Source organism: Neorhizobium descurainiae, assembly GCF_051400715.1.
Classification (GTDB): domain Bacteria; phylum Pseudomonadota; class Alphaproteobacteria; order Rhizobiales; family Rhizobiaceae; genus Neorhizobium.
In genome coordinates this window covers 342,503-396,503 of record NZ_JBLFFK010000002.1, presented here as the reverse complement: position 1 = coordinate 396,503, position 54,001 = coordinate 342,503, and the positions used below count along the sequence as shown (strand labels likewise).

61 protein-coding genes (2 of these 61 cut by a window edge) are annotated in these 54,001 nt (G+C 61.9%); 26 read left to right on the top strand and 35 right to left on the bottom strand.

Annotated elements, in window-relative coordinates:
• The 4 genes from petA to ACMGE0_RS05470 all read left to right on the top strand — a co-directional run.
• On the top strand, window positions 1–263 hold the final stretch of the coding sequence (petA, locus tag ACMGE0_RS05485) for a ubiquinol-cytochrome c reductase iron-sulfur subunit (protein WP_436814852.1). It extends 316 nt beyond the left edge of the window; the window shows 263 of its 579 coding nt (coding positions 317–579); its start codon lies off the left edge, out of view; it ends in the stop codon at window positions 261–263.
• Between the two features lie 14 nt (window positions 264–277).
• Complete coding sequence (locus ACMGE0_RS05480) at window positions 278–1,567, top strand: cytochrome b (protein ID WP_436814851.1); 1,290 nt, start codon at window positions 278–280, stop codon at window positions 1,565–1,567.
• Between the two features lie 28 nt (window positions 1,568–1,595).
• Entirely contained in the window at window positions 1,596–2,483 is an 888-nt protein-coding gene (locus tag ACMGE0_RS05475; protein ID WP_436814850.1) for a cytochrome c1, read from the top strand.
• A 112-nt stretch (window positions 2,484–2,595) separates the two neighbouring features.
• Window positions 2,596–3,135 carry an adenine phosphoribosyltransferase gene (locus tag ACMGE0_RS05470; RefSeq protein WP_436814849.1) on the top strand — a complete coding sequence of 180 codons (540 nt, stop codon included), beginning with the start codon at window positions 2,596–2,598 and terminating at the stop codon, window positions 3,133–3,135.
• Between the two features lie 179 nt (window positions 3,136–3,314).
• Here ACMGE0_RS05470 and ACMGE0_RS05465 read toward each other — a convergent pair whose 3' ends face one another.
• Genes ACMGE0_RS05465 through ychF form a run of 3 tightly spaced genes read right to left on the bottom strand, consistent with a single transcriptional unit; the run spans window position 3,315 to window position 5,373 of the window.
• On the bottom strand, window positions 3,315–3,782 hold the full coding sequence (locus ACMGE0_RS05465; protein ID WP_436814848.1) for a MaoC family dehydratase: 468 nt from the start codon (window positions 3,780–3,782) through the stop codon (window positions 3,315–3,317).
• Complete coding sequence (locus ACMGE0_RS05460) at window positions 3,779–4,249, bottom strand: MaoC family dehydratase (protein WP_436814847.1); 471 nt, start codon at window positions 4,247–4,249, stop codon at window positions 3,779–3,781. The genes ACMGE0_RS05465 and ACMGE0_RS05460 overlap by 4 nt, the downstream gene beginning before the upstream one ends.
• 20 nt (window positions 4,250–4,269) lie before the next feature.
• Window positions 4,270–5,373 (bottom strand): redox-regulated ATPase YchF, encoded by a 1,104-nt coding sequence (ychF, locus tag ACMGE0_RS05455; RefSeq protein WP_436814846.1) that lies wholly within the window; start codon window positions 5,371–5,373, stop codon window positions 4,270–4,272.
• Between the two features lie 144 nt (window positions 5,374–5,517).
• On the opposite strand from ychF, the gene ACMGE0_RS05450 reads away from it, so the two are divergent.
• From ACMGE0_RS05450 to clpS, 3 genes are all read left to right on the top strand, one after another.
• The gene (locus ACMGE0_RS05450) at window positions 5,518–5,775 is read left to right on the top strand and encodes an AbrB/MazE/SpoVT family DNA-binding domain-containing protein (RefSeq protein ID WP_436814845.1); all 258 of its coding nucleotides are present in this window, start codon (window positions 5,518–5,520) and stop codon (window positions 5,773–5,775) included.
• Window positions 5,772–6,173, top strand: coding sequence for a type II toxin-antitoxin system VapC family toxin (locus ACMGE0_RS05445; RefSeq protein ID WP_436814844.1), 402 nt, complete (start codon window positions 5,772–5,774; stop codon window positions 6,171–6,173). Before ACMGE0_RS05450 ends, ACMGE0_RS05445 begins: the two co-directional genes overlap by 4 nt.
• A gap of 101 nt (window positions 6,174–6,274) precedes the next feature.
• Window positions 6,275–6,583, top strand: a complete 309-nt coding sequence (gene clpS / locus ACMGE0_RS05440; RefSeq protein WP_085425153.1) for an ATP-dependent Clp protease adapter ClpS — start codon at window positions 6,275–6,277, stop codon at window positions 6,581–6,583.
• A gap of 29 nt (window positions 6,584–6,612) precedes the next feature.
• Here the strand turns inward: clpS and prmB are convergent, their stop codons facing one another.
• The 4 genes from prmB to ACMGE0_RS05420 all read right to left on the bottom strand — a co-directional run bounded on the left by prmB (window position 6,613) and on the right by ACMGE0_RS05420 (window position 11,631).
• Entirely contained in the window at window positions 6,613–7,548 is a 936-nt protein-coding gene (gene prmB, locus ACMGE0_RS05435; protein ID WP_436814843.1) for a 50S ribosomal protein L3 N(5)-glutamine methyltransferase, read from the bottom strand.
• 43 nt (window positions 7,549–7,591) lie between these two features.
• On the bottom strand, window positions 7,592–8,320 hold the full coding sequence (pth, locus tag ACMGE0_RS05430; protein WP_436814842.1) for an aminoacyl-tRNA hydrolase: 729 nt from the start codon (window positions 8,318–8,320) through the stop codon (window positions 7,592–7,594).
• 100 nt (window positions 8,321–8,420) lie between these two features.
• Window positions 8,421–10,799, bottom strand: a complete 2,379-nt coding sequence (locus ACMGE0_RS05425) for a putative bifunctional diguanylate cyclase/phosphodiesterase (protein ID WP_436814841.1) — start codon at window positions 10,797–10,799, stop codon at window positions 8,421–8,423.
• Window positions 10,800–11,013: 214 nt separating this feature from the next.
• Entirely contained in the window at window positions 11,014–11,631 is a 618-nt protein-coding gene (locus ACMGE0_RS05420) for a 50S ribosomal protein L25/general stress protein Ctc (protein ID WP_436814840.1), read from the bottom strand.
• A gap of 395 nt (window positions 11,632–12,026) precedes the next feature.
• On the opposite strand from ACMGE0_RS05420, the gene ACMGE0_RS05415 reads away from it, so the two are divergent.
• Window positions 12,027–14,078 carry a putative bifunctional diguanylate cyclase/phosphodiesterase gene (locus ACMGE0_RS05415; RefSeq protein WP_436814839.1) on the top strand — a complete coding sequence of 684 codons (2,052 nt, stop codon included), beginning with the start codon at window positions 12,027–12,029 and terminating at the stop codon, window positions 14,076–14,078.
• Here the strand turns inward: ACMGE0_RS05415 and ACMGE0_RS05410 are convergent, their stop codons facing one another.
• From ACMGE0_RS05410 to lgt, 8 genes are all read right to left on the bottom strand, one after another.
• A complete protein-coding gene (locus ACMGE0_RS05410; RefSeq protein WP_436814838.1) occupies window positions 14,079–14,336 on the bottom strand; it encodes a hypothetical protein in 258 nt (85 codons plus the stop codon).
• A gap of 113 nt (window positions 14,337–14,449) precedes the next feature.
• On the bottom strand, window positions 14,450–15,028 hold the full coding sequence (locus ACMGE0_RS05405; RefSeq protein WP_436814837.1) for a Kazal-type serine protease inhibitor family protein: 579 nt from the start codon (window positions 15,026–15,028) through the stop codon (window positions 14,450–14,452).
• A gap of 62 nt (window positions 15,029–15,090) precedes the next feature.
• Complete coding sequence (locus tag ACMGE0_RS05400) at window positions 15,091–16,023, bottom strand: ribose-phosphate pyrophosphokinase (RefSeq protein WP_436814836.1); 933 nt, start codon at window positions 16,021–16,023, stop codon at window positions 15,091–15,093.
• 129 nt (window positions 16,024–16,152) lie between these two features.
• A complete protein-coding gene (locus tag ACMGE0_RS05395) occupies window positions 16,153–16,923 on the bottom strand; it encodes a hypothetical protein (protein WP_436814835.1) in 771 nt (256 codons plus the stop codon).
• An 80-nt stretch (window positions 16,924–17,003) separates the two neighbouring features.
• Window positions 17,004–18,155 carry a M24 family metallopeptidase gene (locus ACMGE0_RS05390; RefSeq protein WP_436814834.1) on the bottom strand — a complete coding sequence of 384 codons (1,152 nt, stop codon included), beginning with the start codon at window positions 18,153–18,155 and terminating at the stop codon, window positions 17,004–17,006.
• 1 nt (window position 18,156) lies between these two features.
• On the bottom strand, window positions 18,157–18,963 hold the full coding sequence (gene pgeF, locus ACMGE0_RS05385; protein WP_436814833.1) for a peptidoglycan editing factor PgeF: 807 nt from the start codon (window positions 18,961–18,963) through the stop codon (window positions 18,157–18,159).
• Window positions 18,964–19,244: 281 nt separating this feature from the next.
• Window positions 19,245–20,345, bottom strand: coding sequence for a class I SAM-dependent methyltransferase (locus ACMGE0_RS05380; protein ID WP_436814832.1), 1,101 nt, complete (start codon window positions 20,343–20,345; stop codon window positions 19,245–19,247).
• A 14-nt stretch (window positions 20,346–20,359) separates the two neighbouring features.
• On the bottom strand, window positions 20,360–21,217 hold the full coding sequence (gene lgt, locus ACMGE0_RS05375; RefSeq protein WP_436814831.1) for a prolipoprotein diacylglyceryl transferase: 858 nt from the start codon (window positions 21,215–21,217) through the stop codon (window positions 20,360–20,362).
• A gap of 205 nt (window positions 21,218–21,422) precedes the next feature.
• Here lgt and ACMGE0_RS05370 point away from each other — a divergent pair, with 205 nt between their 5' ends.
• The 5 genes from ACMGE0_RS05370 to ACMGE0_RS05350 all read left to right on the top strand — a co-directional run bounded on the left by ACMGE0_RS05370 (window position 21,423) and on the right by ACMGE0_RS05350 (window position 24,548).
• A complete protein-coding gene (locus ACMGE0_RS05370; protein WP_085424914.1) occupies window positions 21,423–21,677 on the top strand; it encodes an accessory factor UbiK family protein in 255 nt (84 codons plus the stop codon).
• Between the two features lie 45 nt (window positions 21,678–21,722).
• On the top strand, window positions 21,723–22,550 hold the full coding sequence (locus tag ACMGE0_RS05365; RefSeq protein WP_436814830.1) for a hypothetical protein: 828 nt from the start codon (window positions 21,723–21,725) through the stop codon (window positions 22,548–22,550).
• 308 nt (window positions 22,551–22,858) lie between these two features.
• Window positions 22,859–23,359 carry a type III secretion system chaperone family protein gene (locus ACMGE0_RS05360; RefSeq protein WP_436814829.1) on the top strand — a complete coding sequence of 167 codons (501 nt, stop codon included), beginning with the start codon at window positions 22,859–22,861 and terminating at the stop codon, window positions 23,357–23,359.
• Window positions 23,359–24,177 (top strand): pyrroline-5-carboxylate reductase, encoded by an 819-nt coding sequence (gene proC / locus ACMGE0_RS05355; RefSeq protein WP_436814828.1) that lies wholly within the window; start codon window positions 23,359–23,361, stop codon window positions 24,175–24,177. The genes ACMGE0_RS05360 and proC overlap by 1 nt, the downstream gene beginning before the upstream one ends.
• An 8-nt stretch (window positions 24,178–24,185) precedes the next feature.
• Complete coding sequence (locus ACMGE0_RS05350) at window positions 24,186–24,548, top strand: tRNA-binding protein (protein WP_436814827.1); 363 nt, start codon at window positions 24,186–24,188, stop codon at window positions 24,546–24,548.
• Window positions 24,549–24,605: 57 nt separating this feature from the next.
• Here the strand turns inward: ACMGE0_RS05350 and ACMGE0_RS05345 are convergent, their stop codons facing one another.
• The 6 genes from ACMGE0_RS05345 to ACMGE0_RS05320 form a co-directional block, all read right to left on the bottom strand.
• Window positions 24,606–24,890 (bottom strand): hypothetical protein, encoded by a 285-nt coding sequence (locus ACMGE0_RS05345; RefSeq protein WP_436814826.1) that lies wholly within the window; start codon window positions 24,888–24,890, stop codon window positions 24,606–24,608.
• Between the two features lie 23 nt (window positions 24,891–24,913).
• Complete coding sequence (locus ACMGE0_RS05340) at window positions 24,914–25,495, bottom strand: DUF1349 domain-containing protein (protein ID WP_436814825.1); 582 nt, start codon at window positions 25,493–25,495, stop codon at window positions 24,914–24,916.
• 18 nt (window positions 25,496–25,513) lie between these two features.
• A complete protein-coding gene (locus ACMGE0_RS05335; protein WP_436814824.1) occupies window positions 25,514–26,896 on the bottom strand; it encodes an ATP-binding protein in 1,383 nt (460 codons plus the stop codon).
• 33 nt (window positions 26,897–26,929) lie between these two features.
• A complete protein-coding gene (locus tag ACMGE0_RS05330; protein WP_436814823.1) occupies window positions 26,930–27,628 on the bottom strand; it encodes a response regulator in 699 nt (232 codons plus the stop codon).
• 20 nt (window positions 27,629–27,648) lie between these two features.
• Window positions 27,649–28,116 carry a MarR family winged helix-turn-helix transcriptional regulator gene (locus ACMGE0_RS05325; RefSeq protein WP_436815066.1) on the bottom strand — a complete coding sequence of 156 codons (468 nt, stop codon included), beginning with the start codon at window positions 28,114–28,116 and terminating at the stop codon, window positions 27,649–27,651.
• A 239-nt stretch (window positions 28,117–28,355) separates the two neighbouring features.
• Entirely contained in the window at window positions 28,356–28,973 is a 618-nt protein-coding gene (locus ACMGE0_RS05320; RefSeq protein ID WP_436814822.1) for a DUF1236 domain-containing protein, read from the bottom strand.
• Between the two features lie 172 nt (window positions 28,974–29,145).
• Here ACMGE0_RS05320 and ACMGE0_RS05315 point away from each other — a divergent pair, with 172 nt between their 5' ends.
• A complete protein-coding gene (locus ACMGE0_RS05315; RefSeq protein WP_436814821.1) occupies window positions 29,146–29,337 on the top strand; it encodes a hypothetical protein in 192 nt (63 codons plus the stop codon).
• A gap of 70 nt (window positions 29,338–29,407) precedes the next feature.
• Window positions 29,408–30,055 carry an MBL fold metallo-hydrolase gene (locus ACMGE0_RS05310; protein ID WP_436814820.1) on the top strand — a complete coding sequence of 216 codons (648 nt, stop codon included), beginning with the start codon at window positions 29,408–29,410 and terminating at the stop codon, window positions 30,053–30,055.
• Window positions 30,056–30,134: 79 nt separating this feature from the next.
• On the opposite strand, the gene ACMGE0_RS05305 is transcribed toward ACMGE0_RS05310, so the two are convergent.
• Together ACMGE0_RS05305 and ACMGE0_RS05300 are read right to left on the bottom strand one after the other, a co-directional pair.
• Window positions 30,135–30,350: a cold-shock protein gene (locus ACMGE0_RS05305; RefSeq protein WP_003494703.1), complete on the bottom strand. Its 216-nt coding sequence runs from the start codon at window positions 30,348–30,350 to the stop codon at window positions 30,135–30,137.
• Between the two features lie 494 nt (window positions 30,351–30,844).
• The gene (locus ACMGE0_RS05300; RefSeq protein ID WP_436814819.1) at window positions 30,845–31,795 is read right to left on the bottom strand and encodes an EAL domain-containing protein; all 951 of its coding nucleotides are present in this window, start codon (window positions 31,793–31,795) and stop codon (window positions 30,845–30,847) included.
• 210 nt (window positions 31,796–32,005) lie between these two features.
• Here ACMGE0_RS05300 and ACMGE0_RS05295 point away from each other — a divergent pair, with 210 nt between their 5' ends.
• The 3 genes from ACMGE0_RS05295 to ACMGE0_RS05285 all read left to right on the top strand — a co-directional run bounded on the left by ACMGE0_RS05295 (window position 32,006) and on the right by ACMGE0_RS05285 (window position 33,957).
• Window positions 32,006–33,208, top strand: coding sequence for a pyridoxal phosphate-dependent aminotransferase (locus ACMGE0_RS05295; RefSeq protein WP_436814818.1), 1,203 nt, complete (start codon window positions 32,006–32,008; stop codon window positions 33,206–33,208).
• A 99-nt stretch (window positions 33,209–33,307) separates the two neighbouring features.
• A complete protein-coding gene (locus ACMGE0_RS05290) occupies window positions 33,308–33,574 on the top strand; it encodes a type II toxin-antitoxin system Phd/YefM family antitoxin (RefSeq protein ID WP_436815065.1) in 267 nt (88 codons plus the stop codon).
• Window positions 33,571–33,957, top strand: coding sequence for a type II toxin-antitoxin system VapC family toxin (locus ACMGE0_RS05285; protein ID WP_436814817.1), 387 nt, complete (start codon window positions 33,571–33,573; stop codon window positions 33,955–33,957). Before ACMGE0_RS05290 ends, ACMGE0_RS05285 begins: the two co-directional genes overlap by 4 nt.
• Window positions 33,958–33,999: 42 nt before the next feature.
• Here the strand turns inward: ACMGE0_RS05285 and ACMGE0_RS05280 are convergent, their stop codons facing one another.
• The 4 genes from ACMGE0_RS05280 to ACMGE0_RS05265 all read right to left on the bottom strand — a co-directional run bounded on the left by ACMGE0_RS05280 (window position 34,000) and on the right by ACMGE0_RS05265 (window position 38,448).
• On the bottom strand, window positions 34,000–35,226 hold the full coding sequence (locus ACMGE0_RS05280) for a PQQ-dependent sugar dehydrogenase (protein WP_436814816.1): 1,227 nt from the start codon (window positions 35,224–35,226) through the stop codon (window positions 34,000–34,002).
• Window positions 35,227–35,444: 218 nt separating this feature from the next.
• Complete coding sequence (locus tag ACMGE0_RS05275; protein ID WP_436814815.1) at window positions 35,445–35,909, bottom strand: DUF3597 domain-containing protein; 465 nt, start codon at window positions 35,907–35,909, stop codon at window positions 35,445–35,447.
• 97 nt (window positions 35,910–36,006) lie between these two features.
• Window positions 36,007–37,125 (bottom strand): 5-methyltetrahydropteroyltriglutamate--homocysteine S-methyltransferase, encoded by a 1,119-nt coding sequence (locus ACMGE0_RS05270; protein ID WP_436814814.1) that lies wholly within the window; start codon window positions 37,123–37,125, stop codon window positions 36,007–36,009.
• Window positions 37,126–37,293: 168 nt separating this feature from the next.
• A complete protein-coding gene (locus tag ACMGE0_RS05265; RefSeq protein ID WP_436814813.1) occupies window positions 37,294–38,448 on the bottom strand; it encodes a calcium:cation antiporter in 1,155 nt (384 codons plus the stop codon).
• A 170-nt stretch (window positions 38,449–38,618) separates the two neighbouring features.
• On the opposite strand from ACMGE0_RS05265, the gene ACMGE0_RS05260 reads away from it, so the two are divergent.
• Window positions 38,619–38,882 (top strand): DUF2188 domain-containing protein, encoded by a 264-nt coding sequence (locus tag ACMGE0_RS05260; RefSeq protein ID WP_436814812.1) that lies wholly within the window; start codon window positions 38,619–38,621, stop codon window positions 38,880–38,882.
• A gap of 179 nt (window positions 38,883–39,061) precedes the next feature.
• Here ACMGE0_RS05260 and ACMGE0_RS05255 read toward each other — a convergent pair whose 3' ends face one another.
• The 4 genes from ACMGE0_RS05255 to trxB all read right to left on the bottom strand — a co-directional run bounded on the left by ACMGE0_RS05255 (window position 39,062) and on the right by trxB (window position 43,014).
• The gene (locus ACMGE0_RS05255; RefSeq protein ID WP_436814811.1) at window positions 39,062–40,183 is read right to left on the bottom strand and encodes an alkene reductase; all 1,122 of its coding nucleotides are present in this window, start codon (window positions 40,181–40,183) and stop codon (window positions 39,062–39,064) included.
• A gap of 18 nt (window positions 40,184–40,201) precedes the next feature.
• A complete protein-coding gene (locus ACMGE0_RS05250) occupies window positions 40,202–40,519 on the bottom strand; it encodes an ArsR/SmtB family transcription factor (protein WP_436814810.1) in 318 nt (105 codons plus the stop codon).
• Between the two features lie 608 nt (window positions 40,520–41,127).
• The gene (locus ACMGE0_RS05245; RefSeq protein ID WP_436815064.1) at window positions 41,128–42,024 is read right to left on the bottom strand and encodes a LysR family transcriptional regulator VtlR; all 897 of its coding nucleotides are present in this window, start codon (window positions 42,022–42,024) and stop codon (window positions 41,128–41,130) included.
• Window positions 42,025–42,039: 15 nt separating this feature from the next.
• Window positions 42,040–43,014, bottom strand: a complete 975-nt coding sequence (gene trxB, locus ACMGE0_RS05240) for a thioredoxin-disulfide reductase (protein ID WP_436814809.1) — start codon at window positions 43,012–43,014, stop codon at window positions 42,040–42,042.
• Between the two features lie 331 nt (window positions 43,015–43,345).
• Between trxB and ACMGE0_RS05235 the strand changes: the two genes are divergently transcribed.
• The 7 genes from ACMGE0_RS05235 (at window position 43,346) to ACMGE0_RS05205 (ending at window position 49,093) form a co-directional block, all read left to right on the top strand.
• Complete coding sequence (locus ACMGE0_RS05235) at window positions 43,346–44,317, top strand: glycosyltransferase family 2 protein (protein ID WP_436814808.1); 972 nt, start codon at window positions 43,346–43,348, stop codon at window positions 44,315–44,317.
• Between the two features lie 62 nt (window positions 44,318–44,379).
• Window positions 44,380–44,988 (top strand): class I SAM-dependent methyltransferase, encoded by a 609-nt coding sequence (locus tag ACMGE0_RS05230; RefSeq protein ID WP_436814807.1) that lies wholly within the window; start codon window positions 44,380–44,382, stop codon window positions 44,986–44,988.
• A gap of 28 nt (window positions 44,989–45,016) precedes the next feature.
• Window positions 45,017–45,484 carry an Lrp/AsnC family transcriptional regulator gene (locus ACMGE0_RS05225; RefSeq protein ID WP_436814806.1) on the top strand — a complete coding sequence of 156 codons (468 nt, stop codon included), beginning with the start codon at window positions 45,017–45,019 and terminating at the stop codon, window positions 45,482–45,484.
• Window positions 45,485–45,537: 53 nt separating this feature from the next.
• Window positions 45,538–46,206: an FkbM family methyltransferase gene (locus ACMGE0_RS05220; protein WP_436814805.1), complete on the top strand. Its 669-nt coding sequence runs from the start codon at window positions 45,538–45,540 to the stop codon at window positions 46,204–46,206.
• A 17-nt stretch (window positions 46,207–46,223) separates the two neighbouring features.
• Window positions 46,224–47,033 (top strand): glycosyltransferase family 2 protein, encoded by an 810-nt coding sequence (locus ACMGE0_RS05215; protein WP_436814804.1) that lies wholly within the window; start codon window positions 46,224–46,226, stop codon window positions 47,031–47,033.
• Between the two features lie 9 nt (window positions 47,034–47,042).
• The gene (locus tag ACMGE0_RS05210; RefSeq protein ID WP_436814803.1) at window positions 47,043–48,074 is read left to right on the top strand and encodes a glycosyltransferase; all 1,032 of its coding nucleotides are present in this window, start codon (window positions 47,043–47,045) and stop codon (window positions 48,072–48,074) included.
• Complete coding sequence (locus ACMGE0_RS05205) at window positions 48,071–49,093, top strand: glycosyltransferase (protein WP_436814802.1); 1,023 nt, start codon at window positions 48,071–48,073, stop codon at window positions 49,091–49,093. Before ACMGE0_RS05210 ends, ACMGE0_RS05205 begins: the two co-directional genes overlap by 4 nt.
• Here ACMGE0_RS05205 and ACMGE0_RS05200 read toward each other — a convergent pair.
• The 4 genes from ACMGE0_RS05200 to carB form a co-directional block, all read right to left on the bottom strand.
• The gene (locus tag ACMGE0_RS05200; RefSeq protein ID WP_436815063.1) at window positions 49,077–50,135 is read right to left on the bottom strand and encodes a glycosyltransferase family 4 protein; all 1,059 of its coding nucleotides are present in this window, start codon (window positions 50,133–50,135) and stop codon (window positions 49,077–49,079) included. The two genes, ACMGE0_RS05205 and ACMGE0_RS05200, sit on opposite strands and share 17 nt — an antisense overlap.
• A 30-nt stretch (window positions 50,136–50,165) precedes the next feature.
• The gene (greA, locus tag ACMGE0_RS05195; protein ID WP_436814801.1) at window positions 50,166–50,642 is read right to left on the bottom strand and encodes a transcription elongation factor GreA; all 477 of its coding nucleotides are present in this window, start codon (window positions 50,640–50,642) and stop codon (window positions 50,166–50,168) included.
• A 378-nt stretch (window positions 50,643–51,020) separates the two neighbouring features.
• Complete coding sequence (locus ACMGE0_RS05190; protein WP_436814800.1) at window positions 51,021–52,229, bottom strand: T6SS phospholipase effector Tle1-like catalytic domain-containing protein; 1,209 nt, start codon at window positions 52,227–52,229, stop codon at window positions 51,021–51,023.
• A gap of 125 nt (window positions 52,230–52,354) precedes the next feature.
• On the bottom strand, window positions 52,355–54,001 hold the end of the coding sequence (carB, locus tag ACMGE0_RS05185) for a carbamoyl-phosphate synthase large subunit (protein ID WP_436814799.1). Its footprint extends 1,851 nt past the window's final position; 1,647 of the gene's 3,498 nt are visible here — the last part of the coding sequence; the start codon falls outside the window, past its right edge; its stop codon occupies window positions 52,355–52,357.

Below are 54,001 nucleotides of genomic sequence, written 5' to 3'. Positions count from 1 at the left end.
CCAACCTTCCGGCGGAAGCCGAAGCGACCGACATCGACCGTTCGGCCGGCCAGGGCAAGGAAAACTGGATCGTCATGATCGGCTCCTGCACGCATCTCGGCTGCGTTCCGCTCGGCCAGTCCGGCGATTTCGGCGGATGGTTCTGTCCCTGCCATGGCTCGCATTACGATACGGCAGGCCGTATCCGTAAGGGGCCGGCGCCGCAGAACCTCGCCATTCCGACTTTCACATTTACGTCCGACACAGTGATCACGATCGGGTGAGGGGATAGATATCAATGAGCGGTCATTCCACATACCAGCCATCGACCGGCATCGAGAAGTGGATCGATTCGCGGCTTCCGCTGCCGCGCATGATCCATGACAGTTTCGTTTCCTACCCCGTTCCCCGCAACCTGAACTACGCCTACACCTTCGGTGCCATGCTGTCGGTCATGCTGGTGGTGCAGATCCTCACCGGCGTGGTGCTGGCCATGCACTATGCCGCCTCGACCGGCGTCGCCTTCAATTCCGTCGAGAAGATCATGCGCGACGTGAACCACGGCTGGCTGCTGCGCTACATGCATGCCAACGGCGCCTCGTTCTTCTTCATCGCCGTCTATCTGCACATCGCTCGCGGCCTCTACTATGGCTCCTACAAGGCGCCCCGCGAAATCCTCTGGATCCTCGGCGTCGTGATCTACCTCTTGATGATGGCGACCGGCTTCATGGGCTACGTTCTGCCCTGGGGCCAGATGTCCTTCTGGGGCGCGACCGTCATCACCGGCTTCTTCTCCGCCTTCCCGCTGGTGGGCGAGTGGATCCAGCAGTTCCTGCTCGGCGGCTTCGCCGTCGACCAGCCGACGCTCAACCGCTTCTTCTCGCTGCACTATCTGCTGCCCTTCATGATCGCCGGCGTCGTCGTGCTGCACATCTGGGCGCTGCATGTGACCGGCCAGACGAACCCGACCGGCGTCGAAGTGAAGACCAAGACGGATACCGTCGCCTTCACGCCTTATGCGACGCTGAAGGATGCGCTCGGCGTCTCGGTCTTCCTGATCGTCTATGCCTGGTTCATCTTCTACATGCCGAACTATCTCGGCCATCCGGACAACTACATCCCGGCCAATCCGCTGAAGACGCCGGCCCACATCGTTCCGGAATGGTATTACCTGCCGTTCTACGCGATGCTGCGCGCTATCACGTTCAACGTCGGCCCGATCGATTCCAAGCTCGGCGGCGTGCTGGTGATGTTCGGCTCGATCATCATCCTGTTCTTCCTGCCCTGGCTCGATACCTCGAAGGTCCGCTCCGCCGTCTACCGCCCGTGGTACAAGCTATTCTTCTGGCTGTTCGTCGCCAACGCCATCATGCTCGGCTGGCTCGGCGCGCAGCCGGCGGAGGGCATCTACGTGGTCCTGTCGCAGCTCGGCACGCTTTACTATTTCGGCTTCTTCCTGGTGATCATGCCTTTGCTCGGTCTGTTCGAGACGCCGCGGCGCATTCCGAACTCCATCACGGAAGCGGTGCTCGAAAAGAAGAACAAGTCCGACATGGAAAAACTCAAGCCTGGCCATGCCGGCGCCTGATGCCTGCCGACCGAGAGGGATTAGAAATATGAAAAAGCTTGTTGCAAGCCTCGTGTCGCTGGCCCTGGTGGCAGGCCTTGGCGCCGCCTCGGCGATGGCACAGGAAAACCACGGTGCCGCACCCGCGGGCGGTGAGGAGCATGCGGAAGGCGGCACGCCGCACTATCCGATCAATCATCCGAAGCATGTCGACTGGAGCTTTGCCGGTCCGTTCGGCCATTACGACAAGGGTCAGCTTCAGCGCGGCCTGAAGGTCTATACGGAAGTCTGTTCCGCCTGCCATTCGATGCAGCTCGTTTCCTTCCGCACGCTGGAAGGGCTCGGCTATTCGGAAGCGCAGGTGAAGGCCTTCGCTGCCAACTACCAGGTCCAGGACGGCCCGAACGACGACGGCGAAATGTTCGAGCGCACTGCGGTGCCTTCGGACTACTTCCCGTCGCCCTATCCGAACGAGCAGGCCGCCGCTGCCTCGAACAACGGGGCGGCCCCGCCGGACATGTCGCTGCTCGCCAAGGCGCGCGGTATCACCCGCGGCTTTCCGCAGTTCGTCTTCGACATCTTCACGCAGTATCAGGAAGGCGGTCCGGACTATATCTATTCGCTGCTGACCGGCTATCAGGATCCGCCTGCGGGTGCCGAGATCGCCGAGGGCACGCATTACAATCCTTATTTCGCCAATGCGGCCGCGCTCGCCATGGCGCCGCCGATCAGCAACGATCAGGTGACCTATGACGACGGCAGTCCGCAGACGGTGGACCAGTATGCCAAGGACGTTTCCGCTTTCCTGATGTGGGCCGCCGAGCCGCATCTGGAGGAGCGCAAGCGGACCGGCTTCATGGTCATGGTCTTCCTGGTGATCTTCACCGGCCTGATCTACCTGACGAAGAGGTCGGTCTACGCCAACAAGGAACATTGAGGCTTCGCCTCAAAAGGCAAAAAGGCGGCCGGGTGCCGCCTTTTTTGTTGGGGAAACGGGCCTGACTTGATAGGCTTCCTCTCTCCGTATTTCGCACTCTCATCGGGGTCTCATGTCTGTCAGAACCGATCTCGCCGCCTCCGTCCGTTCCATCCCGGACTATCCGAAGCCCGGCATCATCTTTCGCGACATCACCACGCTGCTTGGCGACGCCGTCGCCTTCCGGCAGGCCGTCGACGAACTGGTGAAGCCCTATGCGGGCCTGGGCGTCGACAAGATCGCCGGCATAGAGGCGCGGGGTTTCATTCTCGGCGGGGCTCTCGCCCATCAGCTCTCGGCCGGTTTCGTGCCGATCCGCAAGAAGGGCAAGCTGCCGCATGATACGGTGCGCATCGCCTACAGCCTGGAATACGGCGTCGACGAAATGGAGATGCATGTGGACGCCGTGAAGCCGGGGGAGAAGGTGATCCTGACGGATGATCTCATCGCCACCGGCGGCACGGCCGAGGGGGCGGTGAAGCTGCTGAGGCAGCTAGGCGCAGAGATCGTCTCGGCCTGTTTCGTCATCGACCTGCCGGACCTCGGCGGCCGCAAGAAGCTGGAGGCGCTCGGCGTCGAGGTGCGGACGCTGATGGAGTTTGCCGGTCACTGATAGGAGGGCGGGGCACGTTTGTCCTCGCTTGTTGAGAACCTCGCCTTTTACTCGGCGTCATCCTAAGCCTTGTGCCGAGGATTTATAAACGTCAAGGGTTTGCAGATGCTCCGGACAGGCCCGAGCTGACGATCGAAGTTTTCGAGGCTTTCAGTCTGAGAGTAGGGAGGGCGCCTGCCTCACGCGAATTCGAGCACCGTACCTTCGTAACACATCACCATATCGCCATGCTGGTTCACGCCGTCGCAGACGGTCATGTTGATCCAGGTGCCGGGGCGGGAGGCGAGGGGCCGGCTTTCGGTCAGGGTGACGGAATAGGTGATGCTGTCGCCGGCATAAACGGGTTTCAGCCATTGCAGCTTCTTGAATCCGGCCGAGGGCCCGAGCTTCGGCGCGACGATGCCCTCGCCTTCGAGCCGCGCCGCCTCCTGTCGCCAGTAGGCGATGTAGGTCTTCATCCAGCCGGCGCAGGTGTGCCAGCCCGACGCGCAGAGCCCGCCGAAGACGTAGTTCCTGGCCGCTTCCGCATCCACGTGGAAGGGCTGCGGATCGAATTTCGTGGCGAAGCGGACGATGTCCTCGGCGGTGAAGAGCAGAGTGCCGGTAGTGATCCTTTTGCCTGGCGGAGAGAGTTCGATCAGTCTCATGCGGCGTTCTCACGGGCTTCGCGGAGCCGCATCATGATCGGGTTCTCGCCGCGCATCACCACTTCGCCGCGCTGGTTCTCCACCTCGTGCAGGAATTTGACGATGCCGATGCCGGGGCGGGAGCGGAGAGGGCGGGATTCCAGCACGGTGGAGCGGCCGGAAAGAGTGTCGCCGGCCAGAACCGGTTTCTTCCATTCCATGAACTCGATGCCGGGCGAGCCTTCCGAAGAGGAGCGCGACAGCCAGCCGTCGAACATCATGCGCATGAACATGCTCGCCGTGTGCCAGCCGGAGGCCGACAGCCCGCCGAGGATGCTTGCCTTGCCGGCCGCCTCGTCCAGATGCATGGGCTGCGGGTCGAATTCGGCGGCGAATTCGACGATTTCCTCAGCCGTAACGCGTTTGGATGCGAGCGGGAAAACCCGCCCGATCGCGAAATCCTCGAAGCAATAGCCATTTTCCGTCATGTGGCCTCCCGCCCTTGACGTCAGGTGTTGAAGCGGAAGTGGATGACGTCGCCGTCGCTGACGACATATTCCTTGCCTTCGTCGCGCGCCTTGCCCGCTTCCTTCGCCCCGTTTTCGCCGTTATAGGCGATGAAGTCGTCATAGGCGATGGTGTTGGCGCGGATGAAGCCGCGTTCGAAATCCGAATGGATGACGCCGGCCGCCTGAGGCGCCTTGGTGCCGCGCTCAATCGTCCAGGCGCGCGTTTCCTTCGGGCCGACCGTGAAATAGGTGATGAGGTCGAGCAGCTTGTAGCCGGCGCGGATCAGGCGGTCGAGGCCGGCTTCCTCCAATCCGAGCGCGGAGAGGAATTCCTTCGCTTCCTCGTCGGGGAGTTGGGCGACTTCGGATTCGATCGCAGCCGAGATGATCACCGTTTCGGCGTTCTGCTCCTTCGCCATCTTAGCGACCGCTTCGGTATATTGATTGCCGGTTGCGGCATCGGCCTCCGCGACGTTGCAGACGTAAAGCACCGGATGGGCGGTCAGGAGGTTCAGGCCCTGCAGAATGCGGGTCTCCTCGGCGTCCAGCTTCGGCAGGAGCGTGCGGACCGGCTTGCCCTCCTGCAGGAGCTGCAGCGAGGCCTCCATGATCGGTAGCGCCGCCATCGAATCCTTGTCCTTGCCGGTGGCGCGCTTGCGCGTCTGCTCGGTGCGGCGCTCAAGGCTTTCGAGGTCGGCAAGCATCAGCTCCGTCTCGATCGTCTCCGCGTCGGCGACCGGATCGATGCGGCCCTCCACATGGGTGATGTCGGTGTCCTCGAAGCAGCGCAGCACGTGGACGATGGCGTCCACCTCGCGGATATTGGCAAGGAACTGGTTGCCGAGGCCTTCACCCTTGGAGGCACCGCGCACCAGGCCGGCGATATCCACGAAGGAGATGCGGGTGGGGATGATCTCCTTCGACTTGGCGATGTCGGCAAGCTTCTTCATGCGCGGATCGGGCACCGCCACTTCGCCGGTATTCGGCTCGATCGTGCAGAAGGGATAATTGGCTGCCTGCGCTGCCGCCGTCTTGGTAAGCGCATTGAAGAGCGTGGACTTGCCGACATTCGGCAGGCCCACGATACCGCATTTGAAACCCATAGGTCCGGACCCTGTCTCTTTGAAATTTCGTTGCTGTGGCTATGGGGGAAAGTGCCGGGGCGGTCAAGGCTTGCCAGGCAATGGTGACGACGACCTTGCAAGTAAGGCAATTTTACCTTACTTTTAGAAGGCAGGAGAATGACCATGGTCAGATTGAAGGTTACTGCAAAGGGGCAGATCACCTTGAAGAGGGAAGTCCTCGATCATCTCGGCGTGAAGCCAGGTGATGAAGTCGATGTCAATCTTACCCCGAAGGGTGAGGTGACAATTCACCCCATTGCCGGCAAGCTGCCGATCGAAAGAGTTTTTGGGATGTTCAAAAACACGACAGGCAGAAGTTATTCGATCGAAGATATCAATGAGGCGATTGCAGCTAGCTATGCCGGTGAGGCGGAGCAGTGAGCCTGGTCGTTGATACAAACATCCTCTTGCGGGCGATGATTTTCGATCACGCGGTCGAAAGCCCCAAAGCTCAAGCTCTGTTGGCTTCAAATGAAGTGACCATACCGAACCAAGCCCTATGTGAGATGGTGTGGGTCCTTCGGAGGCTTTACAAGAAGAGGCAGAGCGACTTGATCGACGCAATTCGCACCTGGATGAATGTCAAGACTGTGACGCTCGATCGCGGAGCAGTCGAAGCCGGTCTCGCGTTCCTGGAAACTGGCGGCGATTTCGCCGATGGCGTGATCGAATTCGAAGGCCGCAAGCTCGGTGGTGACACCTTTGCCACCTTCGATAAGCAGGCAGCTTCGATCATCCGCGCAAAAGGCCGTGAATGCGTCCTCCTGTCCGCCGACTGATCCGGCGTCCACATCGCGCAGTTGCTTGAAATGTTCCGGTTGCAGTGCGATATAAATTCGAAAGCCCAATGTCGGACGCCGTCATCAGGAGGCGAAACGCCATGAGCGAAGACACCACCCTAAAACCGAAGACGATCACCAAGCCCAAGCTGGAGCGGCCGAAGCTCTACAAGGTCATTCTGGTGAACGACGACTATACGCCGCGCGAGTTCGTCATCATGGTGCTGAAGGCCGTGTTCCGCATGAGCGAGGAGACCGGCTACCGCGTGATGATGACCGCCCACCGTATGGGCACGTCGGTGGTCGTGGTGTGCGCCAAGGATATTGCCGAGACCAAGGCAAAGGAAGCGATCGACCTCGCCAAGGAGGCAGGTTTCCCGCTGATGTTCACCACAGAGCCGGAAGAGTAGGGCGAGCCCGAGGCAGAAGGCTCATTTCCTTATCCGGCGCCCGCGCCCAGCGCCTCGGCACCGATCCAGAAGACCGCATCCTGCGATTCTGCCGTTTCCAGCCACAGGAAATCGAGATCGGGGAATTCCTCCTCGAGGATTTCGCGGCCCGAGCCGATCTCGCAGATCATCCCGCCGCCGGGATTGAGATGCTTCGGCGCCTCCGAAAGCAGGCGGCGGACGATATCGAGGCCGTCCACGCCGCCGTCGAAGGCCATCGCGGGTTCCGCCTGGAATTCGTCCGGAAAACCTTCCATCGCATCATGATCGACATAGGGCGGGTTTGTGATGATCAGATCGTATTTCTTCCTGCCGAGCGGCGCGAAGAGATCGCCCTGATAAAGCGTGACCTGCTCTTCGGCGCCGTGCTCGGCGACGTTGAGCTTCGCCACTTCGAGCGCATCGGGCGAAAGGTCCACCGCATCGACTTCGGCGTTCGGAAAGAACTTGCCGGCGAGGATCGCCAGGCAGCCGGAGCCGGTGCAGATATCGACCGCGCTTTCGACGCTCAGCGGGTCAGGCAGGTAGGAGGAGCCGCCCTGACCAAGATATTCGGTGAAGAGGATCTCGCCGATATGCGAGCGCGGCACGATGACCCGCTCGTCCACCAGGAAACGCACGCCCTGGATATAGGCATGGCCGGTCAGGTAGGAGGTGGGCTTGCGCGTCGTCACGCGCGCCTCGATCCGCTCTGCGAGCAGCCGGCGTTCGGCCGGCAGAAGGCGCGCGTCGAGGAAGGGGTCGAGCACGTCGATCGGCAGGTCGAGCGAGTCGAGGATCAGGAAAGCGGCATCGTCGCTCGCGGTCGTCGTGCCGTGGCCATAGCTCAGGTTCGCAGCGTTGAAACGGGAAATGGCGTAACGCCAGTAGTCGCGGAGCGTGACGAGTTCGCCGGCGATATCATCCGTATTCAAGGTTTTGTTCATGGCATGCATCTGATTTTGCTTGTCGTTGCGGACCGGGTGCAAGTCACTCTCCCTTGCCGCCGAACATCTTCTTCAGCATGTCCGCCATGGGGCCGGTGGTCGGGAGGTTCGGTTTTGCGCCGCCACGAGCCTGATGGATATGCGACTTGCCTGCGGGTTTCGGCGGTTGCGGTTTTTCCGCCTTCGGCTTCTCCTCGTCGGGTTTGCCGCCGACTGCGAGCGCCAGCTTGTTCATGAGCTGCGAATCCTCGGCCTTCGCCAGCATTTCGGCATTGTCCGCCAAGGCGTCGAGGAGAGGGGAGAGCCAGGCCTGGTCCGCCTTGGCGAAATCGCCGAGTACGTGGTTATGGACCAGTTCCTTGACCCCGGGGTGGCCGATGCCGAGGCGCAGCCGGCGGTATTCCCTGCCGCAATGGGCGTCGAGCGACTTCACCCCATTGTGGCCACCGTGGCCGCCGCCGGTCTTGATGCGCGCCTTGCCCGCCGGCAGGTCGAGCTCGTCATAGATGGCGATGATGTTCTGCGGACCGAGCTTGTAGAACCGCATCGCCTCGCCGACCGCCTCGCCGGAAAGGTTCATGAAGGTCTGCGGCTTCATCAGCAGGACCTTCTCGCCGGCAAGCTCGCCTTCGGAAATCTCCGCCTTGAATTTCTTCGACCAGGGCGAAAAGCCCGGCCGCCGCTGGATCGCATCCACCGCCATGAAGCCGATATTGTGGCGGTTGCCCGCATATTTGGAACCGGGATTGCCGAGACCTGCGATGATGAGCATGGAGAAATCCATTCTTGGTGCTGGCCTTCACCAACGCGAAACGCCGATAAAGTCAACCCGTTTTATGGCAGCAAGGCGGCTTTCGATGGAGGCTGTATTCCTAGCTCGCCATGGACTTCATTTCCGCCCTCTGGGCGGACAGGGTCAAAAGCAGATCGGAAATTTCGCGGGGCTTGGAGAAAAGATACCCCTGGGCATAGTCGATGCCCATCTGTTTGAGCAGCATGCGCTGCTCTTCCGTCTCGACGCCCTCGGCGACGACCTTGCAGTTCATCTTGTGCGAGATGGCGCTGATGCCTTCGACCAGCATCCGGTTCTTGCTGCCGACATCGTCCGCCTTGTCGGTCAGCGAGCGCACGAAGGACTGGTCGATCTTGACGATGTCGACCGGGAAGCGGCTCATGTAGCTCAGCGACGAATAGCCGGTGCCGAAGTCGTCGAGTGCGATACGGCAGCCGAAACGCTGGATTTCGTTGAGGATGGTGCGGATTTCGGGATTGTCGTGCATGAGCACGGCTTCGGTGATCTCCACGACGAGGCGCGACGGCTCTATCCCGTATCGCCCAAGCAGGCCAGCCAGCCGCGCCGGCAGGCCGGGCTCGAACTGCAGCGGCGAGAAGTTGACGGCGACATAGATATCGCCCATGCCGGGCAGGCGGGAGACCCGGGCAAGATTCCCGATCGCGTCTTCCAGGATGAGATTGCCGATCTGGCTGATCGTGCCGGTTTCTTCGGCAACGCTGACGATGCCCGCCGGCGACATGAGCCCCTTGCGCGGGTGGCGCATGCGCATCAGCGCTTCGAAGCCGGAGGGTATGCCGGTCTCGATGTCGACGATCGGCTGGAAATGCGCCTCGAACCAGCTTGCCGCAATGCCGACCTCGATATCGCTCTCGATCTCGGCGCGCTCCCGCGCCTGGTCGAGGATTGCCGGATCGTAGACCTGCGCACCGTTCTTGCCGTCGCGCTTGCGGGCATACATGGCCATGTCCGATTTCTGCAGAAGCTCGGCGGCGCTGGTCGCGTGGTTCGGATAGAAGGCGAGGCCGATCGAGGCGCTCAGCCGCACGCTCGTACCCTGGACGCGGAACGGCACCTCGAGCATGTCAACGATCTGCTGGGCGAGTTCGGTCGCGCGACGTTCGGCACCTTCGCCGGCGATCAGAATGGCAAATTCGTCGCCGCCGAGGCGCGAGGCGCTGTCGGTGCCATACAGCAGGGGCTTCGTCCGCTCGACGAACTGGCAGAGCACGGCGTCTCCCGCCGCATGGCCGAAATTGTCGTTGATCGCCTTGAAACGGTCGAGATCGACGAAAAGGCATGCGACTTCGGTCGCAGCCTTGTCCGCCTCCGTGATCGTCCGGTCGAGCATCGCTTCGAACCCCTGCCGGTTCAGGAGCCCGGTCAGATGGTCGGAGATCGCCTGCTGATGGTTGCGCAGTTCCGACTGTTTCAGTTCGGTGACGTCGGTCATGACGCTGAGCGAGCCGGGAATGCTGCCGCCGGCCGCGCCAAGCTCCGTTTCGACGATCAGCACGTCCATCATGCGGCCGTCGGCGCAGACGAAGCGTACGGTGACTTCGATCGCCGCGCCGTTTGCCTTCGCCTGCGCCTTGCGCTTTCCATAGACATGACGGTCGGCGGCGGCCACGAGCTCGGAAAAGGGATGGCCGATGATGTCCTCGCGGCGATAGCCGGTGGCGAGCAGCCAATAGTCGCTGACTGCGGCGATCTGATCGTTCGCCGTCAGCGAGAAGAGCATTGCAGGCGTCAGGTTGTAGATATCCGTGGTCTGCTGATGCGCCCGTTTCAGTTCGCGCTCCTCGCGCTCCAGCAGCGTCTGCATTTCGTTGAAGCTCTTGGCGAGACGCCCCATCTCGTCGTTCGATCGCCAGTCGACGTGGTGGCGCGAGCCAAGTCTTCGCGTCGCCTCGATGGCGGCGGTCAGCCGCATCAACGGCTTGATGACCATGATGCGGTTGCCGAGGATGGCCGCGCCGAAAACGGTCAGAATGGCGATGATGAAGATGGAGATGAAAGCCATCTCCATCTGGTGCAGGGCCGAGAACCAGCCGAGCTTCGGCACGTAGACGGTGATGCTGCCGATATTGCGGGTGCCCTGGGGCGATTTGTAGAAGATCGGCTCGGATATCGATTCCAGGCCCCGGAAATCCGCCGGGTTGACGTCGACTTCGGAAATATTCAGCTTGCCCGCATTGTCGCTGATCTGCACGCCGCCTATGGCGGGATCGGCGACGAGCATGGACGCGATCTGGTGAATGCTGTCCCTATCGATCTCCCACAGCGGCTTGCCGAGCGCCTGCGAATTGGTGACCAGCACGACGTTGACGTGCTCGGTGAGGTTTCGCGCCGCCTGCTGGGACGAAAGCGCCAGGAACAGCGTGAACAGTGGGGCGACGACGACCAGCAGGGCGCCCGAAATAATCGCAATGAAACGACTCTCAACGGAATGAGTCATCCGTCTTCCCCGCCCTCGTCCTCCGGTTGTCCCGGATCGTATCCTTCATTCTCAAGCCGTGCGCATCGTTCCACCTATTCATTAAACTTCATTGAAACGCGCATGCTAAGATTCGAATGAATCGCAGGGCCGGCGGCACCAAACGTATTCTCCGGGCAATAAAAAACCCGCCTTCCTGCGAAGGCGGGTCTCAAACTCGGACACTCTGCTTTTCTTATTCGGCTTCGGGAGCGGCAGGCGTTTCTTCTGCGGCTTCTTCGATGCCAGCCGCCGGGGCGACGATCGTTGCGATGGTGAAGTCACGGTCGGTGATGACCGGACGTACGCCCTTCGGCAGCGTGACGGCAGAGATGTGGATGCTGTCGCCGATCTTGGCGCCAGCGAGATCGACCGTGATGAATTCCGGGATGGCGTTGGCCGGGCAGTGGAATTCGACGGTGTGGCGAACGATGTTGAGAACGCCGCCGATCTTGATCGCGGACTTCTCTTCGTTGATGAAGTGAACCGGAACTTCGACGGTGACATCCGTGTCGCCGGAAACGCGCAGGAAATCGACGTGCATGGTGAAATCGCGGACCGGATCGAGCTGGTAATCCTTCGGCAGGACCTGGATCTTCTGGCCGTCGACTTCGATCGTGGCGATGGTGGTCATGAAACCACCGGCATGGATGCGCTTCGTCACTTCGTTGGTCGAGAGTGCGATGGCGAGGGGGGCCTGCTTGTCACCATAGATGACAGCGGGAATCAAACCGTTGCGGCGAAGTTCACGGGAGGACCCCTTACCTACCCGTTCGCGCGCCTCGGCCTTGAGCTCGTAAGATGCGTGGCTCATGGCATATCCTTTCGAGGTTGTTTGGAGAGTCTTTCGCGGGCGGAGACCGCCTGCGTCAAACCGAAGGGCACCATCCGATGCGCTTCATCCGCGTTGCCTCCAAGGGTGTCTGCGCGGACCGGCGGGCTATAATACAACGAGGCTGCAAGTGCAAGCATCTCAGCCCGGAAAGACGCGGCCGCGCTTCTTCATCCGTTCCGCTCAGCCCGCGAAGGCCGGCGGCCGGAGTGCCCGACCCGTTGCTGTAGGCCGCCCTGGCGTGCCAATATCGGCATGGTTTCTCCGCCGAAATCGGAGCCTGATTATCAGATTTCCGTTTACCATCCGCGCGAACCTTTCAAACATGTTTCGACGTTAAACTTTCCGGCCAAATCGGGTGAAAAGTTACGGAAATCATGTTTCGCGTCCTCTCCTGCCTCTTCATAGAGCACGACCTTCGCTACATCGGCTGCGCCGTTCTTGCCTGCGTCGCAGGCGCCTTCATGACGGTCAGGCTGTTCTCCCGTGTTCGGCGGGGCGGCGGCGTCGAGAAAGCCACCTGGCTCCTGCTTGCGGGTTTTATCGGCGGATCGACGACCTGGACGACGCATTTCCTCGCCATGCTCGGCTATTTTGGCGGCGGGCAAGCCGGTTATGAACCGGCGCTGACGCTCTGGTCATTCGTCCTCGCGGTGGCGACAGCGACGGCGGGGTTCGGCATCGCCGCCTATGGAGGCCGTTCGATCATCGTCGAGGCCGGCGGCGCCGTCGTGGGGCTCGGCATCGCAGCGATGCATTACACCGGCATGGCGGCCTATGAGGTGCAGGGCGTCATCCAGTGGGACCGCGGCTATGTGATCGCGTCGTTGATTTTCGCAGCCCTGTTCGGTGCACTCACGACCAACCGCGCCGTGCGTCCGGCGACCCGTTTCTGCAAATATCTCTCCGTTCTGGCGATGATCCTTGCGATCGTCACGACGCATTTCACGGCGATGGGGGCCGTCAACGTCATTCTCGATCCCCGCATCGTCATGCCGGACGAAATCGTTCCGCCGATCGTGCTTGGTTTCGGCGTCCTGTCCTTGATGCTGATCCTGCTGGCGCTCACGGCGGCGACCTACCTGATCGATGCGCGCACGACCAAGGCGGCCATCGAGCAGTATCGCCGCCTTTCGCTCCACGACCCACTGACGGGGCTTTCCAACCGCGCCGCCTTCAACGAGCAGCTTGCCGGGATCGCGACGCGTCCCGCGGACCTGTCGGCCCGCATAGCGGTGCTTTCCATGGACCTCAACCGCTTCAAGGAAATCAACGACGTTCACGGCCATGCCGCCGGAGACGAGGTTTTGAGAACGATCGGCGGCAGGCTCGCCCAGGTGGCGGGAGCGGGCGAATTCATAGCCCGTGTCGGAGGCGACGAATTCGTGGCGGTTAAGCGGATGCACCACAAGCGTTCCGATGCGCTTTCGCTCGCCAACCGCATGCTCGCCGAAATCTGCAAGCCGGTCGAATGGAACGGCAACACTCTTTCCGTCGGATCGAGCGTCGGGATCGCGTTCTATCCCGGCGAAGCCAAGTCGGTGGACGACCTGGTGGCGCATGCGGATGTCGCCATGTACCGCGCCAAGCAATCCGGCGACAATGCGATCTGCGTCTACGATGCCTCGATGGACCAGGCCGCGCGCGAGCGCAACGCTCTGGCGATGGACATGCGCTCGGGGCTCGCGGCGGACCAGTTCGAACTTTACTACCAGCTCCAGAACGATACGTTCACCGGCCAGGTCGTCGGTTTCGAAGCGCTGCTGCGCTGGAACCATCCCGTGCGCGGGCTTATTCTGCCCGGCGAATTCATTCCGATCGCCGAACGGACCGGCTTCATCAACGAACTCGGCGAATGGGTACTCAGGACAGCCTGCGCGGAAGCGGCGGCCTGGAAAAACCCGCTTGGCATCGCAGTCAACGTCGCAGCCCAGCAGCTTGCCGATCCGAGATTTCCGCTGAAAGTCCGCGACATCCTGAACGAGACGGGGCTCAGCTCCGACCGGCTCGAACTGGAGATCACCGAATCCGGCATCATCGCCGATCATCAGCGCGCATTGCAGACCATCCGGGATCTGAAGAGCCTTGGCGTGAAGATTGCCATGGACGACTACGGCGCCGGTTATTCGTCGCTCTCGACGCTGATATCCTTCCCCTTCGACAAGATCAAGATCGACCGCGCCTTCATAGACGGGCTTGCCGTCAACGCCCACTCGGCCGCGATCGTCCGTTCGACCCTCATCCTGGCGTCGAGCCTCGATATTCCGGTGCTTGCGGAAGGCGTGGAGACCGACGAGCATATCGCCTTCCTGCGCAAGGAAGGCTGCATGCAGGTGCAGGGCTATCTCTTTGGCAAACCCGGCCCGCGCGAGAACATCGAGCACATCGTCAACGGCATTGTCGGGCCGGAGGTCGCCAAGGTCGCCTGATCAGCGCCGAGGCTCGCCGCCCGGCGCATAGACGCTCTTTTGCTCGAAGCGGAATTTGTGGCCGCACTGGCCGCAGCGCAGCATGTGTTTGCGCGGATCGGTGGAGGCGAATTCCGTGAAGAAGCCGTGCGGCAGTTCATCGATCCGGAAATCGCGGCTCTTCTGCCACTTGTCGTCCGACTCGGAAGCCTCGGCAAAACCGGTATTGCCACATTGGGAACATTCGAGTTTTCGGGAATAGCGGTCGCGTGCGGCCATGCGGAACTCCTTTGACGAACCGTAACTAACCGAAGCTTCGCCGCAACGCAAAACGCCAGGAATAGAATCCCGGCGTTTCGCATCGGTATTTTACTGCCGGTTCGCGGATGCCGTCAGCGGCGGCATTCACCGGGAGAAACGACCCTGAAACCGCTGTTTGCCGCTTCGCAGGCGTTCGGGAAAGTCTGCGTTTGCGGTCCGCGCTGGCCGCAGACGGGGCGGTATTCACGCGTGCAGGCGCCGGATTGTTCGGGTCTTCCCGGGCGATCCGGCCGGTCGGGGCGATCAGGGCGGCCGGGGCCGCCCCAGTCCGGTCTGTCCGGCCGGCCAGGGCCACCCCAATCGGGCCTGTCCGGGCGACCGGGACCTCCCCAGTCGGGCCTGTCAGGCCGATCGGGACGACCGGGAGGCGGGAACGGTCCGGGTCCGCGGCCGCATTCACCCGTGCTGACGATGCGGTAGCCGCGCTCGCGGGCCTGGCAGGCATTGCCGAACGTTTCCCTGCGGCCGCCGCGCTCACCGCAGACCGGCCGATATTCCATCGTGCACATCTGCGGCTGCGGTTGCGGCCGCGGCGGCGGGTAATAACCCCCGCCACCAGGTCCTGGTCCCGGCCCGCCCTCGACGCAGCCTGAAAGCAGCGGGATAAGAAGGAAGAAGGCCAGTCTTTTCGGGCCGAAAGAAGAAACCATGAGCGACTCACTCCTCGTTGCGCTGACGGGAAGCTTATCGGAAGACGTGCTGGGGAAAAAGCTCAGTCGAACAAACTGGAGACGGAGGATTCCATCGCCGTGCGATTGATCGCCTCGCCGAGCAGGTTGGCGGTGGTGATGACGCGGATGTTGTGTGCGGACTGGACAGCGGTCGTCGGCTGGATCGAATCCGTGATCACCAGTTCACGAAGCTTCGAGGCGGCGATGCGGGTGACCGCGCCGCCGGAAAGAACGCCGTGGGTGATGTACGCGGTGACGCTGGTGGCGCCGTTCTTGAGCAGCGCCTCGGCAGCGTTGCAGAGCGTGCCGCCGGAATCGACGATGTCGTCGATCAGCAGGCAATCCTTGCCTTCCACGTCGCCGATGACGTTCATCACCTCGGATTCACCGGCGCGTTCGCGACGCTTGTCGACGATCGCGAGCTGACAGTCGATGCGCTTGGCAAGCGCACGGGCGCGGACCACGCCGCCGACGTCCGGCGAGACCACCATGACGTTGTTCAAGTCATAGTGTTCCTTGACGTCGCGGGCGAGGATCGGCACCGCGAAGAGATTGTCAGTCGGGATATCGAAGAAGCCCTGGATCTGGCCGGCATGCAGGTCGAGGGTCAGCACGCGGTCGGCGCCTGCCTCGGTGATCAGGTTGGCGACGAGCTTTGCCGAGATCGGCGTGCGGGGACCGGCCTTGCGATCCTGGCGGGCATAGCCGAAATAGGGGAGCACGGCCGTGATGCGCTTGGCCGACGATCGGCGAAACGCGTCGATCATGATCAGCAGTTCCATCAGGTGATCGTTGGTCGGGAACGACGTGGACTGGATGATGAACACATCCTCGCCGCGCACATTTTCCTGAATTTCAACGAAGATTTCCTGATCTGCAAACCGCCTTACGCTGGCTTTTCCGACTGGAACATTGAGATAGCTGCAGATCGCGTCGGCAAGATGCCGGTTCGAATTGCCTGCGAAAACCTTCATTGCGGTCCGCCTGTTTTGAAGCTGGATGCGGGCCTTTTACCGCCGCCGCCTTCGAATGCAATAGCGTTTTGCGCCTCACCACGGTTTTTTATGAAGAAACTGTGACCGGCGGCTTTCTGGCGCATAATCTTACCCCGGCTGGGTCCTTTGCCAGTTCAGATAGTCCTGGATGGTCTTCGCGGCGATCGTCTCCATGGTCGAGGCGGGCACGGCCGCCCAGGGGTCCGCACCGCTGGCAGGCACGCTTTCCTGTCCCTGCATGCGATGAAGGCGGGAGCCGGAGCCGTCAAGGATATCCCAGACATAGACGATGGTGACCTTGCCGCTGTCGGCGAAGGCGGAGAAATAACCCTTCAGGATATGCTGCGTGCCGGCGTCGCTCGACGGCCGGATGACGAGCCCGTTGGCACGCGCTCGGGAGCCGAGCTCGCGCGAGAGCGGCGTCACCGCCTGGACGGGCGCGCCGATGATCGGCAGGAAACGGATCGTGCCGGCGCCGGAGCCGGATGGCGGCAATGCCGCCTGCCGGGCCGCCTGCTGGGCCGCTCCCGCCGCGGGCTGTTGCATGACCGGTTCCTGGCCCTGGCCGTTCCATTGCGGTGGCGGGCCGGAGGAGGAAGGCGATACGGCGCTGCCGGATTCCAGCGCACGGGCCTGGGCTTCCAGCGTGTTCTGCGGCCCAAGCTGGTAGCCGCTGCCCTGCTGCGCAGAGTTGCTGTTGCCATAAGTCTCCGGCTGCTGCGTGCGCGCCATGCGGTCGGTATCGGCCTGGGTGACGGGCGTCGATGACCTGGAGCCGCCGCCGACCTCCGCCTGCGGCGTCAGGGCCTCCGTCGTGTTGCAGGCGGAAAGGCCCGCCGCGAGCAGGGCAACGGAAAACAACCTTCCGAAAAGCCGCATGCCCGCCTCCTTCCGTAGATTCCCCGATGCCGGAGCTTAGAATTGGCTTTTGCACGCTGTCAATCGCGGTTGACGCGTGCTCAGCGCTGGATCAGGTCCAGACCATGGCGGGAAAGCGGCTGCGGATCGCCGTCAGTGGTCAGATAGGTATGGCCGAGGGTCATGGCTGCGCCGCTGTCGGAATCCATGATGATCATGTGCACGAAGAGCGTCATGTCGGACAGGATCTCCTGCGGATTGCCGAAGTGGAACATCTGGTGCTCCATCCAGGAGGGCGAGAAGCGGGCGCCGAGCGAGTAGCCGCAGGCGTTGAGGCGATGACGCGACAGGCCCCGCTCGTCGAGGATGCGGGCATGGGTATCGAAGACGTCGCCGAAGGTATGGCCGGGACGCAACACCTCCTCGATCGCCTGGATGGTTTCGCGGCAGGCCCTGTAAAGCTCGCGATGGCGCTGCGACGGTTCGCCGACGACGACGGTGCGCATCATCGCGGCGTGATAATGCGCGGCGGCGCCGGCCCATTCCAGCGTCAGCTGGTCGGTCGCGTCGAGCTTGCGCCGGCCGGCCTTGTAGCGGCAGAGCAGCGCATCGGCGCCCGAGCCGATGATGAACTCGTTGGCGGGATAATCGCCGCCGCCCAGAAAGACTGCGCCCTGCATGGCGGCGAGGATCTCCGCCTCGTCGCCGCCGGCCCTGATGAGCGGAAGCGCCGCATCGAGCGCGTCGTCGGCAAGCTCGGCGGCGCGTTTCGCATAGGCGATCTCGGCGGGGCTTTTGACGAGGCGCAGCCGGCTCACCAGATAGGAGGCGTCGCTGATCTGACCGAAGGTGGCGAGCTGATTGTCGAGAAGGCGGGCGACGCGGCCGGTCATGCCGTGCGTGTCGTATTCGACGCCGATTTTCGCGCCGAGCAGGTCCATGTCGCTCAAGAGGTTTTTGAGATCGAGCGTCGGATCGGCATTCACCCGATCGACCCAGACCACGATGTTCTCGACGATCGAGGTATGGCGGGCCTGGCGCAGATCGGCGGAGCGAGTGAGCAGCGTCATCGTCCCGTCGGCCTTGACCACCAAAGTCTGGAAGAAGCAGTAGCCGAAAGTGTCGTAGCCCGTCAGCCAATACATGCTTTCCTGGGCGAAGAGCAGGAGCGCATCGAGCTTTTCCGCGCGCATCTTCTCCGTCAGCCGCGCGAGGCGGTCGACGTATTCGCTCCTCTCGAAATGCAGGGCCATGCTATTCCTCCCTCATCGAAATCGCTGAAATCTGGCGGCCGTAATCCGGCTCCCGGGCATGGGTGGTGCGGCGGTAGGAGTAAAAACGCTCCGCGTCGGAATAGGTGTCGAGGCCGAGGTTTTCGGCCCGCACGCCCGCCGCCGTCAGCCGCCTGATCGTCAGCGCCGGCAGGTCGAACATGGCGTGCCCCGGTTTCGGGGAGGGCGCGAAGAAAGTTTCGTAGGACGGATCGTGGCGAAGGAAACGCTCCACGAATTCCGGGCCGACCTCGTAGCTGTCGGGACCGATCGACGGGCCGAGCACGGCGGTGATCTTTTCGCGGGCGGCGCCGAGCGAGATCATCGCCTCGATGGTGTTTTCGAGCACGCCGCCGAGCGCACCCTTCCAGCCGGCATGGGCGGCGCCGATCACGCCGTTCTCGCCGTCGGCAAACAGGATGGGGCCGCAATCGGCGGAGAGCACGCCGAGCGCCACGCCGGGAACGGTCGTCACCATGGCGTCGACCTTCGGTCGCTCTTGGGGCCGCTCGCCCGCATAGGTCTCGTCGACGACCAGCACATCCGGCGAATGGACCTGATGGACGGTTGCGAGTTTTTCGAGCGGCAGCCCGAACCAGGCGGCGACGCGGGCGCGGTTTTCCATCACCTTTTCACGGTCGTCGTCCGAGCCGACGCCGACATTGAGGCCGGCGTAAAGACCTTCCGAAACCCCGCCCTTCCGGGTGAAGAAGCCGTGACGGACGCGGCTGCCGGCTCTGTCGTTCAACAGGGGGCTCTCGATCGGCGTCGGCAAGGGGGTTTCCTGCATCGGCGTTGTTTATCCTGTTGATTTCAAGGGGTTTTATGCAAGCACTCGAAAAATGCCGGCTGCTTCGATCTAGCGCGAGAGTGGCGCAAGGGAAGGGCGGATGTCAATCGGTTGATCGTCTTTCGTTGTGGTTGCCCCTGATCCGGCTGGCGCCACCTTCTCCCCGTTCTGACGGGGAGAAGGGATATGCCGCGCCGCTTTCCTTATCCTCGACGCTGCGTGGGGCACGTCCCTCTCCCGGCTTGCGGGGAAAGGGTTAGGGTGAGGGGCAAGCCGAGATTTCACTCTACCGCCCGGAACGGCATCAGGTTCAAGGCCGGGCTCGACACCGCGATGACCTTGAAGAGCTCGCCCATCTTGCCCGCACCTTCGCCGGCCAGGCGATCGGCGGCGGCGGCGATGAGCCGCTGTTCCGTCGGTTCCTTGTCCTTCGAAAGGGCCGCGGCGCGTTCGGCGAGGCCGAGACCGTAGAGGAACTCGCCCTGGCGCAGGCCGCCGTTCAGATGCACGCCCGTGGACAGCGCCACCTTGGCGAGATCCTCGAAATCCACATGGCTCGTCAGGTCCGCCTCGCCTGGATGGGCAAGCGGCGTATCGAAATCATGGTTGCGCACCGCCTGCAGCGTGTCGCCGAAGCCGGTGACCATATGGCCGTAATCGATGATGACCGCCGTGCCGCCGAAAGTTTTCAGCCGGTCGCAGAGGGTTTGCATGACCGCCTGGCGGGCGGGGGCCACTTCGAAGATCGTACCGTCTGGAATGGATGCGAGGGGCGAGGGCAGGAGGGCCGGATCGAGCGTCGCGATGCCGGCGGCGAAGGTCAGCTCGTCGTCCGCATCGAGGCCGACGAGGCGTTCCCGGAACCCGGTCGGCGTCTTGACGAACTGGCGGATCGGGATCGCGTCGAAAAGCTCGTTGGCGGCGATCAGCGTGAAACCTTCCGGCACGTCCTCGAAACTGTCGTGCCAGGTGATCTTCGTGGAGAACGCCTCGATCGTCACGCGCTGCACGCCGCGCAGCCGCTCGCTGGTCTCGACCAGATGAACGTTCAGGCCTTCGAAGAGCGGCAGGGCGATCCGTTTGATCACGCGCAGCATGTCGGCCATCATCGTGCCGCGGCCGGGGCCGATCTCCACCAGCCGGACGGAGGCGGGCATGCCGTGACGCTGCCAGGCATGCACCATGAACACGCCGATCATTTCGCCGAAAAGCTGGCTGATCTCCGGCGCGGTGATGAAATCCCCATGCCGGCCGAAGGGTTCGCGGCTGCGGTAATAGCCGTATTCCGGATCGGCGAGGCAGAGCGCGAAATAATCCGTGACGCTGATCGGGCCGCTCGCCCGGATCAGGGTCTTGATCTTGTCGGCGAGGGGCGTGCTCACGGTCGGCTCTCCGCTTACGCCTTCGCGGACGCTTGAGCCGCCGCAACACGGGCGCGGAGAATGGCCCAAAGCCCGACTGCGAACATCGGCAGCGAAAGCACCATGCCCATGGTAAGCCAATTGGTGCCGAGCAGATAGCCGAGTTGTGCATCCGGTTCGCGGAAGAACTCCACGAAGATGCGCGCCAACGCATAACCGCAGACGAAAGTGCCGGAGACGGTGCCCGGAACCTTCAGCGCCTTGAAACGGAAGATCAGCAGAGCAAGGAGCAGAAGCAGCACGACGCCTTCGAGCCCCGCCTCGTAGAGCTGGCTCGGGTGACGGGCGAAAGGCCCGCCGGTCGGGAAGACGACGGCCCAGGGCATCGAGCTCAGGCGGCCCCAGAGCTCGCCGTTGACGAAATTGGCGATGCGGCCGAAGAACAGCCCGAAAGGCACGACAGCCGCCACCGTGTCGAACATGCTCCAGACCGGGATGGCGTTGCGGCGGGCGAAGATGATCATCGCGATCGTCGCGCCGAGGAAGCCGCCGTGGAAGGACATGCCGCCGTTCCATATCTCGATCGCCCGGATGGGGTTCTGGGCGACGGCAGCAAAATCGTAGAAGAGTATGTAGCCGATGCGCCCGCCGAGCACGATGCCGGCCGCGACCCAGACGAGGAAATCGTCGAGATGGGAGGCGGTGATCGGCGACTGTCCGCCCCTCCAAAGCGAGCCGTTCGCCGCCAGCCGGCGCGCATAGAGCCAGCCGAGCAGGATGCCTGCCACATAGGCCAGGCCGTACCAATGGACCGCAAGCGGACCGACGGAGAAGGCCACCGGATCGATGTCCGGAAAGGGGATCAGAGCGAAAAGGTGAAGCGCTTCGTACAAGTTACAGGTTCTCAACCTAGCTTATTTGTCGCGGAACATGGCGTTGCAGCCATCGCCGGTCAAGGCGAATCTCTTTGCGCGCCCCGCGCCGACAGTGGATGGTGCTTGCAAGCGGCCACGGCAGGCCCTACTTCACCTTCATGGAGATTTAGCGGCCGCGCCTTCATGGACGTATGGGCGGCCAGACATTTTAGGAGTTGGAACCATGGCAACCGGGACGAACCGCATTCTCGACGATTTCGCGCGGCTGATGACCGATGCCGCCGGCGCCGCCCAGGGCGTGCGCAAGGAGGTGGAGACCGCATTCCATGCACAGGCCGAACGGTTCCTGAACAGCATGGACGTGGTCAAGCGCGAGGAATTCGAGGCCGTGCGCGAAATGGCCGCCCGCGCCCGCGACGAGAACGAAGCCCTCAAGGCCCGCATCGAAGCGTTGGAGGCGAAGCTTTCGGGGCAGTGATCGCAGGGATGGTTTCTGGCGCCGGCTGAGGGCAGGGGCGGTTGAATGAACAAGGCGAAAGTCATCCAGGACATTTCAACTGCTCTTCAGAAGAAACCGGCCGTCAGGGCGCTGTTCCTCAGCGGCAGTTACGGCGCCGGGATAGAGGATTCCCACAGCGACATCGATTTCCTGGCGGTTTCCCGAGACGGTCCGACGGATGAGTTCGCCGCCCTCTGGCGCGAAGCCGTCGGCAGGACGGGAGAAATCGTTCTCTGGTGGGATCGGCAGGCCAAGCCGATGCTGATCAATGCGATTACGGCGGATTGGCTGCGCATCGACGTGGAAATCGTCACGCCCGATCAGGTGGCCAGGCGCACCGCAAGCGGTTTGAAAGCCCTGTTCGACCACGACCGGGTTTTGGAAACATTACCGGCGGCGCTTCAAAAGACGGGTCCGAATCCGGCGCGTATGAAGTGGCAGTTCGAAGAATTCATCCGGATCCTGGGCCTTCTATCGCTCGCCATCGGCAGAGGGGAATATCTCAACGGGATCACCGGCATCTTCCATCTCCGGAACCTTCTCACCGAGCTTCTGATCGAGGAAACGGCAGCGCCCAACAGGGGAGGCGTGCTTCATCTCAACAGGCTGATCAGCGAGGAACAGAAGGACATTCTGGCCTCCTTGCCTCTTCCCTCACCGACAAGAGAATCGGTCATAGCCGCCAACCTGGCCTATGCGGAAGCCTATTTGCCGCGGGCGCGCAGGATGGCGACGGAAATCGGCGTGGAGTGGCCCGAGCGGTTCGAAGCGGCGACGCGGGCTCACCTGCGGGAAGCTCTGGCGGTCGAACTGCCCCCAAGCGCAACCTCAGGCTTGCTGTCAAAAAATTGATCCCCTGTGGACACAGGCAAAAAAGCCAACGTCCAGAGTCGGTTATGACTCCCTCCTGATCTCGGTTGAGAAGAAGTTTCCAACGCGGATCGAGTAAAATCTCGAAGGAGGGGATGGCAGCCGGACTCGCTCTAGGTACACTGATTTTAAAGGATGATTCGAAACGGGTTGGTAAGGTCCAGACAGGGTGGCTGCGTTATTCTGGCGGCGTCGGACGATCATCTGCAGTGTTGTTCCCGGTTATTGTTCGCGTGTTTTGGCGTTTTATCCGCACGAATTCGCATTCATTCCGGTCAAGAAGGTGCCGCATGAGCCTTATGGAAATAGAAATCGAACGTCAGTCGAATCCGGTTGACATGATCGAGTTCGTCGCAGCCTCGAACGACTGGACGTTCGAAAGATCGGGCGAGGACGAGATCGCCATGACCGTGGAGGGGCGCTGGACCGACTACCATGTGTCCTTCTCCTGGATGGAGGAGTTCGAGGCGCTGCATCTGGCCTGCGCCTTCGACATCAAGGTCCCCGATGCCCGCGTCAACGAGGTCATCCGCCTGCTCTCGCATATCAACGGGCAGGTGCTGATGGGGCATTTCGACCTGTGGCGCCAGGAAGACGTCGTCATCTTCCGCCAGTCCCTGCTGCTTGCCGGCGGCGCCGAACCCACCAACCAGCAGGTGGAAGTGCTGCTGTCCTCCGCGCTCGAAGCCTGCGAGGCCTATTATCAGGCCTTCCAATTCGTCGTATGGTCGGGCATGGAGGCGAAGGCCGCCATGGATGCCGTCCTCTTCGAAACCGTGGGCGAAGCCTGATGACTTTGAGCCAGATCGGATCGATCGTTCTCATCGGCGCCGGCAATATGGGCGGCGCGATGCTTTCCGGCTGGCTGAAAACGGGTGTACCCGGCGCGTCCATCACGGTCGTCGATCCGTCGCCGTCCGAGACGATGAAGGTGGCGATCGCAGATGCCGGAGCACGCCATGTATCCTCTGTGCCGGAAGGGCTTGCCGCCGACATCCTGTTCCTGGCGGTCAAGCCGCAGTTGATGGATGCGGTCCTGCCGCCGCTGAAGCCCGTGGTCGGAGCCGATACGGTCGTCGTGTCCGTGGCGGCCGGCAAGACGCTTGCCTATCTCAAAAGCCATTTCGGCGACGCCGGCATGGTGCGCGCCATGCCGAACACGCCGGCCATGATCGGTCGCGGCGTGACCGGCGCCTATGCCAATCCCAAGGTCACCGATGCGCAGCGGAATGCCGTGCAATCGCTGCTCAGGGTCAGCGGGCCGGTGGAATGGGTGGCGGGCGAAGCGGATATCGATGCGGTCACGGCCGTTTCCGGCAGCGGCCCGGCCTATGTGTTCTATCTCGTCGAGTGCATGGCGGAAGCAGGCCGGAAGGCCGGCCTGCCGGCGGACCTCGCCATGCGGCTCGCGCGGGAAACTGTCTCGGGGGCTGGTGAGCTCCTGCACCAGTCCTCCGAAGACGCTGCCAGACTTCGCCAGAACGTCACCTCGCCCGGCGGCACGACGGCTGCTGCGCTTTCCGTGCTGATGGCCGAGAACGGCATGCAGCCCCTGTTCGACAAGGCGATCGCCGCCGCCCGCAAGCGGGCCGAAGAACTGGGAAGCTGAGTGATCGCATGGCTGAAGAAATCAACTCCGGCGACCGGAAGATCAGCTTCTCCGATTTCGAAAAAGTCGATATCCGCGTCGGCACGATCATCGAGGCGGAGCCTTTTCCCGAAGCCCGCAAGCCGGCGTTCAAGCTGAAGATCGACTTCGGTCCTGAAATCGGCATCAAGAAATCCTCGGCGCAGATCACCGTGCATTACGCGCCCGAGACGCTGATCGGCCGGCAGGTGCTCGGCGTCGTCAATTTTCCGCCGCGGCAGATCGGCCCGTTCCGCTCCGAAGTGCTGACCCTCGGTTTCGAGGACGAGAAGGGCGCGATCGTGCTGGCCGCCGTCGAGCAGCCGGTGCCGAACGGCAGGAAGCTGATGTAGCGGGAAGTCCCCGGCGAACGCGGTGCGGACCACACCGATCGCAAAGGTTCACCCGTTCTAGCGGCTCTGCAGGAATGTCTTATGAAAGAAGTGTATTGCCATACCGATCGAGCATAGACCAAAACCGATCCGACACCACCATTTCGATTTCGGGTTGTTGAAGTAGGCGTCCCAAAGTTCTTTGAATTGTCCCTGTTCCTTCGGACGAAGGGGGGCGAACTCGGCCCGTATGTGCCGGTTATGGACGTCGTAGCGGGTGACAAAGCTGATCATGCCGCCGATCGTCCATAATACCAGGCCCAGGATGAACAGAATAAAGCCAATCTTGAGCGAATCGGGCACGGCGAACTCTCTTGAGTGTCAGGCTAGTGAATATCGCGGCTTTCGACGTCGGTCAGGCTGAAGGAGCGGAATTCGACTTCAAAACCCTCGCGCTGCGGCGAGCAGAAGGTCATGCCGACGGAGAGCTCCGTCAGGTCCGGCGGAAACCATGCAAGCCGCGCCATCCGCCAGTCCGGCTGGGTGTCGGTATGGTATTGGATGAACAGGGCGTCGCCCATGCGGGTGACGCGGACGAAGATTTCCTCGAAATCCTCGGCAAGGCGAAACGCGGACCAGTCCGAATGGCCATTGGTCACGACGACGCTGAAATGGCGGGCGCCGTCGGTGAATTCGATGCCGCATTTCATCCAGCGCTTCTCGTCGTGGCGGATCATCAACCCGGCCTGGTCGTAGAGCGCTTCGTAACGGCCGACGAAGGACGTTTCGACTGTGAAATCGCCGGAGCGGCGGCAGTAGAGGAAATGGCCGCTGTCGCGGTGGAAGCCGTAATAGGTGCCTTGCCAGAAATCGGTTTCCAGGCCGGATCGGGCAAGCAGCCTGCCATTCGTCTCGCGGCTTGCCGGCGGCGGGTTCAGCCAATGCATGTCGGAAAGGTCGATCGGCATCCGCTCCTCGAAAAAATGTCAGGCCGGCACGCGCACGACGGCGCGCAGACCGCCGCTGGGGCTGTCGGCAAGCGTCACGTTGCCGCCATGCGCGCGGGCGATGTCGCGGGCGATCGCAAGGCCCAGGCCGGTGCCGGAGGCGTTCAGGTTGCGCGCTTCGTCGAGCCGGTAGAAGGGCTTGAAGACGTCTTCGCGCGCCTCGGGCGGGATGCCCGGGCCATCGTCGTCAAGCGTCAGCGTCAGCCATTTGACGCCATGCCTGGCGTCGACATGGAGATTGTTGGCATAACGCTCGCTGTTGGAAACGAGATTGCCGACAAGCCGGGTAAAGGCGTTGGGGCGCACGGCGATTTCGTCCTCTCCCCCGATCTCGTAGGTCATGGTCTTGCCGCTCAGCGCAAAGTCCGAGCGCAGTTTTTCCAGGAGTTCGCTCAATCGCAGTTCACCGAAATCCTCTTCTGCCTCGCCCTTGGCGAAGGCGAGATAGCCCTCCAGCATCGACTGCATGTCTTCGACATCCTGGCTCATGCCGGAAAGTTCCGGCTTGTCGCCGGCAAGCGCGAGCTGCAGCTTGAACCGGGTCAGGACGGTCCGGAGGTCGTGGCTGATGCCGGCGAGCATGGCGGTGCGCTGCTCCATCTGCCGTTCGATGCGCTCGCGCATCTGGATGAAGGCGAGGCCCGCGCGCCGGACCTCGTCGGCGCCGCGCGGCGAAAACCCTTCCGTCCTCTGGCCCTTGCCGAAACTCTCTGCAGCATGAGCAAGCGTCAGGATCGGCCGGATCTGGCCGCGCAGGAAGAGAATGGAGATACCCACCAGCACCAGGGCCGTGCCGACCATCCAGACCAGGAAGATGTGGGTGTTCGAGGCATAGGTCGAGCCGCGGCGAACGAAGACGCGCAGAACGCGGCTGTCGTCGAATTTGATGCGGATTTCGACGAGCCGGCTGGCACCCACGGTGTCGATCCAGAACGGCATCTGGATTTGGCGGGTGATCTGTTCGGCGAGAATGTCGTCGAGGATCGCGAAGAAGGGCCGTGGGCGCGGCGGAGGCAACTGGCCGTCTTCCTCCACGGCGATCGTAAGGCTCAACGACTGATCCGCGATGCGGGTGATGGCATCGTAATTGGCGTCCTGCGGATAGGTCTTGATGACCTCGATGATGCCGGCGATATCACGGACCGTACCTTCCGAGAGGCGCTCGGTGACCATGCGCCAGTGCCGTTCCATGAAGACGGCCGCGACCACGCTCTGCAGGAGCAGCATGGGCAGGATCACGATCAGCAGCGAGCGGGTGTAAAGGCCGGTCGGCAGATGGCGGCGCAGCCAGCGGACGAAGGGCCGCCAGCCCGGCAGGGTGAACCGGTCCATGTCGCGCTTCAGGGTGTCGAAAAGTGCCATCCTGCCTTCCGTCTGTGCTCGGTCCTTCCCGGGTTAATCGATGCTCAGCCGGTATCCGATGCCGCGCACCGTCTGGAGATAGACGGGATTGGCGGGATCCTCCTCGATCTTACGCCGCAAACGGTTGATCTGCACGTCGATCGTACGCTCGCCGACTTCCGCATCGTCGCCGATCAGCTCGTGACGGGGAATGGTGTCGCCGGCGCGCAGCGCAAAGAGCAGCATGATCTCCTGTTCGCGGTCGGTGAGCCTTATGGTTTCGGCCGCCCTGCGCAATTCCTTGCGGGGGATAGAGAAGGTGAAGGGGCCGAAAATGACCTGTTCGATCTTCGGCGTATCGGGGGAGGCGCTGCGGCGCAGGATGTTGTTGATGCGCAGGACCAGCTCGCGGGGATCGAAAGGCTTGGAGAGATAATCGTCGGCACCGGCCTCGAGGCCGGCAATACGCGATTCCGCTTCGGCGCGGGCCGTCAGCAGGATCACCGGAATGGTCTTCTTCTCATAGAGCGTTTCGGTGAGCGAAAGGCCGGATTCGCCCGGCATCATCACGTCGAGGATGATGAGATCGAAATGCAGGCCTTCGAGCTTGCGGCGGGCTTCCGCCGCGTCGCCTGCGACGGTGACGCGAAAGCCCTGATCCATCAGATAGCGGTTCAGGAGATCGCGGATGCGGGTGTCGTCATCGACCACGAGAAGGTGGGGCGCGTCGTCGGAAAGGGGCGTTTTCGTCATCTGTTCAATCCAACCGGGTTTCAGTCCAACTCGCTTTCGATGGGCTCGATATTCTCATCGCGCCCGCGCATGCGGCGCAGGAATTCCTTCACCGAGGCCCGCATCTCCGGCTTCATATCCTCCATGGCGCGAGCGATACGGCGCGATTGCGGCTCGGAAAGGGCGAGCGCCAGTTCGCGGCCGGCGAGCGTCGGGTAGAGCCTGCGCTGGCGGCGGTCCTTGGCTCCGGCCATCTGGCGAATATAGCCGGATTCGATCAGTTGTTTGAGTACGCGCGCGAGGCTCTGCTTGGTGATCTGCAGCGTGTCGAGAAGGTCGGTGACCATCATGCCCGGCTGCCGGCAGACGAAATAGACGACGCGGTGATGGGCGCGGCCCATGCCGATCTTGGCGAGGATCGCATCCGGGTCGGACACGAAGTCGCGGTAAGCGAAGAAAAGCAATTCGATGGTCTCGAAGTCGATCTGGGCTTCGTCGACCGCCGGCATCGGCGGCAGGACCTTCTTGACGGCTTTTCCCGTCGTTGCGCGCGACACTCGCGTTTCCTTTCCCTTAGGGCTTCTTGCCGGCGGCCGAAGCTCTTCTACACTGAAGCATTTTTAGACGTCCGCCTGTGATAAAGCGCGAACGGCTTGAACAATCAACAGTATTTCTTGGAGGAAGGGGCGGGCAGGCTGCACGCGCGGGGCGAAAAGGGCACCGGACGAGGCGCCCCTTCCGATGTCGTTCAATCGTAGATATGCACGATGCGGCGAGTGCCCGGATCGACGAGCACCGGCCGGTCGTTGACGACCACGTAGTCGTAGTCGTAGTCGGGCACTTCGCGGATCACCACATCCGGGGGAAGCGTCGCACCGACGACGACCTCGTTGCGGACGCGGATCGGCTCGACCGGATGCTGCTCGATATACCGGATGACCGTATCCGGCGGCTCGACCATTTCGACCGAACCGACCGGGCCGAGCAGGACGTCGCCGGGACCGGGGACCGGGGCGGACGGGGCGACGCTCGCCGTCGTCTCGTAGGTGACGGACGGCACTTCGTAGCGGGTGCGGTAATCCCGGACCACGACAGGCGTGCCGTTCTCGCGGATGGTCAGATATTCGGCGAATACCCAGCCACGCATGCCGTTGACTTCGATGCGGCACCAGTTGCTGCCTTCGAGGCAGCCGTCCATCATGGCGGGACTGCCGCGGGTGGCGAGGCCGATCTCGGGATAATCCTCACCGGGGCCGGAGCGCACGGTGATGTCCGATGCGGTCGTGGTGGCCATCTGAGCCTCGGCAGGGAGGGCGAGCGCCGAAAGGGCCGCGCCGAGACCGAGGCATTTCAACCAAGTCGTCATGGATCTTCTCCTCATGTTGACTGGTCGGGAAACCCTTCCATGCCCTTGTGGTTCCGCGGAACGGGGGTGGTTTCTTCAAGCTGTGGCGGGCAGGTCACAGGTAGAAAAAACGGCATGGAACCTTTGTGCCCGGCATCCATTGATCCAGCCACATGCATCGGAGGGAAAATCAATGACCGCCCAGACTTTTTCCGCGCTGCCTCCCATTACCCCGGAGGCCAGGGCGCCGGCCAACCCGCTAAAAGGCGTGCTGATCACCGTCTTCGCCCTCAAGATCGCCGTTGCCGCATTCCTGCTGGCAACCGTTTCGCTCACGCCACCGCTTTCGGTCGACGGGCGCCCCATAGCTGCCGCAGCCGATTGATTTTTGGGGCTGAAATGGCTTCGGTTTCCCTTTATACCCCGCCTGACCCTATCACTTTGACCGAGGCATCATGGGCAAGTTACAGGCCGGCATCATTCCGGTGACGCCATTCCAGCAGAATTGCACGATCCTTTTCGACGACGAGACCAAGGAAGGCGTGGTCGTCGATCCGGGCGGCGACGTGCCGACGATCCTGCAGGTCGTCGGGGAAAACGGCATAACGCTCAAGGAAATCTGGTTGACGCATGGGCATATCGACCACGCGGGCGGTGCTGATGAATTGCGCGAGGCGCTCGGCATCGAGATCGTCGGCCCGCATGAGGCGGACTTGCCGCTCTTGCAGCGACTGGAAACGCAAGCCGAGAAGTTTGGCGTGGCCATGGCGGCGCGAAACGTCACGCCCGACCGCTGGCTCGATGAGGGAGATACCGTCGGGTTCGGAGGTCACGTTTTCGAGGTCTTCCACTGTCCCGGCCATGCGCCGGGCCACGTGATCTACTACAACCGCACCCAAAAGTTCGCGCATCTCGGCGACGTGCTGTTCAACGGTTCGATAGGGCGCACCGACCTGCCCGGCGGCGATCACGAGACGCTGCTCGCTTCGATCCGCGACAAGGTCCTGCCGCTCGGGGACGATGTCGGCTTCATCTGCGGCCATGGTCCGGGAAGCCGGATCGGCGACGAACGGCGGAGCAATCCTTTCCTGCGCGGCCTTTGAGGGGCCGCCGCCAGGCTCCAAAGAAAAAAACCCGGCATGCCTGCCGGGCTTCAACTCGAATAGAAAGCCTCTAAGGGGCTTAACCGGCGATCTGCAGGTTGACGGCCTTGGGCCCCTTGCCGCGACGATCCGGTTCCGTGTCGAAGCTTACCTTCTGATTTTCTGACAATCCGGACAGGCCGGAAGCCTGTACGGCAGAGATATGGACAAAGATGTCGGCGCCACCATTGTCAGGCTTGATGAAGCCGAAGCCCTTGTCGGTATTGAAGAATTTTACAGTGCCAGTTTCGGCCATGCAGCAGGTCCTTTTCTCTCTGTCCGTGTTCAGCGGCGGACAGCATCACAGTATGCCCCAAAGGGCGGCGGCAGGCAGCTTTAAGAAAGGGTCCCTGTCTTTACCGCGGCGACTGGCAGGAATAGCTTTGAAAATCTCCGCCCCCAGTCTCCCGCCCGAAGTCTTAGCGCCTTCGGAGCGCATCATTATAGGTCTTCCCATGCTCGTAAATTGCCCGAACTTGCACAGAGTGCTGTGTTTATCGGAAATTGGCAAGAAAAAGTTTTTTGAACCATTGCTTCGGCGTGAAAATGGGAATCGCCAAAGCGCCTGAAAATGCGGGCTTTGCGCCTTTCCGGGAGCATCCGTAAGATGATTCTTCCGCCGGCGACATTTCCTTAACCTTATTCTGTGCCGTTTTGATCCAGCGAGGGTAAAAAGGAAAATTGACGCCCGGACATGCGCGGCCGCGTTGACGAGCGCATTCAACCGGAAAGACGCGGCTGCCGATCGTTCTATTTGCTGGTGGATTGGCGCCGGCCGAAGGCGCGGGCGGGTTTCGCAACCGCCGGCCGGAAGTGAAGAGCGGCGGGTGGTGCGGCCGCCGGATCGCCGGCCGCCGGCGCTGCGTCCGTGCGCGGCGCCGGTGCAGCGCTGAGATCGGGACGGCCTTCCGGAAATGTCTCGTTGAATGTCGTGGGCGCGATTTCCGGCCGGGCCAGCGCGTAACCCTGCATCAGCGGTACGCCAAGCTCTTCGCAGAGATCCACCTGCCAGACCTCCTCCAGCCCTTCGAAGATCGGTTCGATACCGTCGTCCAGCATCTGCCGGACGATCACGCGCAGCAGCGCGTAGCCGGCGGAATTGTCGAGGAAGTCACGGACCCAGGAGGCGTCGAACTTCACGTAATCCGGACCGATGCGCTTCAGCCGGGCAAGATCGGAATCTCCCGCGCCATAGTCGTCGATCGCAATGCGGAAGCCGATCGCCCGCATGTGTCCTGCAAAGGCGACGACGATATCGTCGGCCGCGTCGGATTTTTCCGAGATTTCGCAGACGATGCGATCGGGACCAAGCCCTGCCTCGTGGCCGGCAAGCTTGATGCGTTCCACTTCCTGCCGCATCTCGTGCGGCGTGCGGAAGAGGCCCGGATGGAATTTGACGAAAATCCTTCCGCGCGAACGGCTCAACCGCCCCGTGTTGAGAATGTGGATCGTGCGCAGGATGCTGTCGGTATCGGCCATGTCAGAGGGCGAGACGAGGGGGAAGAAATCGCCCGGCGAGATCGGCTCCCCATCGCGCGAAACGCGCACGAGCCCTTCGAAAGCCTCGATCTCCAGTCCGGCGCCCGTCGTGGAGCGGAAGATCGGCTGCAGAGCGGACTGCAGCTTGAAAGGGCCGTAGACGGTGGAGAATGACCCGTTCTCACCGCGAACCAGATTGGCAAAGATGCTTCTCGGCGCCATGCCCGTCGATTTTTCCGTTGTTGATCCCCACGGTTGTACCAGCCAAGGGTTACGTGGCTGTAAAGAAGGTATGGAGCTTTTAATCAGCTTCTTTGATCGCTTTCATTCAAGCTTTGCGCTTGAAACGGCGTCATAGTTTAGACATAGAGCGTAGCGGCGGTTTTCGGCGCGCGATCCCGCCTTGTTCAACAGCCCTTCAGGACGAAGATTATGGCCTTTCTTGCCGACGCTCTTTCCCGCGTAAAGCCCTCCGCCACCATCGCCGTTTCCCAGAAAGCCCGCGACCTCAAAGCAAAGGGCCGCGACGTGATCGGGCTCGGCGCAGGCGAGCCGGATTTCGACACGCCGGAAAACATCAAGAAAGCGGCCATCGACGCGATCAATCGCGGCGAGACCAAGTATCCGCCGGTCTCGGGCATCCCGCAGCTTCGCGAAGCGATTGCAAGGAAGTTCAAGCGCGAGAACAATCTCGACTACACGCCGGCCCAGACGATCGTCGGAACGGGCGGAAAGCAGATTCTTTTCAACGCGTTCATGGCGACGCTCAATCCGGGCGATGAAGTGATCATCACCGCGCCCTATTGGGTCTCCTATCCGGAGATGGTGGCGATCTGCAGCGGAACGTCCGTCTTCATCGAAGCCAAGCAGGAAAACAATTTCAAGGTGACCGCGGCCGACCTCGAAAAGGCGATCACGCCGAAGACCAAATGGTTCCTGTTCAACTCGCCGTCCAACCCGTCGGGCGCCGCCTATACCCATGACGAGCTCAAGGCCCTCACCGATGTCCTCCTCAAGCACGAACATGTCTGGGTGCTGACCGACGACATGTACGAGCATCTGACCTATGGCGATTTCAAGTTCGTCTCCCCCGCGGAAGTGGAGCCGAGGCTCTACAACCGCACGCTGACGATGAACGGCGTCTCCAAGGCCTATGCAATGACCGGCTGGCGCATCGGTTATGCGGCCGGCCCGGTCGAGCTCATCAAGGCGATGGACATGATCCAGGGCCAGCAGACGTCGGGCGCCTGCACGATCGCGCAATGGGCCGCCGTCGAGGCGCTCAACGGCCCGCAGGACTTCATTCCGGCGAACAAGAAGATCTTCGAAGCCCGCCGCGACCTCGTCGTGTCGATGCTGAACCAGGCCAGGGGGATCGTTTGCCCGTCGCCGGAAGGGGCCTTCTACGTCTATCCGTCCTGCGCCGGCCTGATCGGCAAGACCGCGCCGTCGGGCAAGGTCATCGAGACGGACGAGGATTTCGTGACCGAGCTTCTGGAAACGGAAGGCGTTGCGGTCGTCCATGGGTCGGCTTTCGGCCTCGGCCCGAATTTCCGCATTTCCTATGCGACCTCGGAAGAGCTTCTCGAAGAGGCCTGCAAGCGCATCCAGCGCTTCTGCGCCAACTGCAAGTAAAGCCAAGCGAACTCGCATGAACAAAGCCCGCCGATGGCGGGCTTTGTGGATTTGAAGGCCCGCATTGACGATGTGGCTGCGTGTGGCTACATTTCATCCATGAAGACCGTTTCGATCCGCGAAGCCAAGAACCGTCTTACCGAACTCGCCCGCGAAGTGGAGCAGGGCGAGGTGGTGACCGTGACTCGCAACGGCAAGCCGGTGTTCGACCTCGTGCCGCACAAGAAGCGGGGCGGTATCAATTGGGAAGCCGGGCAGGCCTATCTGCGGGCGCGGGGCATTACCAATCCAGTGCCTTACATCGCGGACGATTTCGATGATCCCTTACCGGAAGATTTTCTAATCAAACCTCTGCCAGAAAAATGAGGGTTCTCCTCGACACGCACATCGTGCTGGCATTCCTCCGGCGGGAGTTTACGACGCAGTTTCCACAATTCTATAGGTTCTTTGCCGATGGCACGGCAGATGGTCTGGTGAGCGTCGCGAGCCTCTGGGAAATCGGTATCAAGTCGAGGTTGGGCAAGCTCGACCCAGGTATGCCTTTGGAGGATATGCCGAGCGTATTGGAAGCGGCCGATCTTGCAATCCTCCGCATCGACATCCCGCACGTCATCACGGCGGCCGAGCCGGAGCCGGAAACGCGCGATCCTTTCGATCGGTTGCTGCTTGCGCAGTGCCAAGCCGAGGGCTTGTTGCTCGTGACGATCGACCGGGCGCTTGCCGGCCATCGCTTCGCATTCAAATTCTAAGCGAAGCGGAATCCCACGGACGCCGCTTCGCCGAGCGGCGGATCAGCCCTTGGTCAGCCGCAGGATTGTCGATTCACCGCCGCCGCGCCGCTCGGTGACGGCATAGACGGCGCCGTCCGGGCCGACCTTGACGTCGCGGATGCGGGCTTCGAGCGGCACGCGCTCCTCGTGGGCGACCCTGTCGCCGTCCATGTGCACGACGACGATCCCCTGGCTGACCAGGCCGCCGATCAGGAAGGAGCCCTTCCATTCCGGGATTGCATCGGCATCGTAATAGGCCATGCCGGAGGGTGCGATGACCGGGTCCCAGTAATAGACCGGCTGTTCGGTTTCCGCTCTCTGGGTAATGCCCTCGCCAACGGGGCTGCCGCTGTACTCTATGCCGTAGGTCACTTCCGGCCAACCATAGTTCTTGCCCGGCTCCGGCCGGTTCAGCTCGTCGCCGCCACGGGGCCCGTGCTCCACCGTCCAAAGGCGCCCCTGTCCGTCCAGCGTGGCGGATTGCAGGTTGCGGTGGCCGAGGCTCCAGATTTCCGGCTGCGCGCCGTCCTGGTCCACGAAGGGGTTGTCCGGCAGTGCCTTGCCGTTCATGTCGATGCGGAAGACCTTGCCGAGACCGCTGCCGAGATCCTGTGCCTGGACGCGGGGTTCGGGATCGGAGCGCTCGCCGACGGTGACGTAGAGCTCGTTGCTCGGGCCGAAGACGAGACGCGAGCCGAAATGCTTGTTGCCGTCATAGCTCGGCATCTGACGGAAGATGACGTTGACGTTCTCCAGCCTGCCGCCCCCCTGATCGTCCGGGACGAGCCTGGCGGAGGCGACCGATGTGCCGTTGCCGTCCTCTCGGCCTTCCGAAAAGGAGAAGAAGATCATGCCGGAGGTCGCGAAGTCCGGCGCCAGCGCCACGTCGAGCAGGCCGCCCTGGCCGCCGGACAGGACCTCCGGGACGCCATCGATCTCGGGCCCGGCTTCGCCTTCCTCGGAGATGATGTGCATGGCGCCCTCTTTGGCGGTCACCAGCATGCGGCCGTCCGGCAGGAATTCCATGGCCCAGAGATGCGGCAAGTCGTCGGCGACGACCTCATGGGAAATCTTCGGCATCTCGGCCGGTTGCGGCGCGCGGGTCTGGCCCGTGAAAGCGGGCGTCTGGTTCTGCGCATTGGGCCGCCTGGTCTCGGCCGGCTGGCCGGCGGTCTGGGCGAGCGCGGAGCCGGCGATCAGCGCAGCGGAGAGGGCCGAGCCGGTCAGGAGAAGAGTGAAGCTTTTCATCGTGAACTCCCTTCGATGAGGCGGCGCTTGCCGCAGGTCTGGAACGCTGCTCCCGCACGGGGCGACGGAGCGTCGAACGATGGCCTTCATCTAGGGCATTCATGCGAAATGATCGCACACGCGCCGTTCAAGATTACTTTATCGCAACCCGTAAGGCGTGCTTAAGAAAAAGCCCGCCGATGAGGGCGGGCTTGTCGACCGGTGTCTGGTGGCAGAGCTCAATCGAGGAGGTCGGCCGGAACCTTTCCGCCGTTTTCCTTGAGCCTCTTCATCAGGGCCTTGTGGAGCCACATGTTCATTTCGGGTGAACCGTTCCTTTCGCCTGTATATCCAAGCTCTTCGGCGAGTTCCTTGCGAGCGGTGAGGCTGGAATCGAGGTCGAGCGCCTTCATGAGATCGACAATCGAACGCCGCCAATCGAGCTTCTGACCGCTTTTCTTGACGGCCGCGTCAAGGATCGGTTCGATGTCCACCGGGCCGGCGAAAGCCGGGGCGGGCGATGGGGAGGCCGATGCGGCTGGAGCCGCGGAGGGCGGCGCTGCAGGGGCAGGGGTCGCCGCAGGCGTCGATGCGGCGGATGCCGACACCGGAGCCGCAGGCTTCAGAGGCTCTGCGGTGGGCTGCGGAGCGGCTTTGGCTGCGCCGCCGAAGATTGCGTTCTTGATCTTGTCGAAGATGCCCATTCTACTCTCCTCAGGTTGTCTAGGAGAGACTTGTGCAAGTTTGGAAAAAACTCAAGGGGCGGCCGCAGCAAGATCGGCTGCGGCCGCAAGATTTCCGTCAGGCCGTGCCCCAGATGGTCTCGGCGGTCTTGACGACGAGTTCCAGCTTGCGCTTCTGATCGTCCTCCGTGATCGCGTTGCCTTCCTCGGTCGAGGCGAAGCCGCATTGCGGCGCGATGCCGAGCTGATCGAGGTCGGCATATTTGGAGGCTTCGTCGAAATGGCGGCGGAGCGAATCGAGGCTTTCCAGCTCACCGGTCTTGGTGGTGATGAAGCCCGGATAGACGCGCTGCTTCGAACCCTTCTGGAGCAGGCTCAAAGGCTGCAGGCCGCCGGCGCGATCCGTGTCGTATTCCATGAAGAACATGTCGACGCCGGTCTTGTTGAAGATGGCATCGGCCGCCGCATCGTAGCCGCCTTCGGCAGCCCAGGTGGAGCGGAAATTGCCGCGGCACATGTGCATGCCAATCAGCATGTCCTTCGGGCGGTCCTTGATGGCCTCATGCATCGTGAGAGCGTATTTCTCGATCAGCCAGTCCGGATCGTAGCCCTCCTCGCGCTTCATGGCGCGCTGCTTCTCGTCGCCGAGATAGGCGAAATAGATGTCGTCCATCTGCAGATAACGGCAGCCGGCTTCGTAGAACTTCTGCACGGCCTTGGCGTAGGTGCGGGCGAGAGCGGCGAAGAGCGCTTCGACGTCCTGGTATTCCGGATAGGTCACGTCGGCGCGGGCGGTGCGGTAATGCGCAACACTCGGGCCGGGGATGGAGATCTTCGGCGTGACCTTGGTGTTGGCGGCGAGGAACTTGAAATGCTCCAGGTGCGGATGGTTGTCCGGGAAATCGAGCTTGCCGTTGATGGTCGGGAAGGTCGGCGGCAGCTTGACGCCGTGGAAGGTGACGCCCTTGTGCGCTTCGCGGGTGACGAACTCCATGCCGTCGAGCTCGCCGAGGAAGTCGTAGTGCCAGAAATGGCGGCGGGCTTCGCCGTCGGTGACGACCTTGAGGCCGACGCTTTCCTGCAGCTTGACGAGCTCCCTGATGCCTTCGTCTTCGACGGCCTTCAGTTCACCGGCGGAAATGCTCTTCTCTTCGTAGAACTTCTTGCGGGCTTCCTTGATGGAAGCGGGACGCAGGAGCGAACCGACGTGATCGGCTCTGTAGGGCGGGGTGGGCATGGAATCCTCCATATTACTTGTACAAGCTGCCGAAGCTCGGCAGCGGCGAAGGCGTGTATACAGATTGTGCCTCTCCAGGCGAAACAGCATATTTCACGCACTGATTCAACGTCCTCTCAATCCGATTCCGTATGCATGTGCAACTTGTTGTTCTGGAATCGCTTTTCGTCAGAGGCCGAGGACCGTCAGCATCACGAAGGTCGCGAACAGGACGAAATGCGTCATTCCCTCAATCGCGTTCGTCTGACCGTCGTTGAGGTTGATCGCCGCGGCGATCAAGGTGACCGCGACCATCACGGTCTGCACCGGCGTCATGGCCATAATGAAGGGCTGGCCGCTATAGAGCGCGATGCTTTCCATCACCGGCACGGTGAGGATGACGGTCGAGAGCGACGCGCCCATGGCGATGTTGACCACGGATTGCATGCGGTTCCTGAGGGCCGCGCGCAATGCCGTCAGGATTTCCGGCGCCGCGGAAATGGTGGCGACGACGACGGCCATCAGGGCGGGCGGGGCGCCGGTGCCCTCGATCCCCGCATTCATGAAGGCCGACATGAATTCGGCGAGAAGGCCGATGACGAGGACGCCGAAGAGAATGACGCCGATGGAGACCGCGGCCGGCTCCTCCTCGGCCTCTTCCCGGGGTGTCGCCCCGCCCGTCGCGGTCTTGGCGCGGGGATAGCTGTAGCTGAAGAAATAGCTGTGCGGGCCGACCTGCATCTTCAGGAAGACGGCATAGAGCGCGATCATCGCCCCAATGGTGAAGGCGGAATAATAGTGCCAGCGGTCGGAAGGGATGAATTCCGGCACGATCATGGAAATGCCCATGGCGGTCAGGATCATCACGCTGTAGGTGCGGCTGGAATCGTCGTTATAGGGCTGCTCGCCGTGACGAAGGCCGCCGAGCAGGGCCGCAAGGCCGAGAATGCCGTTGATGTCCAGCATGACCGCGGCATAGATCGTGTCGCGCACCAGGGTGGGGGAGGTCGTGTTGCCCATCATGATCGCCAGGATCAGCACTTCGACGGCGACTGCCGAGAGGGTCAGGATCATCGTGCCGTAGGGATCGCCGACCTTGTGGGCGAGCACCTCCGCATGATGGGCGACACGGGTCGAGGCGAGAATGATGATGGCGATCAGAGCGACGGCGGCGACGACCGAGGCCGTCTTGCCGGCCTCCAGAACGGAATGTTCCACGGCGTAGGCGATGAAGCCCGCCGCGAGCGCTACGATGAGAGATCTTTCCTGCTTCAGAAGAGAGAGAGCTCTCACCGGCAACTCCTGACGTTGATCGACACAATCTAACGCGGCAACCTGCAGCATCAAGGACGGTCCGGTTTTGCTTCAAGGGTTTGCGACAAGGAGGCTTTGATGACATAATTCCGGCAGTGGCCTGGAACTTGCGGCGCACTTCTTGCTTTTTCAACGCTGTGCCGCATCCGGAGACGGATCCGAAGGATCGATGCGGCCATGAAAGAGGACAAGGAGGGAGTATGACCAAGGTTGTCTACAAGGTCGTGCCGCATGATGGCGGCTGGGCCTATCGCCAAGGCGACGTCTATTCGGAAACTTTTCCTACCCATTCCGACGCCTTGCAGGCAGCGCGCATCGTCGCGGCCGAACAGCAGGTGGGCGGAGACCCGGAAGAGATCAGCTGGCAGGACGAGAAGGGCGTCTGGCACACCGAATACAGCGACGGTGGTGACCGTCCGGAAGCCGAAGTCGAGGATGGCGACCAGGGGGCGACCGCGCACTGAGGTCAGCCGCGGACATGGTCCAAAGGCCTCTGACAAGCGCATCGAAAGCGGCTCTCCGGTGCGGCGAGGATTTCAGGTTCTCGTGCACGGCGACCCAAGGTGTCGAGCCGCAGCTCGAAGATATGCGGGGTCTGGCGTAACGAAAAAGGCCGCCTGCGGGCAGCCCTTTTGCTGTCTGATCAGGCGACGGCCTCGAGTGCCGGATAATCGGTATAGCCTTTGGCGCCGCCGCCGTAGAATGTGGCCTTGTCCGGTTCGTTGAGCGGCGCCCTGTCCTTGAAGCGCTGCACCAGGTCGGGATTGGCGAGGAAGAGCTTGCCGAAGGCGACGGCATCGGCATAACCGCTTTCGACGGCCTCGGTGGCGGTTTCGCGGTCGTAACCGTTGTTGACCAGCCAGCCACCCGTGCCGCCGGCCTTGCGGTAGACCTCCTTGAGCTCCCGATAGTCGAACGGCTTATCGCCCTGGAAGAAGCTGCGGTCGCCGCCGGTGGCGCCTTCGATCAAATGGATGAACGCAAGACCGCGCGAGCCGAGCTGCTCGGCCACATAATTGAAGAGCGGCTGCGGATCGGCTTCGGTGATGCCGTTGCCGGGAGTGACCGGCGAGAGGCGGATGCCGACGCGGCCGGCGCCGATCTCCCTGGTGACCGCATCGACGACTTCCAGGAGGAAGCGGACGCGGTTCTCGATCGAACCGCCATATTCGTCGGCACGCTTGTTGGCGCCGGATTTCAGGAACTGGTCGATCAGATAGCCGTTGGCGCCGTGCAGTTCGATGCCGTCGAAACCGGCGTCGATCGCGGCGCGGGCACCCTTGCGGAAATCGTCGACGATACCGGCGATTTCGGATGTTTCGAGGGCGCGAGGCGCCGAGGTATCCACGAAAGCGCCGCTGCCGTCGGGGTTGATGATATAGGTCTTGGTGCCGGCCGGGAGGGCGGAGGGGGCAACGGGCGCGCCGCCGTTCGGCTGCAGGGACGTGTGGGAAACGCGGCCGACATGCCAGATCTGCGTGACGATCCTGCCACCTTTCCTATGCACGGCGTCCGTCACCTTCTTCCAGCCTTCGATCGCCTGCGGCAGGTAGAGACCGGGCACATCCGCGTAGCCCTGGCCCTGCTGGCTCACCGGCGTGCCCTCCGTGACGATCAAACCGGCGGAGGCGCGCTGTTCGTAATAGGTGAGGTTGAGGTTGTTCGGGACCGCCTTCGGCGAACGATTGCGCGTCAGCGGCGCCATGACAATGCGGTTGGCGAGTTCGATATCGCCGAATTTGGTCGGATAAAAAAGGCTGGCCATCGGAAATTTCCTTTTGTCTCAAGTTTGGGAGGAGGCGGATCGGAGCGACGATCTGAGCTCGTCGAGGAAGGCCGCAATGGTTTCCTCATCGCGGTGGTAGAACGCCCATTGGCCGACGCGGTTGATCTTCAGCAACCCGGCCTTTTCAAGCGTCGAAAGATGCGCCGAGACCGTGGACTGGGAGAGGCCGCAGCGCTTTTCGAACTGGTTGGCGCAGATACCCATTTCGAGCGGGTGCGCCTGATTGGAGAAATGGCGCTCCGGCTCCTTCATCCATTCCAGGAATTCGACCCGGATCGGATGAGCCAGCGCCTTCAGAATTTCCGTCTTGTCCATGGTCCGGATCCATATCGAAGGTATCCGATATATAGATCGTTTGGGGACGATTTAAAGGAAGCGCTTTGCGGGGAAACGGAGGTTCGTAAAAAAAATGGGCCGCCGGATTTCTCCAGGGCCCTTTCAGGTGTGAAGGTCAAAACCTCCAGAGGGGAACAGCCGACGCAGACGACGGGGGACGTCGCCAAGAGCGGTCGGCTTCCATCAATATGGGATGGAAGGCCGGCTCGACAAGAGCGCGGATGGAATATTGAACAGAAGTTTGGCGGCGATCATAACGGGGAGAACCGAAATCCACGGCTGTAGGCAAAAAAAGAGGGCCACTGGATTTCTCCAGGGCCCTATAAGTGTGAAGGTCAAAAAACCTCCAGAGGGGAACAGCTGCTGCGGTGGAACTGGGAGGAAAAAGCCACCATGTGCATCAGCTGTGTGCGATATGGTGGTTTTTTGTGCAGTGAACAATGGCCTTTTGTGCAGGCCAGCCATGCGTGAAGCGCAATGCTTGTCGCTCGGCAAGCTCACGATGGGAATAACAGATAGCCGGAGGCCACTGGAATCCTTCCTGTTTAAAGGATTTCGGAACCCCGCGATTCTCTCGGTTTCGGGGTTTAAAAATTCCAGTTGCGCGCCTTGCCGACGATGAAATCGCGGAAGACTTTGAGCTTCGCCGCGTTCTTCATTTCATCCGGATAGCAGAAATAGGTGTCGAAGGAGGGGATGTCGGCGTTGATTGCGAGCTGAATCAGCCCCGGGTCGCGGCCGACGATATAATCCGGCAGGCAGGCGATCCCGATGCCGAGCAGGCAGGCCCGCTTGATCGAGGTCTGGCTGTTGATCTGCAGGTGCGGCGTGCGCGTATTGTCGGAAGAGCGGCCGGCATATTCCAGCCAGTTGACGTCGAGCAGGTAGTTCGGCGCCGGTTCCCCGAAGGTGATGATGCGGTGGGTGTCGAGATCCTCGACCGACTGCGGCTCGCCGTAACGGTTGATGTAGGAGGGAGCCGCATAGACGTGCATATGCACGGTGAAGAGCTTGCGCTGGATGAGGTCGGACTGCTGCGGCTGCCGGAGGCGGATCGCGCAATCCGCGTGGCGCATGTTCACGTCCACCTCTTCGTTGTCGAGGATGAGCTGGATCGACATTTCCGGATAGAGCTGCAGGAATTCCTGCACCTTGTCGGTGAGCCATCCCTGGCCGAGCCCGACCGTCGTGGTGACGCGCAGCTTGCCGGAGGGTTTCTCCGTCGTCTCGGTGAGCTGCACCTTCACCGTCTCGAGCTTCAAAAGCACGTCGTGGGCAGTGCGGTAAAGGAGCTCGCCCTGTTCGGTGAGGATGAGGCCGCGCGCGTGGCGATGGAAGAGCTTTACGCCGACATCCTGTTCCAGCGCGCTGACCTGGCGGCTGATGGCCGACTGGGAAAGGTGAAGCTTGTCCGCCGCGTGGGTGAAGGAACCCGCCTCCGCCGCCGCGTGAAAAATGCGCAATTTATCCCAGTCGAGAGGCACACCCATTGCTGAACGTCACTCCGCGGCCACGGCGACCGGCTGGATGCCGGCGAGAAAGCGTTCGGCTTCGAGCGCCGCCATGCAGCCCAGGCCGGCGGCGGTGATCGCCTGGCGGAAGGTGTCGTCGGTCACGTCGCCGGCTGCGAAGACGCCCGGCACGTCGGTGGCGGTCGAATCAGGGGCCGTCCAGAGATAGCCGTTCGGCTTCGTCTTCAGCTTGCCCTTGAAGAGCTCGGTCGCGGGTGCGTGGCCGATCGCCACGAAGACGCCGTCGATCGGCCGTTCGGTGATCGCGCCGGTCTCGGTGTTGCGCAGCTTCACGCCTTCGACGGACGGCGGCATCGGCGCCTTGGCGGGCTTGCCGGTGATCTCGGCGACTTCCGTGTTCCACAACACGCTGACGTTCGGGCGCTGGAAGAGGCGCTCCTGCAGGATTTTTTCGGAACGGAAGCTGTCGCGGCGGTGCACGACGGTGACCGACTTGGCGATGTTGGAGAGGTAGAGGGCTTCCTCGACGGCGGAGTTGCCGCCGCCGACCACGATCACGTCCTTGTTGCGGTAGAAGAAGCCGTCGCAAGTGGCGCAGGCGGAGACCCCGAAGCCCTGGAAATGCTGCTCGCTTTCAAGCCCCAGCCATTTCGCCTTGGCGCCGGTGGCGATGATCAGCGTATCGGCCATCCAGACCTGACCGGAATCGGTGCGCACGGTGAAGGGGCGATGATCGAGCTCGACCTCCGTCACGAGGTCGTTGACGATCTCGGCGCCCACATGGGTCGCCTGCTTGAGCATCTGCTCCATCAGCCAGGGGCCCTGGATCGGATCTCCGAAGCCCGGATAGTTCTCCACGTCCGTGGTGATCATCAGCTGGCCGCCCTGTTCGAGACCGGCGATCAGCACCGGTTTCAGCATGGCGCGCGCGGCGTAGATCGCCGCGGTATAACCGGCCGGGCCGGAGCCGATGATCAGAACCTCGGTATGACGGGCGGACATATGCTGTTTTCCTTTCCAAGACCGGTTAAGGCGCGTTTCGTCGCCCTCAATATAGGTGGTCGATTTCCGGTCTGCCGCTTTAAAGCGCCATGTAAGATTGATCCATGCATCAATGCAAGGGCAGCCTTGCATTAACAACAGATCAGTTGGCATGGAAACCACAAAGGCTATCGAAATATCCGGTGCCCGGCGGGGAAATTTTCTTGCGTATTCCGGCAGGCATAGTATCACGCGGCAATCAGCGGACGGTGCCAGCGAGACTTTCTTGACGAAACGACCTTATCCTTCCCCGGCAGCTGCGGCTGGGCCGGGGCATGCGTGGCTCCGCAGGATGATAGCATCTGTCGAAACGCGCAAAATCAGGTCGCGCCGAGCCAAGCAGGACGAAAGCGTCGCGATGGCGCCGTTTGCCCAGAGATCCGTTCGTCCGCTCGTCAAGGCCGATATCCCGCTCATCTTCCTCTGCCACAACGACCGCAAGTTCCTTCCGTCCCTGCTGGCGCATTACCGGCGCCTGGGGGTGACCCGCTTCATCTGCCTGGATGACCGATCGAGTGACGGATCGCTGGAACTGCTGGCGGGCGAACCGGATGTCGACGTCTGGGTCTCGCCGGTCCGCTACCGTGACGCCAAGCGAGGAAAGCTCTGGCGCGAGGGTCTGTTTGCGCGATACGGCCACGACCGCTGGTATCTCAACATCGATGCCGACGAATATCTCGTTTATCCCGATTGCTTCCAGCGGCCGCTTTCCGAATTGATCAAGGCCCTCGAGGCGCGCGGCGAGAAGAGGCTCGCCGCCCCGATGATCGACCTTTATCCGGGCGGTGACGTGGACGCCTTTGCGTTCGACGGTCGGGACGAAACGATGCCCTGGGAGGTCGCAACCCACCTCGACGGGGGCGGGTATCAGATGACATATGCGAAGCGGTACATGAGCGTCGAAGGCGGGCCGCGTTACAGGACTTTTGGCGCCGATGCGGAGCTCATGAAATACCCGCTTCTCTATTGGGACGGGCGCTGCAGCTTCGGTGTCAGCATTCACCAGCCGACGCCGTTCGAATGGAATTTCGTGCCGGTCGGGGGCGTGCTTCTCCATTTCAAATTTTTCGCGGATTACAAGGAGAAGTCGAGGGAGGCGGTTGCCGACCAGCAATATTTCGACGGGGCCCGCGAATACAAGAAAATCCTCGAAGTCGGCAGCAGAGCCACGCCGCTCAGCTTCATGGGGCCGAATTCCATCCGCTACCGGAGCCCGGATCAACTGCGGGAGCTGGGCTTCGTCGTGGATGTGTTCAACAACTGAAAACCTGAGTTTGATGTCAAGTGCAGGAAACGATGGCATAGTCGGAGGGTAAGGGGAGTAGCATGCTAGATTTTTTTCCGCGACCAGGCAGGGTCGGTGTGGTGAAATACGGAAAGGCTTCCCGTTTTCGCCACTATCAGAATCACTATCTGCGCGAATATTGCCGTGACCTGCCTTGCGAGCGCGTCCTGAATACCGGGGCCACGCCGAATGCTTCCGACAAGCAGGGCAGTACCTACGAGGCCTATTTCCCGAAGGCGGAATTCCATACGACCGATATCGCGCCCCATTCCGACCCACGGCATTTCCAGGACGACCTGATGGCCGTGAAGAACATTCCGGGTCCTTATGACCTTGTTCTCGTGATGTCGGTCCTGGAACATGTCGACAGGCCCTGGATAGCCGCACCGGAAATTACCAGTCTCATAAAGCCCGGCGGCTACATGTATCTTGCCATGCCGTATTTCTATCCGGTGCATGAAGGCGAAGGGTTCGGAGATCATTGGCGCTGGACGCCTTCGGCGATGAAGTTTCTCTTTCCGGATCTCGTCCAGAAAAAGTGCGACCTTTATCCCTCGTCCCTGGTCGTGGTACGGGATCGTAAGACCTACTGGCGCGACCCGAAGAACACATTCGTCGGGTTTTCCATGCTTCTCCAGCGGGCATCCTGACTGACGCAATGTGCCGGAGAATTTGAACATGATCAGGGCGGATTTGGACGCGATCGACCTCAAGATCCTCCGGGAACTTCAAAATGAGGGGCGCGTCACCAATGTCGAGCTTTCCGAAAGGGTCGGCATCTCGGCGCCGCCATGCCTCAGGCGTGTGAGGCGGCTGGAGGAGGCCGGCATCATCAAAGGCTATCGGGCTTTGCTGGATGCGCCTTCCCTCGGATACGATCTCGTGGCCTTCTGCATGATCGGCCTGAAGCTCCAGTCCGAGAGCAAGCTGAAGGCGTTTTCGACCGCCGCGGAAAAATGGCCCCTGGTGCGGCGTGCCTGGATGGTCTCGGGCGAGTCGGATTTTCTGCTGGAATGCGTGGCGGAGAATCTTGCCAAGTTTCAGGACTTCGTTATCGAGGAACTGACGGCATTCGAGAACGTGGACACGGTCAGAACCATCCTGACCATCCGCCAAACCAAGGATGCTCCGGCAGTCGAGATTTGAGAGGAAGAACCTTGCAACGGTTGATGCGTTCGCTTCGCAGGCATTTCCGCACCATGACCAGTGCTCCAACCGTGACGATCAGCGGAGTCCGCCTGGTCTCGGAGCAGGGCAAGGTTCCCGTCATGTTGCGCAACCACCTCTATCGCGAGGTCTATGAGGATACGGAGCGGAACCTGCTGCTTCGGGTTCTGAAACCCGGCATGCGGGTGCTGGAAATCGGCGCCGGAATGGGGTTCATCAGCCTGCTTGCCACCAGGCTTTCCGGTGAGGGCAACGTGGTAAGCTATGAGGCCAATCCCGTCCTGGAACCGCTCATCCGCGAGAACTATGCGCTGAACGCATTGGCGCCGCAGCTGCGCATGAGAGCAGTCACGCTGAACGGCGGCCCGCTTTCCTTCTTCCAGAGCGACAATATCATCTCCTCCAGCTCCCATGACCGCAACATGGAGGCACGGAAGATCACCGTCGAGAGCGACGCCTTTGCCGACGTGCTTGACGAAATCAATCCCGACGTCCTGGTGATCGACGTCGAAGGCGCCGAGGTCGAGCTGTTCGAGATCGCCGATCTGCGCAATGTTCGCCATATCATCATCGAACTGCATCCGCATATCGTTGGCGAGGATAGAATCGAAAAGGTTATCGCGCGATTGGAAACGGATGGCTTTGCGATCCGCGAGCGCGATCGCAAGACCTATCACTTCGAGCGGGCGCTCCGCTCCTGAGGCCATATAGTCGTGCGATGACCAAGCTTCCCGTCTCCGCCTTCATCATCTGCCAGAACGAGGAAGCCTATCTCGGCAATTGCATCGAGAGCCTCGCCGAGTTTTCGGAGATAATCATCGTCGATTCCGGTTCGACCGACGGGACGATCGCTCTCATCCAGTCCTATATCGAGAAGGGCTGGCCGATCCGGCTTTTCCACGAGACGTGGCGTGGATATGCGGGGCAGAAACAGTTCGCGTTGGAGCAGTGCGGAGAGCCCTGGTGCTTCAATATCGATTCCGACGAACGGCTCGATGCCCCCTTGCGCAAGCTCCTGCCGGAACTTGTCGCCGCGCCGCAGGAAATCGTCGGCTGGCGGGTGGCGCGCCGGCCTTATCTGATCGGTTACGGTTACACTCCCGAGCATGTGCAGGAACGCAAGAACCTGCGTCTCATCCGCAAGGGCAGGGGACGCTACGATCTCGCGCAGGCGGTGCACGAGGGCATCGTGCCTGACGGGCGCGTCGAAAAGGCGGGGAAAGGAAGCCTGCTGCACTACCGGCCGCTGATCATCGACGAGCAGATCCTCAAGGAAAACAAATACTCCACGCTGAAGGCGGACCAGCAGTTCGCCGAGGGCAAACGGACGAAGGTGCTGAAGCTCGTCTTTTCGCCCTTGATCTATTTTCTCAGGCTTTATTTCAAGAACGGCCTCTGGCGCTGCGGCGTTTCCGGCTTCATAGAGGCGATGACGGGGGCGGTTTATGCCTTTCTCACGCAGGCCAAGCTCTATCAGCGGCAGGCGCTGAAGAGGCGGCCCAACCAGGATGACGCGTCCGTGCGCTGAGGAGCGGCCATGAAAGTCTTGCATATCCATTTCGGCAAGGAAGGCGGTGCCGAGAGGTTTTTCGTCAACCTTGTGAATGCGCTGCATGACCGCGGCGTCGAGCAGCGGATGCTCATCCGTCCCGACCGGAGCTGGCGGGCGGAGATCGAGGGGTGTGGGAAGGTCTACGAGGGCGTGTTCCGCAGGATTTCTCTCTCCCGGTTCCTGCTTTCCGCCCGGATGCACATGATCCTCCGGGATTTCCAGCCGGACGTCATCATGTCCTGGCAGCTCAGGGCAAGCCGGTTCATGCCCAATTATCGGAAGGCCCGGCGTATTTCCCGGCTCGGAGATTATCCGGAGCATCTGGGCTATTACACGAATTCCGAAATTCTCGTTTGCCTTACGCCCGACATCGCGGCGAAGGTTCGCGAGTTCGGATGGACGCGAGCCATAGAGATCATTCCGAACTTCACGCGGGCTGTTCCGGCACCGGCCGTGTCCCGGCAGGAGCTGCAGACGCCCGAAGACGCCTTCGTGGTGCTGGGCATGGGACGATTCGTGAAGCGCAAGGGCTTCGATACCCTGATCCGATCGATTGCCGGTGTCGCAGGCGCCTATCTCTGGCTGCTGGGCGACGGGCCGGAGCGGGAAAACCTGAAGGCGCTCGTCGACGATCTCGGGCTTCAGGACCGTGTCCGCTTCCCCGGCTGGCAGACGGACGCCTATTCCTATCTCGCCGCCGCCGACGCCTTCGCCATCACGTCGCTGCACGAACCGCTCGGCAATGTCTGCTTCGAGGGCTGGGGCGCCGGCAAGCCGACGGTTTCCTCGCGGGCGGAAGGTCCGTCCTGGGTCATGACCGACGAGGAGGACGCACTGATGTTCGATCGCGGCGATGCCGACGGGCTCGCCGCCGCCCTGTCGAGGATACGCGACGATGCCGGCCTGAGGCAGCGCCTCGTGGAAGGGGGGCGGCGCAAGCTCGAGCAGCGTTTCTCCGAGGAGGCGATTACCCAGACTTATCTCAGGCTCTTCAGGACCGGTTCGAGCGCTCCATGAAGGTCCATCACTATCACTTCGGCAAGGATGGCGGGGCCGAAAGGTTCTTCACCCATCTCGTCAATGCGCTTGCGCGGCGCGGCGTCGAACAGCGTGCGATCATAAGGCCCGGCCGCATCTGGCGGAAAGATATCGAAGAGGCGGCGGAGATCATCGAGAGCAATTTCCGCAACCTTTCGCTGGACCGCATCTTGCTGCCGATGAGGGCAGCGAGGCTTGCCCGCCGCGAAAGACCGGATGCTCTCATGGCCTGGGCGCCGCGCGCCAGCGAGTTGATGCCGGCCTATAACGGCTGCATCAAAATTTCGCGCCTCGGAGACTATCCTCTGCGCCTGAATTATTTCCGGAATACCGACGTTATCGTCTGCAATACGCCGGGCATTGCGGATCACGTGCGCAAGATCGGCTGGACGCGCGGCGTCGAGGTGATCTCGAATTTCACCGACACGGACGCGGTGACGCCGGCTGCACGTGCTTTGGCCGATACGCCGGAGGGCGCGACCGTCGTCATGTCCATGGGGCGGTTCGTCAGGCGCAAGGGTTTCCACACGCTGATAGAGGCCATGGCGGCCGTTCCCGAGGCCTATCTCTGGCTCGCCGGCGACGGCGAGGAGCGGGAGGCGCTCACGACGTTCGCCAGGCAACGAGGGATCGCCAGTCGCGTGCGTTTCCTTGGCTGGCAAAAGGACACCCGACCCTATCTTGCGGCCGCCGATATCTTCGTCATGCCGTCGGGCCACGAGCCGCTCGGCAACGTCATCCTGGAAGCCTGGGCACAGAAGCGGCCGGTCGTCTCCTCCCGCTCGGAAGGGCCGACCTGGTTCATGCGAGACGGCGAGAACGGATTGCTGGTCGATATCGACGATGTCGCCGGCTTCTCGCGGGCGATTTCAGAGCTTGCCGCTGACAAGGCGCTTGCCGCAACGGTTGCAGAGGGCGGCCATAAAACGCTGATGCAGCAGTTTTCCGAGGAAGCCGTCGCCGGCGCCTATATCGAGCTTTTCAAGCGGAAGCCATGATCCGATAGACGTTGCCGAGGCGTTTTGCCTCGCCCTCGATGCTGAAATTTTCGATCGCATGGGCGCGCGCGCGGACCGATGCCGCGTTGCGGCGCGCGTCGTCGTCCATGAAAAGTGCTGCCGCTTCGGCCATGGCATCAAGGCTGTCGCGGGCGATGATCACACCCGTTTCCTCCTCGCCCGTCACCAGGAGTTCCGGGAAGGCGCCCGCATCGGTGGCGATCACCGGCACGGCGGTGGCCATGGCTTCGAGCGGCGTCAGGCCGAACCCTTCCCAGCGCTGCGGCGCGATGAAGAGGTCGAGTGCGCGGTACCATTCGTTGATATCGGTGTGCTCGCCGACGAAGAGGATGCGGTCGGCAAGGCCGGCGGCCGCCACCTTCGCCTTCAATCCGTTTTCGAATTCCACATGCGGACCGGTGGCGCGGCCGGCGACGATCGCCGCCCAGCCGGACCGGTCGGGCAGGAGCCGGATCATCGAATCGACGAAAAGATCGGTGCCTTTCTGATGCCGCACGCGGCCGAAGCAGCCGACGATCTTCTTGTCCGGATCGAGCCCGCGGGCGCGCTTCGCCTCGGCCTTGTCCACCGGCGGCGAAAAGCGGTTGGTATCAATGCCGTGCAGGATGACGGTATTCGGCACGGCGAGGTAATCGGCTGTCTTGCCGCTCACGGCGATCACGCCGTCCATCTTCGAAATCAGCCATTTCGTCCAGCCTGTATGACGGCGCTGCGAGGCCGAGGTGAAGAGGATCCTGAGCGGCATGCGAAGCACGTCGCGCATCAGGATCGCCGGCAGCATCTCGATATTGCGGCGGGCATGCCAGATGCGGAAGCGTTTGCCGCGGGGAGGGCGCCAGAGCGCGGGAAGGTCGCGAAAGCGGATATGCGGCAAGTTGGCGGGAAGACCCGGCCCAAGGGCCGCCACCTTCTGACCGAGCGCTCTCTGGACCGGAATGAGCTGGATGATGGTGGAGGTGACGCCGGAGAGGCGCCGCTTGAAATTCGGCGCGATCACTTCGACGTCACGGATATCGATGATGGCGGGATCGCCGTCCTTTTTCACAGGGTATCAGCCCCAGGAAACGGCAAGAATCTCGTAGCCCTTGGAGCCGCCGGGTGCGACCACCTCGATGGAATCGCCGACTTCCTTGCCGATCATGGCGCGGGCGATCGGCGAGGAGATGGAAATGCGGCCGGCCTTCACGTCGGCTTCCTGGTCGCCGACGATCTGGTAGGTCTTTTCCTCGTCGGTGTCCTCGTCGACGAGCTTCACGGTCGCGCCGAACTTGATCTTCGCGCCGGACATCTTGGTGAGATCGATGACCTCGGCGCGCGCCGTCAGGTCTTCGAGCTCGGTGATGCGGCCTTCATTGTGGCTCTGGGCCTCCTTGGCGGCATGGTATTCGGCATTTTCCGAAAGGTCGCCATGGGCGCGCGCTTCGGCAATTGCCTCGATGATACGGGGACGCTCCTCCTGCTGGCGCCAGCGCAGCTCTTCCTGCAGCTTGGCAAAACCGCTCGGCGTCATCGGTACCTTATCAACCATTTCCTTGTCCTTCAGACTCATGCCCGCGGATGCCGCGGACACAAAAAGAAACAGGTTCCGGAGCAAAACTTCGGAACCATCGCAAAATCGGAGTTTGGTTCACTATAACAGATTTTCGACAGCCGGTGCTAGGGATTTCGAAACTCTGTCGGCGTGGCCCATCCTCCGCACATGTGAATCGAAGCCCGTTCTTTTGTCAATGACTTGACAGGCAAAATAGGAACATTAGAGGAACGATCCTCAGTCAAAGACGTCGTCCGAAGAGGGGCGGATTCTTGCCTCGAAGGCGCCGAACAGGGCGCTTTCCCTATGGTTTCCAAGAAATTTTATTTAGTAATATAAATTGTTTATCGGCGTCTGTTGAGATATGAGTTCATCTCAATGCACGAATCGTGGATCGCTCGGTAGATTGGGCGGAGCGTAGCCGCCGCCATCCATGCGCGCCTTGACCGACTGATGCAGCATTGCGCCGTCCGGGATGAAGCGCCTGTCTTCGAGGGGGAGGTAGATACCGGTCCGATTGCCGCGCTTGCGCCAGGAATTCTCCGGAACGCGTCGCGGTACGAATTCGAGAATTTTCCATCCCCAGGTCATCGAATCGTGCAGCGTCGCGAGCGGATCGAGCGGCACATACCGGTTGGCGTTCTTGCCGCGCACGATGTTGTTGATCGTGCGGGTGACGTAGACGAGGCCCGTCGGCTGCGTCTCGCGGATCATCCAGTCGAGCGGTATCTTGACCTGACCGCTCTCCTCTTCGCGATACCCGCCGCCGACGTCGCCGTGGACGCCCGCGAACCAGACTTCCCTGAAATTCTGCGGCGTGACCGTCTTCGGCTTGAAGGGACCGCCCCAATAGTCCTGGTCTGGGGTCCAGAGTTCCGGCTGAAACATCGTGCGCCGCTCGTCGATCGCCACCGCATGCCGCACCCACTCGACGCTCGAGTTCTTGCGGGTGAAAGGATGGGTCTTGAACTGCGGATGCCATTTGCCCGGTTCGATCACCGAAGCCACGGTATCGAAGAGGCCGAGAAGCTTGATCGGCGGACGGTCGTTGCGAAGCATCCGCTCGTAGAGCCGCATGCTCTGGAAGGCGGACGCCACGTCAGCGTCATCGGCTGCGTTCTCCGCGCTCTGTTCCTGCTCGGGAATACCCTTGTAGGTTCTGTAGGCGTAGTCGAGCAGGTTGAGGTGATACTTGCTCGTCAGCCCGAAGGCATGGATGAAGCCTGCGAGCACACGGGCGGTATATGCGCCGCGGCTGAAGCCGAAGATATAGATGCGATCGCGATCGGGATGACGGCCCCTCGCACCGGTCGGGCCGCGGTCGTAATTCTCGACCAGGAAGCGATAGGCTTCCTTGACGTTCTGATCCAGTCCCCAGCCGGTGGCGAGCCCCCAGACTTCGAAGGTTTTCCGATAGAACCGGGACCAGGCATTGGCTGCGCCGAAAGTGCCGATGCCCGGATCATAGTAGACGATCTGCTCGTCCGATCGCTTGAGCGTTCCGAACAGTCTCAGGATATTCGTACGGTCCGCCGAAATGTCATTCGACGTGCCGTCGAACAGGATGACGATATTCTTGGACATGCTCGCCCCCGAACGCCGAGGGAGGGTAGCATTCGGAATGGCTGACTTCAATTCCGGGTGTGGTCGTCAGGGAAGACCTGCATCCGCGATGCAGGTCTCAGGAAGCTTTTGCTTTTGCCTGCGGCTCAGAAATAGCTCTGCAGCGGGCGGACTTCGAGACTGCCGGCTTTCAGCGCCTTGATGGCAAGTGCCGCGGCCTCGGCGCCGGCCATGGTCGTGTAATAGGGCACCTTCTGCATCAGCGTGGCGCGGCGCAGCGACTTCGAGTCCGAGATCGCCTTGTTGCCGTCGGTCGTGTTGATGACGAGCTGGACCTGGCGGTTGCGGATCGCGTCCTCGATATGCGGGCGGCCTTCCAGAACCTTGTTGATCTTAGTCGCCGTGATGCCGTTTTCGCCGAGGAAGCGGGCCGTGCCGCCGGTCGCGAGCACCTTGAAGCCGATCTCGGTCAGGATGCGGATCGCAGGCAGGACGCGGGCCTTGTCCTCGTCGCGGACGGAGACGAAGACAGTACCGTCGCGCGGCAGTTCGACATTGGCGCCGAGCTGCGACTTGGCAAACGCGAGGGCGAAATCCGTGTCGAGGCCGATGACCTCGCCGGTCGAGCGCATTTCAGGCCCAAGCAGCGTATCGACGCCCGGGAAGCGGGCGAACGGGAAGACGGCTTCCTTGACCGCGATGTGCTTCAACGCGCGCGGATCGGGTTTCTCGCCATAGGCGGCGAAGGTCGCGTCGAGTTTTTCTCCAGCCATGACGCGTGCGGCGATCTTGGCGATCGGCGCGCCGATCGTCTTCGCCACGAAAGGCACTGTGCGCGAGGCGCGCGGGTTGACTTCCAGCACGTAGATCGTGCCGTCCTTGATGGCGAACTGGACGTTCATCAGGCCGCCAACATTGAGCGCCTTCGCCATGGCTTTCGCCTGGCGTTCCAGCTCGTCGATCGTCTCGGCAGACAGCGAGCGCGGCGGCAGCGAGCAGGCGCTGTCGCCCGAATGGATGCCGGCTTCCTCGATATGCTCCATGATGCCCGCGACATAGACGTCGTCGCCGTCGGAAAGGCAATCGACGTCCACTTCGATCGCGTTGGTCAAATAGCTGTCGAAGAGCAGCGGGTTCTTGCCGAGCAGCGTGTTGATCTGGCCGGTCTTGTCGTTCGGATAGCGCTGCTTGATGTCTTCCGGCACGAGGCCCGGAACGGTATCCAGCAGATAGGTCTGGAGCTGGCCTTCCGAATGGATGATCTGCATGGCGCGGCCGCCGAGCACGTAGGACGGGCGCACGACCAGCGGGAAGCCGATCTCGGCGGCGACGAGGCGGGCCTGCTCGACGGAGTAGGCGATGCCGTTGTTCGGCTGGTTGAGGTCGAGCTTCATCAGAAGCTTCTGGAAGCGGTCGCGGTCTTCGGCGAGGTCGATCGCATCCGGCGCGGTGCCGAGGATCGGGATGCCGTTCTTTTCGAGCGCCTCGGCGAGCTTCAGCGGCGTCTGGCCGCCGAACTGGACGATGACGCCGACGACTTCGCCCTTTTCCTGCTCAGCGCGCAGGATCTCGATGACGTCTTCGGCCGTCAGCGGCTCGAAATAGAGGCGGTCGGACGTGTCGTAGTCGGTCGAGACGGTTTCCGGGTTGCAGTTGATCATGATCGCTTCGTAGCCCGCATCCTTCAGCGCGAAGGCGGCATGGCAGCAGCAATAGTCGAATTCGATTCCCTGGCCGATGCGGTTCGGGCCGCCGCCCAAAATGACGACCTTCTTGCGGTCCGAAACCTCCGC

Coding starts and splice junctions, on each gene's coding strand:
- greA (WP_436814801.1), bottom strand. CDS start 50,642: ATGGTTGATAAGGTACCGATGACGCCGAGCGGTTTTGCCAAGCTGCAG.
- ACMGE0_RS05400 (WP_436814836.1), bottom strand. CDS start 16,023: ATGAAGGTTTTCGCAGGCAATTCGAACCGGCATCTTGCCGACGCGATC.
- ACMGE0_RS05350 (WP_436814827.1), top strand. CDS start 24,186: ATGGCTGAAGAAATCAACTCCGGCGACCGGAAGATCAGCTTCTCCGAT.
- ACMGE0_RS05280 (WP_436814816.1), bottom strand. CDS start 35,226: ATGAAAAGCTTCACTCTTCTCCTGACCGGCTCGGCCCTCTCCGCTGCG.
- ACMGE0_RS05310 (WP_436814820.1), top strand. CDS start 29,408: ATGGGCAAGTTACAGGCCGGCATCATTCCGGTGACGCCATTCCAGCAG.
- ACMGE0_RS05330 (WP_436814823.1), bottom strand. CDS start 27,628: ATGACGAAAACGCCCCTTTCCGACGACGCGCCCCACCTTCTCGTGGTC.
- ACMGE0_RS05390 (WP_436814834.1), bottom strand. CDS start 18,155: ATGGCCCTGCATTTCGAGAGGAGCGAATACGTCGACCGCCTCGCGCGG.
- ACMGE0_RS05270 (WP_436814814.1), bottom strand. CDS start 37,125: ATGCCCACCCCGCCCTACAGAGCCGATCACGTCGGTTCGCTCCTGCGT.
- pth (WP_436814842.1), bottom strand. CDS start 8,320: ATGCTCATCATCGCAGGTCTCGGCAATCCCGGTTCCAAATATGCGGGC.
- ACMGE0_RS05410 (WP_436814838.1), bottom strand. CDS start 14,336: ATGGCCGCACGCGACCGCTATTCCCGAAAACTCGAATGTTCCCAATGT.
- ACMGE0_RS05450 (WP_436814845.1), top strand. CDS start 5,518: ATGGTCAGATTGAAGGTTACTGCAAAGGGGCAGATCACCTTGAAGAGG.
- ACMGE0_RS05275 (WP_436814815.1), bottom strand. CDS start 35,909: ATGGGCATCTTCGACAAGATCAAGAACGCAATCTTCGGCGGCGCAGCC.
- ACMGE0_RS05460 (WP_436814847.1), bottom strand. CDS start 4,249: ATGACGGAAAATGGCTATTGCTTCGAGGATTTCGCGATCGGGCGGGTT.
- trxB (WP_436814809.1), bottom strand. CDS start 43,014: ATGTCCGCCCGTCATACCGAGGTTCTGATCATCGGCTCCGGCCCGGCC.
- ACMGE0_RS05290 (WP_436815065.1), top strand. CDS start 33,308: ATGAAGACCGTTTCGATCCGCGAAGCCAAGAACCGTCTTACCGAACTC.
- pgeF (WP_436814833.1), bottom strand. CDS start 18,963: ATGCAGGAAACCCCCTTGCCGACGCCGATCGAGAGCCCCCTGTTGAAC.
- ACMGE0_RS05205 (WP_436814802.1), top strand. CDS start 48,071: ATGAAGGTCCATCACTATCACTTCGGCAAGGATGGCGGGGCCGAAAGG.
- ACMGE0_RS05340 (WP_436814825.1), bottom strand. CDS start 25,495: ATGCCGATCGACCTTTCCGACATGCATTGGCTGAACCCGCCGCCGGCA.
- ACMGE0_RS05315 (WP_436814821.1), top strand. CDS start 29,146: ATGACCGCCCAGACTTTTTCCGCGCTGCCTCCCATTACCCCGGAGGCC.
- ACMGE0_RS05360 (WP_436814829.1), top strand. CDS start 22,859: ATGAGCCTTATGGAAATAGAAATCGAACGTCAGTCGAATCCGGTTGAC.
- ACMGE0_RS05220 (WP_436814805.1), top strand. CDS start 45,538: ATGACCAGTGCTCCAACCGTGACGATCAGCGGAGTCCGCCTGGTCTCG.
- ACMGE0_RS05475 (WP_436814850.1), top strand. CDS start 1,596: ATGAAAAAGCTTGTTGCAAGCCTCGTGTCGCTGGCCCTGGTGGCAGGC.
- ACMGE0_RS05305 (WP_003494703.1), bottom strand. CDS start 30,350: ATGGCCGAAACTGGCACTGTAAAATTCTTCAATACCGACAAGGGCTTC.
- ACMGE0_RS05425 (WP_436814841.1), bottom strand. CDS start 10,799: ATGACTCATTCCGTTGAGAGTCGTTTCATTGCGATTATTTCGGGCGCC.
- ACMGE0_RS05215 (WP_436814804.1), top strand. CDS start 46,224: ATGACCAAGCTTCCCGTCTCCGCCTTCATCATCTGCCAGAACGAGGAA.
- ACMGE0_RS05250 (WP_436814810.1), bottom strand. CDS start 40,519: ATGGACAAGACGGAAATTCTGAAGGCGCTGGCTCATCCGATCCGGGTC.
- ACMGE0_RS05415 (WP_436814839.1), top strand. CDS start 12,027: ATGTTTCGCGTCCTCTCCTGCCTCTTCATAGAGCACGACCTTCGCTAC.
- ACMGE0_RS05295 (WP_436814818.1), top strand. CDS start 32,006: ATGGCCTTTCTTGCCGACGCTCTTTCCCGCGTAAAGCCCTCCGCCACC.
- ACMGE0_RS05480 (WP_436814851.1), top strand. CDS start 278: ATGAGCGGTCATTCCACATACCAGCCATCGACCGGCATCGAGAAGTGG.
- ACMGE0_RS05370 (WP_085424914.1), top strand. CDS start 21,423: ATGGCAACCGGGACGAACCGCATTCTCGACGATTTCGCGCGGCTGATG.
- ACMGE0_RS05265 (WP_436814813.1), bottom strand. CDS start 38,448: ATGCTGCAGGTTGCCGCGTTAGATTGTGTCGATCAACGTCAGGAGTTG.
- ACMGE0_RS05325 (WP_436815066.1), bottom strand. CDS start 28,116: ATGCCGGCGGTCGACGAAGCCCAGATCGACTTCGAGACCATCGAATTG.
- ACMGE0_RS05405 (WP_436814837.1), bottom strand. CDS start 15,028: ATGGTTTCTTCTTTCGGCCCGAAAAGACTGGCCTTCTTCCTTCTTATC.
- ACMGE0_RS05225 (WP_436814806.1), top strand. CDS start 45,017: ATGATCAGGGCGGATTTGGACGCGATCGACCTCAAGATCCTCCGGGAA.
- ACMGE0_RS05260 (WP_436814812.1), top strand. CDS start 38,619: ATGACCAAGGTTGTCTACAAGGTCGTGCCGCATGATGGCGGCTGGGCC.
- ACMGE0_RS05470 (WP_436814849.1), top strand. CDS start 2,596: ATGTCTGTCAGAACCGATCTCGCCGCCTCCGTCCGTTCCATCCCGGAC.
- ACMGE0_RS05395 (WP_436814835.1), bottom strand. CDS start 16,923: ATGCGGCTTTTCGGAAGGTTGTTTTCCGTTGCCCTGCTCGCGGCGGGC.
- ACMGE0_RS05335 (WP_436814824.1), bottom strand. CDS start 26,896: ATGGCACTTTTCGACACCCTGAAGCGCGACATGGACCGGTTCACCCTG.
- prmB (WP_436814843.1), bottom strand. CDS start 7,548: ATGAACAAAACCTTGAATACGGATGATATCGCCGGCGAACTCGTCACG.
- ACMGE0_RS05300 (WP_436814819.1), bottom strand. CDS start 31,795: ATGGCGCCGAGAAGCATCTTTGCCAATCTGGTTCGCGGTGAGAACGGG.
- ACMGE0_RS05210 (WP_436814803.1), top strand. CDS start 47,043: ATGAAAGTCTTGCATATCCATTTCGGCAAGGAAGGCGGTGCCGAGAGG.
- ACMGE0_RS05230 (WP_436814807.1), top strand. CDS start 44,380: ATGCTAGATTTTTTTCCGCGACCAGGCAGGGTCGGTGTGGTGAAATAC.
- clpS (WP_085425153.1), top strand. CDS start 6,275: ATGAGCGAAGACACCACCCTAAAACCGAAGACGATCACCAAGCCCAAG.
- ACMGE0_RS05420 (WP_436814840.1), bottom strand. CDS start 11,631: ATGAGCCACGCATCTTACGAGCTCAAGGCCGAGGCGCGCGAACGGGTA.
- ACMGE0_RS05465 (WP_436814848.1), bottom strand. CDS start 3,782: ATGAGACTGATCGAACTCTCTCCGCCAGGCAAAAGGATCACTACCGGC.
- proC (WP_436814828.1), top strand. CDS start 23,359: ATGACTTTGAGCCAGATCGGATCGATCGTTCTCATCGGCGCCGGCAAT.
- ACMGE0_RS05365 (WP_436814830.1), top strand. CDS start 21,723: ATGAACAAGGCGAAAGTCATCCAGGACATTTCAACTGCTCTTCAGAAG.
- ACMGE0_RS05190 (WP_436814800.1), bottom strand. CDS start 52,229: ATGTCCAAGAATATCGTCATCCTGTTCGACGGCACGTCGAATGACATT.
- ACMGE0_RS05285 (WP_436814817.1), top strand. CDS start 33,571: ATGAGGGTTCTCCTCGACACGCACATCGTGCTGGCATTCCTCCGGCGG.
- ychF (WP_436814846.1), bottom strand. CDS start 5,373: ATGGGTTTCAAATGCGGTATCGTGGGCCTGCCGAATGTCGGCAAGTCC.
- ACMGE0_RS05235 (WP_436814808.1), top strand. CDS start 43,346: ATGATAGCATCTGTCGAAACGCGCAAAATCAGGTCGCGCCGAGCCAAG.
- ACMGE0_RS05320 (WP_436814822.1), bottom strand. CDS start 28,973: ATGACGACTTGGTTGAAATGCCTCGGTCTCGGCGCGGCCCTTTCGGCG.
- ACMGE0_RS05255 (WP_436814811.1), bottom strand. CDS start 40,183: ATGGCCAGCCTTTTTTATCCGACCAAATTCGGCGATATCGAACTCGCC.